The sequence below is a fragment of the Vibrio syngnathi genome, assembly GCF_002119525.1.
Classification (GTDB): domain Bacteria; phylum Pseudomonadota; class Gammaproteobacteria; order Enterobacterales; family Vibrionaceae; genus Vibrio; species Vibrio syngnathi.
Map to the genome: position 1 here is coordinate 2710563 of NZ_CP017916.1, position 57671 is coordinate 2768233.

Consider the following 57671-nt stretch of genomic DNA (forward strand, 5'->3'; position numbering starts at 1 on the left):
GACATAACAGTCACCATGTCAGTACACGGATCAAACGACGCGCAAATATGCTGTATAAAATCGAAATGTTTCATTTGCGCCTCCAAACTAACTAAAAAATCCAAAAAGAAATGAGATAATAAAAGCAAATAAGTCTTTGTTAAACCATTGCTTTCACGGTTAAAGTCTAACCAAGTGAGTATATTATTCAACCGATAATTGATTAACAATTTCAAAACAAATGATTCACCCAAAATATTAGTTGCATATTACTTTATATATAACATATTCACTATGATTATATAAAATCACAGAACATCTATCTTAGGGCTCTCTCTATAGAACAGCGGACTATCCTTCAGAAACAAAAAAGCCACGTATGATACGTGGCCCTTAAATTTTCACTCACCGGATAGAATCAATGAATAGAACGTTCTAAACAACGCCCTCAGATATAAGACCATGTTTATTGAGTAAGCGGTACATAGTTGCGCGTGAAACTCCAAGCTCCTTAGCGGCCAAAGACACTTGACCACCATAAGATTCCAACACTATAAGTAAAGCATCTCGCTCTGAACGCTCTCGAATACTCTTCAAGCTTCGGCGTTCATCATTCTGTTTTGGTAAATCCAGTTGATGATCCTCAATGATCACAGCATCAGACATCAACACAACACGCTTAATCTGATTCATCAATTCACGAACGTTGCCAGGCCAATGGTAGCGACTCATCGAGCGGATAGCATCGTCTGAAAAGCTCTTCGCTTGCGCATTAAACTCTTTTGAGTACTCACGCAGAAAATGATTCGCTAGCACTGAAATATCACTCACACGTTCTTTTAAGCTAGGAACATGAATACGCAGAACATTGATGTAATGATAAAGCTCTTCATTGAAGTCGCCCTCGATCAATGCCTTTTCAATATCAGAAGAGTTAGCAGCCAAAATGCGAACATCAACCGACTTAGCTCCCTTCGTGGTTTCAATTTTCCCTTCTTGTAAAAAGCGTAAAAGGTTCAATTGTTGATTACGAGGCATCGCTAGGACATCGTTGAGCAAGAGGGTTCCACCATCGGCTTCTTCCAACATACAAGGCGCTGCCGTTGGTGGGGCTGAGATACCAAACATCTCAGTCTCTATCCTCATTTCAGATAGAGCACGGCAATTCACAGTTAAAAATGGTTTCTGAGCTCGCGATGAATTTTGATGAATGGAACGTGCAATTGTCTCTTTTCCTGTCCCACTCTCACCGTAAATCAAAATACTGACATCTGTGGGGCCAATTCGCTTTACTTGGTCTCTCAAGCGTTTCACCGCCACAGAATCACCGAGTAGGCCCATATTGTTGTTAATACCGTAGTTTGGCCATACTTTCTGCTCAAGTTTGAGCATACCCAGTTGATGACCAATGGTACTCAATAGCTGAGCATCAGGGATTGGTGCCGTGAAAAAGTCGATACAGAAGTTAACGATAAATTGGCAGATTGTATCTGAGCTCAATTGCGATTCACGGATAAAAGCAAGCCATCGAACTTGCTTGTTGTTGCTCACGAGGTTAGCGATACCATTAAGGCTAAACTCATCATGACTAAGATCCACAATGCCAATGCAGGGGCCAATATCAGTAATTAAGACATCGGCTTTTCGTAAATCTGCACACTGGGTACATTGCCACCCAACTTGCTCTAACACTGATAACCAGGGTTCGTACGCACCACCAACGACGATAAGAGAACCTGGTAAGGAATCCATCTTAAATTGAGTTCCCATCCTTCTTCCTTATTCTTTTTTTATTTTTTTCAATCAGGCTAACACGAGTTAAACGAATCATACGGGAACAAAGTTGCCGCAAGATCGTATTCAGATCCGATACGTATAGTAATGAGACTATCTTAGATTTTTTGTCTCAATGGTAAGACTATGTCATAAATAATCATTTTTCGAATCAAGAGTGCGGTACGAGCTAGGTTTTGACGCTAAAAACCGAAAAAGCCACCCGAAGGTGGCTTTTAAATTACACGGGCAGTAACACCCCATAAGCGAAAATTACGCTTGCGGGCGCATTGCCGGGAACAAGATCACGTCACGGATTGTGTGCGTGTTTGTAAATAGCATAGCTAGACGGTCGATACCGATACCTTGACCCGCAGTTGGCGGTAAGCCGTGCTCTAGTGCAGTAATGTAGTCTGCATCGTAGTACATCGCTTCGTCATCACCCGCGTCTTTTGCGTTAACTTGTGCTTTGAAACGCTCATCTTGATCTTGTGCATCGTTAAGCTCAGAGAAACCGTTCGCTACCTCACGGCCACCGATGAAGAACTCAAAGCGGTCTGTGAAGAATGGGTTGCTGTCGCTACGACGAGCCAGTGGAGAAATATCCGCTGGGTAACCCGTGATGAACGTTGGTTGAATTAGCTGAGGTTCAGCCGTTTCACCAAAGATCTCTTCAAGAAGCTGACCACAAGTCCAGAATGTCTCAACGTACAGACCCACTTCTTCTGCAATTTTAACCATCAATTCTCTGTTTTGAAGATCATCTTCACTCAGAGCTTGAATGTTTGCATTTTCAGGCGTGTAGTGTTTGATTGCATCGAACATGCTCATGCGAGCGTAAGTGCCACCGAACTCAACGGTTTCGTCACCGTAAGGCATAGAAGTCGAACCAAGAACGTCCATCGCCGCTGTGCTAAGCATCTCTTCCGTTAGATCCATTAGATCTTTGTAGTCAGAGTACGCTTGGTAGAATTCCATCATTGTGAATTCTGGGTTGTGACGTGGAGAAAGACCTTCGTTACGGAAGTTACGGTTGATCTCGAATACACGGTCAAAACCACCAACGACTAGACGCTTAAGGTAAAGCTCAGGTGCAACACGTAGGTACATGTCGATGTCTAGTGCATTGTGATGAGTGATGAATGGACGTGCTGTTGCACCGCCTGGGATCACGTGCATCATCGGCGTTTCAACTTCTAGGTAGCCTTTTGAGCTCATGAAGTTACGGATTGAAGACACAAGCTTAGAACGCACGATGAATGTGTTACGAGAGTCTTCGTTCACGATTAGGTCAACGTAACGCTGACGGTAACGCATCTCTTGGTCAGTTAGACCGTGGAACTTCTCTGGCAGAGGACGAAGTGCTTTGGTTAGCAATTCAAACTCTTCCATGTTCACGTAAAGGTCACCTTTACCTGATTTATGAAGCGCACCTTTAACACCGATAATGTCACCGATATCTAGGCCTTGGTACTTCTCTTTTAGTACTTTTTGAACGTCTTTCGCTGCGTACGCTTGGATACGACCAGAAGTTTCTTGAATCGCAAGGAATGGACCACGCTTCGCCATAATACGACCAGCGATCGCAACGATGTGGTTAAGCTCTTCTAGCTCTTCCTTAGTCTTCTCACCGAATTCCGCTTGAAGGTCGCCAGCCAGGTGCTCACGACGGAAATCATTTGGGTGACCGTTAGCTTTGCAGTTTTGGCGGATATGATCCAGCTTGCTACGGCGCTCAGCGATTAGTTTGTTCTCTTCAGGTGAAGAAGCTTTTTGTGCATTTTCGTTTTGAACAGCATCAGTCATTTGAGATGTACCCTGCTTTTATAATTTTGACAGCTATATTTTTGAAAATATAGGCATTTTTACCAATATTATTGGTAAAGTTTAATAGTAGATAAAGCTTACAGACCTGATTTCAGGCTAGCTTCAATAAACTTGTCTAAGTCACCGTCAAGAACCGCTTGAGTATTACGGTTTTCGATGCCGGTGCGTAAATCTTTGATACGTGAATCATCCAGCACGTAAGAGCGGATTTGACTGCCCCAACCTATGTCTGATTTCGTTTCTTCGCTCGCTTGTTTTTCAGCATTTTGCTTTTGAATCTCAAGTTCAAAAAGCTTAGCACGTAGCTGCTTCATCGCTTGATCTTTGTTCTTATGCTGCGAACGGTCATTCTGACATTGAACCACGGTGTTAGTCGGAACGTGAGTAATACGTACCGCCGACTCCGTGGTGTTTACGTGCTGACCACCAGCGCCAGAGGCACGGTATACGTCAATACGTAGGTCAGAAGGATTAATGTCGATCGTAATGTTGTCATCAATCTCAGGATAGATAAACGCAGAAGCAAATGAAGTATGACGACGACCACTTGAATCAAATGGTGACTTACGAACTAGACGGTGAACACCAGTCTCTGTGCGTAACCAACCGTAAGCGTACTCACCAGAGATACGTACCGTTGCGCCTTTAAGGCCAGCAACATCGCCATCAGACACTTCGATAACTTCAGTCTTGAAGCCTTTCGAATCTGCCCAACGTAAGTACATGCGCAACATCATTGAAGTCCAGTCTTGAGCTTCTGTACCGCCCGAGCCTGACTGTAAATCGATGTAGCAATCTGATGCGTCGTGATCGCCAGCAAACATACGACGGAATTCCAGTTTTTCTAGCTTAGCTTCTAGCTCTGCAAGTTCTGGTTCGATTTCGTCAAACGTTTCTTGGTCTTCTTCCTCAACCGCAAGCTCTAATAGACCCTCAACATCCTCAACACCTTGGTCAAGTTGGTCGATCGTTTCTACTACTGCTTCCAATGCAGAACGTTCTTTACCTAGCGCTTGAGCACGCTCAGGTTCGTTCCATACATCCGGTTGTTCTAATTCTGCGTTTACTTCTTCTAGACGCTCTTTTCTAGCGTCATAGTCAAAGATACCCCCTCAGGATATTTGTGCGTTCAGACACATCCTGCAGACGGTTTTTAATAGGATTGATTTCAAACATTTTAGCTCATCATTTATGAGTAGAATTTAACCGAAGAATTGTACTCAAAAGTGTGACGGAGATACAGAATTTTTTAGAGCGGAAAGCCAAGATTCAACAACTTAATGGAATATAAAATTGACAGACAGAAAAAACACGTGAAATTTGTAAGGGAAAGAAAGAAAACAAGCCCTGTTTTTGAACAGAGCTTGTTGAATTTGGGGCTAAATGATGAACATCATTCAGTGAACGATAACGCTATTTGGCTTCAATATGGTCAACCATCAACTGCAACGATTGGTTGCCACGAAACTCGTTGATATCCAGCTTAAATGCAAGATGAACCGTTTTCACGGACGCATCTGGCCAGCGACGTAAATCAACATTGAAAGCAATACCATCAATCATCACGTTGGTTGGGTGGCCTTTGTATAGAGGTTCTAGCATCAATTTAAGGTGTTTTTCACCTACCAGTTTTTGATGCAGCACTTTAAATTCACCATCAAAGATGGGTTCTGGGAAAGCTTGGCCCCACGGACCACCTGAACGCAACGTCTCAGCGGTATGCATTGAGAACTCTTCAGGTAACAGCTCACCATCAGACAAGATAATGCCCTTAAGTGCCGTCTCACCGAGTTCTTTACGCACAACGTCATCAAACATCTTGCTGAATCGCTCGAAATCTTTTTCCATAATGGTCAAACCGGCCGCCATCGCATGGCCACCAAACTTCAAGATCAAACCAGGGTTTTGAGTGTCGATTCGGTCAAGCGCATCGCGCATATGCAAACCCGGAATCGAGCGGCATGAACCTTTGATACTGCCTTCACCACCATCAGCAAACGCGATCACTGGGCGGTGGTATTTGTCTTTGATACGCGAAGCCAAAATGCCAATCACACCTTGGTGCCAATCACGTTGGAACAGTGCTAAACCGGAAGGCAGATCGTCTTTACCAAACTCAAGGCGCTCACAAAAAGCCATCGCCTCTTGTTTCATGCCCTCTTCAATCTCTTTACGTGTCTGGTTCAAGCCATCTAACTCGCTGGCCATTCGACGCGCGGCGTGAATGTTATTGCTCATCAACAACTCAACACCAAACGACATATCATCCAATCGGCCTGCCGCATTGATACGTGGGCCAAGAGCAAAACCAAAATCAGAAGCGACCAAACGCTTAGCGTCTCGCTTAGCAATTTCAATCAAGGCCTGAATACCCGGGCGAGCTTTACCCGCACGAATGCGTTGTAGCCCTTGGTGGACCAAGATTCGGTTATTTTCATCGAGTGGTACCACATCGGCAACAGTACCCAGTGCCACTAGATCAATCAGTTCCATCAACTTGGGTTCTGTCATGCCGTGTTGAGCAAACCAGCCCAACTTGCGCATATGAACACACAACGCCATCATCAGGTAAAAGGCGACACCCACACCGGCTAGCGCTTTTGAAGGAAATGCGCAGCTTTCTAGGTTGGGATTGACCATTGCATCTGCAATCGGTAATTCAGAACCAGGCAAGTGATGATCAGTAACCAGTACATCAAGGCCTTTCTCTTTAGCAAAGCGAACACCGTCAATTGAAGATACACCGTTGTCGACTGTCATGATCACTTCAGCACCAAGTTCGATCGCCTGCTCGACAACCTCAGGGCTCAAGCCATAACCATCTTCAAAACGGTTGGGTACCAGATAATCAACATTAGAGCTGCCCAACATTCGCAGAGCAAGCACAGACAACGCGGAGCTTGTCGCGCCATCGGCATCAAAGTCACCAACAATGATGATGCGTTTTTGCTGCTGAATGGCTTTGAACAACAGTTCAACCGCAGCATCAATGCCGCCCAGTTTTTGATAAGAGTGCAAACCTTTCGCAGCTGTCTCTAGCTGGTCAGCACTGTCGATTCCGCGACTCACATAAATGCGCTTTAACAAGTCAGGTAAGTGAGCAGGTAAGACTGAAGTGTCGACCTCAAGACGGCGTTGGATCTCTATCATATAAAAATGGGCCTGATATCAATCAGGCCACTCCTTAAATCAAAAACAGGGGGATGAATGGGTAATAAAAAATGCAAATTACTGCTCTAAACGCTGAATAAGTTGCGCTGGAGGTAAGTAACCACTTACCAACTCACCACTTGCTAGTACGATAGCAGGTGTACCATTGATGCCAAGCTCACGACCGAGTTGGTATTGTTTAGCGATGATCTGCTTCTGCTCTGCTAGGTCTTTACCAGACGCTGGCATTTGACGATTGACTTTAGCATCATGCATGGCTGTTTTTGGATCATCAGACGCCCAGATTGCTGCCATTTGATCGGCAACTTGTCCAGTTGCGCCTTGGCGTGGGTAAGCCATGTAACGAACAGTAATACCCAAGTCGTTATAGCCCTGCATTTGACTGTGTAAACGAACACAGTAACCACACGTAATGTCAGTAAATACCGTCACAACGTACTTTTCGTTCTCGGCTTTATATTCGATAACCGTATCCGACAATGCCGCGACCTTTTCGGCATTCAGCGGAGCTTGACGCTCGGCCAACACATCGCTGAACTTACCATTGTCATCCAACGAGTAAAGAGTGCCCGCTAGAAAGTGATCGCCCTCTGGAGAAGAGAAGATAATGCCGCTGTTGGTTTGAACTTCTAAAAGACCATCGATATCTGAAGGAACAATCTTCTCTACCTTAATACCGATTTTTTCAAAGCGCTTCGTTAACGCGGCTTTATCAACAGCTTGCGCTGAAGCAGCTTCTACGGCTGTTGATGTTTGTTCTACTTTCGCTTCTGATGCATTACATGCAGTAATCATGAGAGGAAGCGCTAATAGAGGAAGACGGCGTAATACGCTCATTAAGTTCACCTTAAAAATAAATGGATTTAAGCACGTGGGTGATGCTGAGCGTGAATTTGCTTCAGCCTTTCAGTCGCCACGTGAGTATAAATTTGGGTTGTCGATAAGTCACTATGCCCAAGCAACATCTGTACGACCCTGAGATCTGCGCCATAGTTCAGTAAATGCGTTGCAAAAGCATGCCTTAATACGTGTGGCGACAATAATTCCGTGTCGATACCCGCTATCACCGAATAATGCTTAATACGATACCAGAACGTCTGACGGGTCATTTGCTTAGCTCGTTTACTCGGAAAAACCACATCCGAACTATTATCACCCAACAATTGTGGACGTCCTTGCTCGATAAATGTCTCTATCCAATCCACCGCATTTTCGCCCATTGGCACCAAGCGTTCTTTGCCACCCTTACCGATCACACGCACCACACCTTGTCTTAGGCTGATGTTTTCCATGGTCAAGCTAACGAGTTCCGTAACACGCAAACCGGTTGCATAGAGTAACTCAAGCATCGCTTTATCGCGAAGCTCAATGGGGTCGTTTGGATCTGGCGCTTCAAGCAACGAATCCACTTGTTCTTCACTTAAATCTTTCGGTAAGCGCTTCGGTAGTTTCGGGCTAATCAATAGCGCACTAGGATCGTCGGCTCTTACTTTCTCGCGATGTAAATATTGGAACAAACGACGAATGGCAGACAACATACGAGCACGAGAAGTCTGTTTGAAATCGGCGTCAGCTAACCAACCTTGATAGTCTTGCAACCCTGACAGGCTAATAAAATCGAGGCGATAATTGTGCTTTTCCATCCACGTCAGTAGTTTGGATAAATCCGTACGATAAGAGACGAGTGTATTCTCTGATAACCCTCGCTCCATCCACATAGCATCTAAAAACTGTTCTACTAGACCGTGGTCTGCGCTCTGCCCTTGAGGCGACTGCATAGTGTTACTCACAATATTGGAAACTGTTTTGAGAGTATGTCAGAGCAAATATGAATGCCATAAAAATTACGACTTGAGCGGATAATCGCTGCAATCGAAGGCGATTTATGGTTAGAATTCGCCATCTGAAATTAAAATCGAACGTTTGCTATGAAAATTGGATTATTTTACGGCTCAACCACCTGCTACACAGAAATGGCAGCAGAAAAAATTCGCGGCATTATTGGTGAAGACTTAGTTGATATCCATAACGTGAAAGAAACCCCTCTTTCTTTTATGGCGGACTACGACCTTTTACTACTTGGCATCTCTACGTGGGATTTCGGTGAGATTCAAGAAGACTGGAATGAACTGTGGGAAGACATTGCAACCACACCAATGAAAGGCAAGGTTGTGGCACTGTTTGGTCTAGGCGATCAAGAAGGTTACGGTGAGTGGTTCTTAGATGCGATGGGTCTATTGCATGATGAACTGAAAACCGCAGGCGCTGAGTTTGTCGGCTTCTGGCCAAACGATGACAGCTACGAATTCGAAGCATCTAAAGCACTAACAGAAGACAAGTCTCAGTTTGTTGGTTTGGCTCTGGATGAAGACTCACAATACGAACTCAGCGACGAACGTATCGCAACTTGGGTTGAACAAGTACTCGTCGAGTACAGCGAAAAGCTATAAGTTCTGCTTCCTTAGAGTTCAGAATTAAGAGCTAAGAGCTTCAGGCAGAAAGAACATCATCGATTAGATACAAAAAGGCCTCATTACTGCGAAGTAATGAGGCCTTTTCTATTCAACTTTATATTGAATACGGACTAACGATTTAATCTCAACAGAAGATTAAACGGTCTCTTCAGCCATCTCTTGTTCTGTTGCTTTACCAACGAAGAACATACAGATGATTGCGGCAGTCGTTGGAAGTAACCAACCCATACCGATTTCGAACAATGGCAGCATGTTCATTGCAGATACATCCATACCTGCAACTTTAGCACCATCAATAAGAGCAAACAGCAGTGACACTAATACCACTACGCGGTAAGCCGCTTTTGGATTAGGGAAACGGCTACGCAAGAATGTTAGTGCTACCAACGCGATTGCTACTGGGTAAAGTGCAAACAGTACTGGAACAGACAGAGAAATCAGCTGAGAAAGGCCTACGTTCGCTACGGTTGCACAAGCTACACCGTTGATGATTACCCAGGTCTTGTAAGACAGAGGAGTTAACGAACTGAAGTAATCAGAACATGCTGATACAAGGCCAATCGCCGTCGTTAGACATGCTAGCAATACGATAACTGAAAGTACTAGCTGACCTGATGGGCCAAATAGTGATTGAACGTATAGGCTTAAGATAGCACCGCCATTATCTGCACCCGCTGCAACTGTCGCGCTTGTTGCGCCCAGGAAGAACAGAGAGATATAAACAAACGCTAGACCCGCTGCGGCAATACAACCCGCACTGATTAGGTACTTAGTTGTTGCTGCGCGGTCAGTCACGCCTTTACTGCGAATCGCGTCAACAATCAGCATGCCAAACATCAAAGCAGCAAAAGTATCCATGGTGTTGTAGCCTTCAAGGAAACCTTTAGTCAATGGCTGAGTGATGTACTCACCGTGAGCCGCAAGGACATCACCTTGTGGGTTAATGAACACAGCAACTGCCAGTACAACCAAACCAACGAATAGTGCAGGCGTAAGTACCTTACCAATCACGTCAATAAGCTTACCTTGCGACCATGAGAAGAACATCGCTACAACAAAAAATGCAATCGAAAAGAGAGTTAGATGAACTTGAGTCGCATCAATGAAGAACGGCTTCACCGCCATCTCATAAGCAACAAGACCGGTACGCGGTGCAGCAAATGCAGGACCAATGATGATGAAGATCAACACAGCCATGATGGTAGCAGCTTGCTTTGGAAGATCTTTCGTTAGGTGACCCCAAGAGCCACCAGCCACTGCAACCGCTACGATAGTGATTAACGGCAGACCAACGGCGGTCAGCAGGAAACCAGACATCGCTGGAAGAAAGTGATCACCAGCCAATTGGCCAGCAAGAGGTGGGAAGATGATGTTACCCGCACCTAAGAAAAACGCAAAAAGCATAAAGCCCAATGCCATTATATCTGTTAGTTTTAGACTCTGTTTCACAGATAATCCTTAATTATATTTATGAATTTATGTTGTGTTTACATGAATGTTACAGCTCAAGGCTGCCAATCAATCTTTAAAATAGTCGCGCATAATGACGAAACACTCGGCTAGCTGCAAGTCACCATAAAAAAACACCATATAAATTTGCATATATAAACAAAAAGCAGTGAATTAAACTAGATATAAGCAGATGAGCATAATTATCAACTAACAATTATTAACAACAATAGATGAACAATTAGCATATTAATTTACACAAACAGTTAACATTAGAGCTAATCACTTAAAAATCTTGATAATCAGAACATTCATGAAAGACAAAACAATAAAGACTAAAAGCTTCAATTTTAAGAAGTTCTCTATTTACGGAGGACAGAGCGGCATGCCGGTTAGCACCGATGGCGTGTTACTTGGCGCTTGGGCGAACCTTACTCATAAAGAAGCCATACTCGATATTGGCACTGGCACTGGGCTAATAGCCTTAATGGCTGCACAACGTTTTGAAGACACCTTTATCTCAGCTATCGATATTGATCAGCACGCGATCCATGCGGCGACCATCAATATTGAACAGTCGCCTTGGCGAGATCGTATCTCTCTTCATCATGGCAGCGTGTTAACCACCGATTTCTCGCAACGATTTGATGCAATAATTTGTAATCCGCCCTACTTCAACTCTGGAGAGCAGGCACAGCAAAGCCAAAGAGCGACCGCGAGACACACCAACAGCTTGGATCACCTTGAGCTTGCTCAGCGTTGTTTCGAGATAACGACTGATGCCGCCACAGCCAGTTTTATCCTGCCGACAACCGAGGGAGAGGGCTTCATCAAACTTGCCGAGCAATGTGGTTGGTACCTAGCAAAACGCCTTGATGTGAAAACAACCGACAAAAAACCGACAAGCCGACTTTTGTTTGAACTATCTAAAGATCCTGCTTGTGAGCGAGATCTTCAGTGTGAATCGCTTACAATCCATGGTGATGGCGGTTATAGCGAGGCATTTATTGCCCTTACTAAAGATTTTTATCTCAAGATGTAGCAAATACCATGTGATCCTAATCACTAATGCTTCTATAATGTCCGACTACTCTTTTTTATCGTCTGCTTTTTGAGGCAGAAACATTTATTGCTTGTGGAGAAACAACAGTGATCAGAACCTTTGCAGAACTCGATCTAAACCAAGAGCTGCTTAAAGCAATTGACGAAATGGGCTACGAACGCCCAACACAGATACAAGCTGAAGCAATCCCGCAAGCGTTAGATGGAAGAGACGTTTTGGCTTCTGCGCCAACAGGTACTGGTAAAACAGCATCATTTGTATTGCCAGCACTGCAATACCTACTGGATTTCCCACGTAAGAAATCTGGCCCTGCACGTATGCTTATCCTAACGCCAACGCGTGAACTAGCAATGCAGATCACCGAACAAGCACGTGAGCTTGCTAAATACACCAGCCTGAACATCTTTACGATCACGGGCGGTGTGATGTACCAAGAGCACGCTGACATCTTAAGTACAACCCAAGATATCGTGGTGGCAACTCCGGGTCGTCTGATGGAATACATTGAAGGCGAGCGTTTCGATTGTCGTGCGATTGAGTGGTTGGTTCTCGATGAAGCAGACCGCATGCTAGACATGGGCTTTGGTCCTGTTGTTGACCGTCTGTCTGCAGAGTGTCGCTGGCGTAAACAAACTTTACTTTTCTCAGCAACGCTAGAAGGTAAAGGTATTGAAGGTTTCACTGAAGACCTTCTGAAAAACCCAGCAGAGATCGATGCTAAATCATCACTGCGTGAACGTAAGAAGATCACTCAATGGTATCACCGCGCCGATTCAGCTAAGCACAAGCTTGATATCCTAAAACATATCATCACAGAGCAAGCAGAACGCAGCATCATCTTCTTGAAGACTCGTGACCGCCTAGGTGAGCTACGAGCTCAACTAGAAAGTGCACAGATTCCGTGTGTTTGGATCCAAGGTGAAATGCCTCAAGATCGTCGTAACAACGCAATTTCTCGTTTCCGCGATGGTTCTATCAACGTACTGCTGGCAACTGACGTCGCAGCTCGTGGTATCGACCTTCCAGATGTAAGCCACGTTATTAACTACGACATGCCACGTACAGCGGATGTCTACCTACACCGTATCGGCCGTACGGCTCGTGCAGGTAAGAAAGGTAACGCGGTTTCTATCATTGAAGCACACGATCAGCTAATGATTGAACGTGTGGCTCGTTACACTGAAGATGCGATCAAAGAACGCTTCATCGAAGGTATGCGCCCAACGCATAAGAAAGCCGCGGTAACGAAGAAGAAAAAACCGAAGAAAGAAGATAAGAAAGCGGTCGCGAAGCAAAAAATTGCTAAGAAAAAGAAAATCGCTAAGAAAAAGAAAGCCGTTAAGAACAAGTAATCTAACCGCCTTTCAATGATTCAACAAAAAGCCCCATACAGTTATATCTGCATGGGGCTTTTCTTTGTCTGGTTTATTATTGCCTGGCTTGTTATCAGGCTAAATAACTAGGCCTCTAATTTCAAACTCAAACCGAGAGTAACTCATTAACCAAGAGTGACTAATTAACCAAGAGCTACTAGTTTTGCTCTTCACGCTTGAAGACTAACTCTTTCGCGTTCGACTCTTCTTCAACGAAGTAGTAACCCGCGGTATCAAACTTGGTCAGCGCTTCAACTGAATCGATTTTGTTCTCAATGATGTAGCGAGCCATCATGCCACGTGCTTTCTTGGCGTAAAAGCTGATCACCTTGTACTGGCCATTCTTGCAGTCTTTAAAAACTGGCGTGATGATTTGACCGTCAAGGCTCTTCGGCTTCACCGCTTTAAAGTATTCGTTCGATGCTAGGTTGATCAACACATTATCGCCTTGAGCATTCAACGCTTCATTCAGCTTATCTGTGATGATATTACCCCAGAACTGGTACAAGTTAGTACCACGATCATTGGCTAAGCGTGTGCCCATCTCTAGGCGGTAAGGCTGCATCAAATCTAATGGCTTCAATAACCCATATAGACCAGAAAGCATACGCAGGTGATTCTGTGCGTAGTCGAAATCATCGTCCGACAGTGTTTCCGCATCTAGACCTGTGTATACATCGCCTTTAAACGCCAAAATAGCTTGGCGAGCATTCTCTTGGGTAAAGGTCTCGCTCCACTGCTCAAAGCGCGCTACGTTCAACCCAGCAATCTTATCGCTTACCTTCATCAGTGCTGATACATCAGCAGGTGTCAGCTTACGACACACTTCAATAAGCTCTGCAGAGTGCTCAACAAACTCTGGCTGGCTGAAGCGCTCAGTCGCTAATGGTGATTCGTAATCTAATGTCTTGGCTGGAGAAACGACAACTAACATAACTTTACCCTAATCGGTTATCTAACTGGATGCAGCTAGAGTATAGAAAAAACATCAACTTGTCTTTATGACTCTTCCTATTACTTTGATAGACAGATCTAGCTGTAAGTCGCTTACAAAGAAGAATCTCTTACAAAGAAAAATCGATAATAAAGAAAATATCGCAGGCAAAGAAAAAGGCTAAGGTCGAAACCTTAGCCTTTCTAATGATTTTAGGATGAGTGATGAATCACTCCAACAAGATTACTTCTTGTTGTTAACCCAAATACCATCTTCCAATTGAGCCTTAAGCTCAGGGAAATCATCCGCATCGAACGTGGGTACTTTACCCGCGTCTAATTGACGGTTGTAGTCTTTCGCTAGCTTAATCACGATGCCCGATAGCAAGATGATCGCTACCAAGTTCACAATCGCCATTAGACCCATCGATACGTCAGCCAGTGCCCATACCGTTGGTAATGTCGCAAGAGAACCAAACATAACCATACCCAGTACAACGATACGGAACAGGACTAGGCCCTTCTTGTTGTTGTGCTCTAGGAAGATAAGGTTCGTTTCCGCGTACGAGTAGTTTGCAATGATTGAAGTGAAAGCGAAGAAGAAAATCGCTACCGCTACAAAGATACCACCCCATTCGCCAACTTGTGCGGTTAGTGCACGTTGCGTTAGTTCGATACCCGTTACTTCACCGTGTGGTACATACTCACCAGACATCAGGATGATTGCTACTGTTGCTGAACAGATAACAATTGTGTCCATGAATACGCCTAGCATTTGCACGTAACCTTGTGATGCTGGGTGCGGTGGGTAAGGCGTAGCAGAAGCTGCTGCGTTTGGCGCAGAACCCATACCCGCTTCGTTCGAGAACAAACCACGTTTGATACCGTTAATCATCGCTTGTGCGATTGCGTAACCTAAGCCACCCGCTGCTGCTTCTTGCAGACCGAATGCACTCTTGAAGATAAGAGCCAGAACTTCAGGCACTTTTTCGATGTTCGCGAACATAACGTACATAGCGATAGCTAGGTAAGCCAATGCCATGATTGGAACAATGATTTCTGCAGTACGCGCAATCTTACGGATACCACCGAAGATAACGAATGCAGAGATGATTACAATACCCACACCAACGTAGCTACGCTCGAAGTCGAATGCCGTATTCATTGCAGTTGCAATCGCGTTCGCTTGAACGGCGTTAAATACAAGACCGAATGCGATGATCAGGAAGATAGAGAATAGAACCCCCATCCAACGCATACCTAGGCCTTTCTCCATGTAGTATGCAGGACCGCCGCGGTAGTTACCGTCGTTATCACGCGTTTTGTATAGCTGTGCCAGTGTGCTTTCTGCAAACGATGTTGCCATACCTAGCATGGCAATTAACCACATCCAGAAGATAGCGCCAGGGCCACCAGCGGTTAGTGCCACTGCAACACCAGCCATGTTACCCGTACCGACACGTGCTGCTAGACTAGTACAAAGTGCTTGGAAAGAGGAGATACCTGCACTGTCTGCTTTACGGCTGTTTCTAAGAACAGAGAACATGTGGCCGAAATGGCGGAATTGAATGAAACCTAGTCGTACAGTGAAGTAGATACCCACACCAACAAGTAAGTAAACTAATATAGATCCCCAAAGGAGATCGTTCATCAAATTGATTAAGTCTGTCACGTGAACCTCGTAATTGAGTTTAAGCACCGATCATGCTTCCTAGCCTTCCTCTAGATCACCTATGCCAGTGTCAATAGTTGTGTCGGCATTAGATTTATATTTATTTGCTGCGATCTAGATTGTAAATGTCGCTTCATGCATCCATTTTACGTATCAGTGTATTTTTTGACGGGCGGATAATGCAGCGAGACGGCCTAAAAATCAATATGCATATCAATTTATATTAAAATGACATTTCACCAATAATACACTTTTAGTTAACACAACTTTCAACAATAGCGCCTAATAAAAGTCACATTGTCGGGACATAATATCAACAAAAACCAAGGCATCACAAAAACAAAAACACCATCCCATAAAAGTGACGTCAGCCTAGGTTTTACAAGGTATAGTGAAGATTTGTGTTTTTTTCTAGGGTAATGAGATCCTTATACTACATGGCACAATGCGCACTCAAATGCACTGTAGTCAAAATGCTATCCCATTTGCACAATGAATTAACATTCAATCCCCCCTAATTTAATCGTTTACTTAAGTTTGTTTGCTTGTTTTTTGTACACAAGAATCCACGCAATGTGTGAGCATGCATAATAAAACAGAACAAAACCTTCATACATTTGAAACAAATGAGAAACAAATCAAGGTTATTGTGAACCTAAATATGATATTTAATGGTTCGTAAGAACGAGTCCCACGGAAGGAGATATGCTTATGGATAGCTTTCAATTCGATGAATTATCAGAACTAGAAATGCCTCGTACCACTCAAAAAACACGCTCTAAACCACTCAAACGTAAATGGCGTGAGATTGAGGCAATCAATGATCGTAGACAGCTTGAGAAAGAGCTTAGAGAGATGAACCTAGGTCTCGATTTTAGCCTTGACGATATAAAGCTTTAATCAGCACGACAAGAAATCAGATAGCAAAAAGCACCTATATAGGTGCTTTTTTATTTTATGAGGTATTTAATCCGCTCAAAGCGTCATTTGGGAACTAGCCATCTAATATAGAGAGCATCTAAAATAGTCACGCTTCAACATGACAACTGGCTAAGCGCACTCTTGTTCATTCTGTCGAACACGATCTGCGAGTTGACGGTACTCATCAGCAATTGTCTCTCCGAACACAGGATCGCCTTCCGGTTGAAGCCATTGAGACTCCACCTCTTGCCAATCTTTAACAGTGAACGACTCAACAATCATTGGTAACACATGCTTCTCTTCATATTCCATGTGCTTTCGTTGAGCTTTAACAAAAGCTTCAAGCTGATCAATAAACACTTGTTGAGGAACCACTGCATCTTGAAGGATCATATCGACCACACCTAAAAAGTCCGCCGTTTTCTCAGAAAGCAATTGATGTTCCAGTTCCAAGTCTTCAATCACTTGATCACTGCCATATTGCTTTAGGTAGTAACGATAAATAACATCTTCTTTCGGGTGATGCACCTTGTCTGAATGGTTCATCAGATAATGAACCACCTCTGCGATCAGGCTATAGTTTATTTCTCGCTCTTGTTTTAGAAACTCTAACTTATTGTTGAGTATCGCGAGCAAACGAGCCATATAGCCATGCTCTCGTCTTATCCTTTCAATCATCATAGTATTGCACTCCATTACACCCACTATTTATAAGTGTATATGAAGATGGCTATTTGTGGTTTGACCCTGCTCAGAAAACCATCAATCTACAGTGCCAGTGGTAATGTCCAATCGATAGGCTGTTGATTAATAGAAGAGAGTAGCTCGTTGGTCATCGAAAAATGCTGACAACCGAAGAAACCACGGCGTGCTGATAATGGTGATGGATGAGGTGCAACCAACACATGGTGCTTGTCTGCATCAATCGCTTGGCCTTTCTTCTGGGCGTGTGCGCCCCACAACAAGAAGATGATCGGTTCAGAGCGCTGATTGAGCTCTGCAATAATGGCATCGGTAAAGGTTTCCCAACCACACTTAGCATGTGAGTGTGCTTTTGCCTCTTCTACTGTCAGTACCGTATTCAACATTAACACCCCTTGAGATGCCCAAGTGTCGAGGTAGCCATGACTCGGGATCTCAAAGCCCTCTATATCTTGCGCAAGCTCTTTGTACATATTACGTAGAGAAGGAGGGATTTTTACACCTGGCAGTACAGAAAAAGCTAAGCCATGAGCTTGGTTAGCGCCGTGATAAGGATCTTGCCCTAGGATAACCACGCGTACGGACTCGAAAGGCGTCATATCGAAGGCACTGAACACCAGCTCTTGAGGAGGGTAGACGGTTTTCCCACTATTGCGTTGCTGTTCAACAAACGCGAGGACACTCTGAAAGTACTCTTTGTCACGTTCATCATTAATAATGGATTCCCAAGTCTTTGGTGCGCTCATCGTTTTACTTCCCAATCATCAAGGTTTCTAGCGGCTTTCGCCAGACAAAAAAATAGCTGTATCGGCTAACTGTCCTAAATAAGGCTCTAGTTATACCTCATACAGCTATCAATAAACATGATGTGTAGGGTTCACTTGTTGATGAATCATAATAATCAGTTCAAGTTGTGTTTATCTCGATTAACCACTTTTTTGCGGTGTACGATAATGGCCGTGACTATGCACGTGACGGTTTGGTGTCGGTAAACGACTGGCGACAGCTACAGTTGAAATTGAAGTTGAAGTTGAAGTTTGGGCTTGTGAATACATAAAGGCACCTCCTCTAAGACATCGTGAACTACATATTCACTTTAATACTATGAAAGAAAGGTGCCAATTTTTAGGAGTAGAAGGAAATTAATTATTCCCTCTATTATTACGCTTCTTCGCTCGCTAGCGTTGCTGAGCGATGAAACATCCTAAGTTGTTGAATTTCCTCTTTCCAGATAGTCGAATCAATGGTTTCTAAAATAAGAGGAATACCATTAAAGCGAGAATCCGAGGCTATATACTCAAAACAATCCCAGCCAATCTCGCCTTTACCTAAAGAATGGTGTCGATCGACTCGGCTCGCAAACTCAGCTTTTGAATCATTGATGTGCATTGCTCTTAGATAGTGCATGCCGACAATACGGTCAAACTCAGCAAAAGTATGCTCACACGCCGCTTTTGTTCGTAAGTCATAACCGGCTGTAAACGTATGGCAAGTGTCTAAACACACACCGACGCGTGACTTATCTTCTACTTGGTCGATGATCTCTGCTAGGTGCTCAAACTTCCAACCCAGGTTAGTCCCCTGCCCTGAGGTATTTTCAATCACAGCAATCACATCAGGCACCGCTTGATGTGCCAAGTTGATAGACTCAGCGATCTTGGTCAAACAGTCGCTTTCTGAGATTTTCTTCAAATGACTCCCAGGATGAAAATTCAAAAGCGTGAGTCCTAGTTGATTACAACGCTCCATTTCATCAATAAAAGCCGCACGTGATTTCTCTAACTTCTCTTCTTCTGGTGCTCCTAGGTTAATAAGGTAGGAATCATGAGGAAGAATGTGTTCAGCACTAAAGCCCAACATTTTACAATTGGCTTTAAAGGCACTGATGGTTTTGGCTTCTAACGGCTTTGCTGCCCACTGCCTTTGGTTTTTGGTAAACAGTGCGAACGCATTGGCGCCTATCTCACGAGCGCGCATTGGCGCCTGATCAACACCGCCCGCAGCAGACACATGCGCCCCAATAAACTTAATATTGGTTTCAGGTTTTGAAGATGAATTATTGTTTGTCATTAAATCACTTTACACTTTCAGGATGCTTAATAAATAAAGGGTCGTATCGCTTTCTGGTCAATAAAAACACAACAAATGTAGTAAATTTACAACAAATACGACTGTTAAATATTTTTTATACTTTAAAATATTTTGTAATTACTTTGTTTTCAAAGGTTTTATTGATTTAACTCAAAGTAATCACCTTGAAAAAATTGAGGTTTTTGGTTGTTTTTTGACTTAAATCAATATTAAACTACCACAAACTAGGTATATATTACTCAGCTCAATAAAATTCGAAAGTTAACACCATAATCAAACCACATAAAGTGGACTAGGAGATAGTTATGATCCAAGGTATTCAAATTACTAAAGCAGCAAACGACGACCTACTAAACTCAATCTGGCTACTAGACAGCGAGAAGAACGAAGCTCGTTGTGTTGTTGCTACATCTGGTTTTGAAGCAGACCAAGTTATCTCAGCAGCAGACCTAGGCGAGTACGAAAGCCGTGAAGTTGCTATCGAAGCAGCACCACGCATCGAAGGTGGTCAACACCTAAACGTTAACGTTCTTAAGCGTGAAACGCTAGAAGATGCCGTTGCTCACCCAGAGAACTACCCACAGCTAACTATCCGTGTATCGGGTTACGCTGTACGTTTCAACTCTCTAACGACTGAACAGCAACGTGACGTTATCGCACGTACGTTCACTGAGTCTCTATAATTTTTAGAGCTTGAATTAGAATACAAAAACGGCGCTCATTGAGCGCCGTTTTTATTTGCTCAACAATACCGATGTAGGTTACGGTTGAACTCGACGAAGCACTGCTTTTAGCGCTTCAAAATCGTTATCTAGATCTTCAGACAACAACTCCATCACCGCGTGTTTTGCTAGCGGACCAGGAAGTTCAATGTCAGTACCTAAGATGTCATCAACCACTTCTTTGAATTTCGCAGGGTGTGCCGTACATAAGAACAGGCCTGTCTCGTTCTCTTGCAGTTGCTCTTCCAATAGACGGTAAGCAATCGCACCATGAGGTTCACATAGGTAACCTTGAGCTTTTAGATCACGTACTGATTCAGCACTCTGCTCATCAGATACTTTACCTTTACCCAAAGTATCCAGTCCCCAACCTTTCAGTTGGCAAAGCTCTTCGATACGTGGCCAGTTGTTTGGTTGGCTCACATCCATCGCGTTCGATGTTGTCGCAACCGTTGGTTTTGGATCCCATTGACCTGTTTCTAGGTAACGAGGAACCGTGTCATTTTCGTTGGTAGCTGCAATGAAGCGTTTAACTGGTAAGCCTAGCGCTTTCGCTAATAGACCCGCAGTTAGGTTACCAAAGTTACCACTTGGTACAGAGATAACCAGATTTTCACGTTGCTCTTTGGTTAGCTGAGAAGCCGCCTCAAAGTAGTAACAGATCTGAGCCATCAAACGGCTGATGTTGATTGAGTTTGCTGAGTTCAAGCCAATCTCTTTGCGCAGTTCAGCGTCGTCAAACGCGTCTTTTACTAGTGCCTGACACGCATCAAAATCGCCATCAATCGCGACAGTGTGAATGTTCTTACCTAGCGTACAGAATAGCTTTTCTTGCAGTGGGCTGATCTTGCCTTTCGGGTATAGGATAACAACGTTGATGTTTTCCATACCGTAGAATGCGTGTGCAACCGCCGCGCCAGTATCACCCGATGTTGCCGTTAAGATAGTGATTTGACCGCCATCAGAAACCGCAGCCAAAGATTGAGCCATAAAACGGCCACCGAAATCTTTAAATGCTAACGTTGGACCGTGAAACAGTTCAAGTGCGTAAACACCGTCTTTCACTTGGTTGATCGGTGCTGGGAATTGGAATGCCGCATCCACTAGTTGATCAATCTGTTCTTTTGGTAACTCATCACCAATTAGAGCAGAAAGAATCTTTGAACTACGAGGGACAAAGTCCTCTGCAAGTAGTGCATCGATGTCATCGAACTTAGGCAGCTCTGATGGGAAAAATAGACCTTGATTACGACCTAGACCTTGACGAACGGCTTGGCCAAAAGAGACTTGCTCATCGTTTTCTTTGATGTTGTACAGCTTCATAACTCACTTCCTGTAACGATCGAACCTTGTTTATCTAAGCGACAAACGTGGACGAATCCTTCTTCATTTTGTACGTAGTTTTGTTCTAACCAGCGTGCAACACGCTCGGCGACATCTTGTTCTTTGCAAATGCTAAATAGCGTAGGGCCACTACCAGAAATTCCAGTAGCTAATGCTCCTGCTGACGTTGCATATTTGCGTGCATCAGCAAACCCTGGAAGCAGTTTCTCACGATATGGTTCAGCAATCACGTCTTTGATCATCTTAGCGGCTAGCTCTGGCTTACCAGAGTGACAAGCATGAATAAAGCCCGCTAAATGACGACCATGGGCAATCACGTCTTGACGGCGATACTGAGAAGGCAAGATCTCTCGCGCTTCGGCCGTCGAAACTTTGATGCCCGGGTAAGCCATTACCCAGTACCAGTCATCAAAACATGGCACTTCTTGACTAATGATACCTAGCTCTTCCAGCATTAATTGCACACCACCAAGGTAACAGGGGGCAACGTTATCGTAATGTATGCCACCTGAAATCTTACCTTCCATTTCCCCCATAAGAGCAAGCAGTTCAGTTTCATTCAACGGTTGGCCATGAAAACGGTTCAAGGCATCAAGTGCTGCGACAATTGAACATGCACTTGATCCTAAACCGGAACCGATAGGCATGTTCTTCTCTAGCGTCATCTCAAGAGACTTAACTGAGATACCTTTCTTGTCTAACTCGCGAGAGAACACAACCCAGCAGTCATAGACAATATTTTCTTTGGTTTCAGTTGGCAGCTTAGAAACAAAGCTGCCTGCTGTTTTTAGCGAGAATGGTTCATCACCGGCTTTAACCATTACTCGGTCACCAAGCAATGTGCCATCCACTGGAGACACAGCGGCCCCCAGCACATCAAACCCTACACTGACATTGCCGATTGATGCAGGAGCATAAACGACAACATCCATATCACTTGAACTCATTCCTAAACTCCTAATTTCCAACCAAGAGTACGCATCACATCAGAGAATACGCCTGCTGCTGTAACTTCAGTACCTGCACCGTAGCCACGTAGAACGAGTGGGATTGGCTGGTAGTAACGGCTATAGAATGCCAGAGCGTTCTCGCCATCTTTAATCTTAAACATTGGGTCATCGCCATCAACAGCTGCGATACGAACCTTACATTTACCTTCAGCGATCTCACCCACATAACGAAGTACTTTGCCTTCTTCTGCTGCGATGGCTGACTGCTCTTTGAAGTATGCATCCGCTTCTGGCAAGCGAGCCATGAACTCGTCAACCGTACCTGAATCATCAAAACCCGGTGGCAATGCTTGGTCAACTTCAACATCTTCAAGCTCAAGTGCCATACCCGCTTCACGAGCAAGAATAAGCAGTTTACGCGCCACATCCATACCAGACAGATCATCACGAGGATCCGGTTCAGTGAAGCCGTTATCTTTAGCAATGTTGGTTGCTTGGCTGAGTGTCATACCCTCATCAAGCTTACCGAAGATGTAAGACAGTGAACCAGAAAGAATGCCGTTGAACTTCTCAAGCTCATCACCTGCAGAGATTAGGTTCTGTAAGTTTTCGATTACCGGTAGACCTGCGCCTACTGTTGTCTCGTACATCAACTTACGACGAGAGTTACGCGCCACTTCACGAAGCTGATGGTAGTAAGCCATGCTTGCTGTGTTGGCTTTTTTGTTTGGTGTTACCACGTGGAAACCAGCCGCTAGGAAATCAGCGTATTGCCCGGCAATACCTTCGCTAGACGTACAATCAACCAACACAGGGTTGATGATGTGGTTACGTTGAACAAGTGCCGCTAAACGCGCTAGGCTGAATTCTTCAGTCGCACTCGACATACGGTCACGCCACTGCTCTAGCGGTAGACCCTCGCTGTCTAGCAGCAAGCCTTTGCTGTTTGCTAAACCACATACGCGAATAACGATGCCTTTTTCAGCCAGTTTGCCTTGTTGACGTTGGATCTGGTCAACAAGCTCGCCACCAACACCGCCAACACCGACAACGAAGACGTCAAGGAAGTGCTTAGAATTGAATAGGTTTTCGTGACACGCTTTGATTGCTTCTGAGATTTTATCTTCCGGGATAACCGCAGAGATAGCGCGCTCTGAAGAGCCTTGAGCAATAGCAACGATGTTAACGTTCACTTCAGCTAAAGAAGAGAAGAACTGAGAAGCAACGCCACGTGATGTACGCATACCGTCACCCACCAGCGTCACAATCGCAACATCATCCATGAACTCAACGGGCTCTAATAGGCCATCTTTAAGTTCGAGTTCAAACGCATCTGATAACACTTGCTTCGCTTTCACTTTGTCAGCCGATTCAATACAGAAGCTGATGCTGTACTCAGAAGAAGATTGAGTAATAAGGACAATAGAAACGCCTGCAGAAGACATCGCGCCGAATACACGACTCGCCATGCCTACCATGCCCTTCATACCTGGGCCTGATACGTTAACCATCGTTAGGTCACTTAGCGTAGTGATACCTTTGATCGCTAGGTTATCTTCGCCAGTGTCTTGGCCAATCAAAGTGCCTGCACCCTGTGGGTTGAAGCTGTTTTTGATCAGACATGGAATATGGAATTGTGCGATAGGTGCGATTGTTTTCGGGTGTAGAACTGAAGCACCGAAGTAAGATAGCTCCATCGCTTCTTGGTAGCTAAGTGATTTAAGAAGACGGGCATCATCCACTAAGCGTGGGTCACAGTTGTAAACACCATCGACGTCAGTCCAAATCTCACAGCAATCAGCACGTAGACATGCCGCTAGAACTGCAGCTGAGTAGTCAGAGCCGTTACGGCCAAGCGTTACTAGCTCGCCTTTTTCATTACCAGCAGTAAAGCCCGGCATGATATTTACGTGACCTTTAGGAAGCGGTGATTGGCGGAAGTTCTGAGTTGAAACATCCACATCCACCATAGCTTCAAGATGATCACCTTGAGCATAAAGGTATTCCACAGGGTCAATCAGGCTTGCTGGTTGGCCTTTCGCTTCCAGCACCGCTTTCATTAGCTGGATTGAAACTCGCTCACCTTTACTAATGATACGAGCATTTACGTGATTCGGGCACATGCCCAGTAGGTTAATACCATTCACGAACTGCTTAAGTTGAGCAAGAGAGGTATCGACTTGCTCTTGAAACGCAGAGCCATCTACTGACGGCAATACCGCTTGAATCTCTGCAAACAATGCTGCGAATGATGATTCGATCTCGGTGATCTGTACGTCTGCTTCACCATTTTTTAGTGCTGCTTCAATAACAGCAACCAGCTTATTGGTTGTTTTTCCTGGAGCCGATAGTACAACGGCTAGCTCTTCTTGCTGGGCATTATTAGCGATGATATCTGCTGCTCGTAAAAAACGATCTGCATCAGCTAATGATGAACCTCCAAACTTTAAAACGCGCATCCCTTTCTCCATAAGTCATAAAAATGGTACAAAAAAAGGCCTGTATCTTGTTGGATACAGGCCTTTTTTTTAAAATCCGTTACTTAGCAGCCTGCCCCAACAATGTGAATGTCGGTAATAATAATGGTGGTGGTCATTACTAGGTGGCTTACGTGCTGCATATCAAATTCTCTGCTTGTGCTTTACTCTACGTGTATCAATTTTTACTACTACACGTCAATGAAAAGTTGCGTTTTTTTTACATTCACACCATTTTTCAGAGCAAACCTTCATTTAAGAGATAAAACACCCTGCATCAACCTGCCATTCAGAGACTGGATTAACTCATCAAACAAACAGAAGTAATCAGTTGCATATATAGTCATAACAAAATGCTCTATCGATAGTACAGCGAACATACAAGTCCTGTGCTTTAATTGAACAATAACGTTCGAAAAACAATAATAATGACATCAGGAGTGGGAAATGAAGAGATTACTTATTCTTTTAGTCTTTGCTATGCCTGTCGTTTGTTCAGCGAACAGTTTACCGCTACTGAGCAGTTTGCCTTTGCTCCCCAGTCAAATCGATAGCTCTGCCCATAAGTTTTTTATCTCCACGCAAAGTACATCGAGTGAAAGCTTTGATACGTGGACAGTAGACAGTGGTTATTCTTATAGCTTGTTTTCTGATGTGGATCTTTATGTCGGTACACGAATCAACACTGCTGCACTGAGATATGAGAGTGGATTCTTGAGTGGTGTTAGTTATCAGTTTTCCGAAAAAGTCTCTTTCAACAGCTCTCTACACACCTATAACAATGAAACAGAAGACAGCGATAAATCGGTAGCCGCAGAGCTTTCCAGCCGCGTGCAGCTAACCGACAATCTAGATATGCATGCCACCCTTGATTATGAAGAGTGGCAACAAGGTGTTGAGGTAGGATTAGGGTTTCGCTTCTAATCTATCCCACTTCTTTATTGATGAGCCCGTTAAGATTCAATCAACAATTCCGTTGAAATTAACACACCATTCCAATCGGCATAAATGTAATCACCGGGCTGAATCAGTTGATTGTGTATAGAGAGCGTCACATTCACTTGCCCAACACCGTGCTTCTCGGTTTTAAATGGAGAGGTTCCGAGAGCTTGAATACCAAGATCCATCTGCGCCATCATCGCAACATCACGCACCGCACCATTCACAATGACGCCTTCCCAACCATTTTCGATGGCTAGAATAGCCAATTGGTCGCCAAGTAACGCTTTTTGACACGAGCCATTACCGTCTACAACGAGTACTTTGCCGCAGCCATCGGTCTCTAAAACCTCACGAACCTTGGAATTATCGTGATAACAACGAACTGTTACAATTTTTCCCCAGAACGCACCACGCTGGCCGAAGTTCTGTAATGGCATATTCAGTAGCGTGACTTTGCTTTCAAACTCATCACATAAGTCAGGTGTTATATCGTGCATATATCCTCCGTGAGTAAGGCAAACCTATTAAGTCAGGTGAGCCTCTATGCTTTTATATATTATTAAAATTAATCCTTTGTTTTCATTGTTCTATGCCCAATTTAATACGAAATAAAAGTTGATTGAGCATATTTATCTACTAGACTCTAAGGATAGCTTTCAGCTTCCTTGGTTCATAGTCCGGTCTTTAGTAAGCAAGATGTGCGAAACATCTCGAATAATCATTCTTATTTTGGTGCTAAATAGTCACCATAACATTGGTTAAGTTGTAGCCATACTATTAAAGTTTGTTGCGATACGGCAATTGATGTAAATCAACAAAGTGAATGGAATTAACATTCTCGCGTTGTTAGCATGCTGTTAACATTATAGAATCCTCTTAAATCACTAAAAGAATGATTGAAAGGCGTACTGGATCTACGTTATTGGGCAATACTTCAAGGAAGGCAGATAGCTGGAAGTAAGTGTTTTTTTGAAAACTTTAAGTTATCATCAAAAATACATTACCTGTATGTTATGTTTTGCCTAGAATTTATTCTATTAGCACAGTTTCGTCACAAATTTAGGTACCGCCAAATGCAAACCCCGCAGATTCTTATCGTTGAAGATGAGCAAGTAACTCGTAACACTCTAAAGAGTATTTTTGAAGCAGAGGGATATGCTGTTTTTGAGGCTAGCGACGGTGAAGAGATGCACCAAGTGCTATCTGACAATCAAGTTAACCTTGTAATTATGGACATCAACCTTCCAGGTAAGAATGGCCTACTACTTGCGCGTGAACTGCGTGAGCAAGCAAATGTAGCGCTTATGTTCTTAACTGGTCGTGATAATGAAGTTGATAAGATCCTTGGCCTAGAGATCGGCGCAGATGACTACATCACTAAGCCTTTCAACCCTCGTGAACTGACTATTCGTGCACGTAACCTTCTTAACCGTTCAATGAGCACAAGCTCTGTTCAAGAAGAAAAGCGTAGCGTTGAGAAGTACGAGTTCAATGGTTGGGTACTAGATATCAACAGTCGTTCTCTGGTTAGCCCAGATGGCGAAGGCTACAAGCTACCTCGTTCAGAGTTCCGTGCTCTACTTCACTTCTGTGAGAACCCAGGTAAGATCCAAACACGTGCAGACCTTCTTAAGAAGATGACTGGCCGTGAGCTTAAGCCACACGATCGTACTGTAGACGTAACAATCCGTCGTATTCGTAAGCACTTTGAATCTGTTTCTGGTACGCCAGAAATCATCGCGACGATTCACGGTGAAGGCTACCGCTTTTGTGGTGACCTAGAAGACTAATTCGATTCGCGCTTCTGGCCGTTTAGTTCTTGCCGTCGATTAGCACTTCTAAACCGATAGCACTTCTAACCAGTTAGCACTTCTAACCAGTTAGTACTTATAAACAGTTAGTACTTCTAGCAATCGAAGCGTGATCAATCGTTATTAAAAAGGGAGAATGCCAACGCATTCTCCCTTTTTTATTGTTCATTGTTCGCTAAGGTTTTAGTAAACCGTATCTACCTTAACGTCTTTCTCGACTAACCACTTCACGGTTTCGCCATCTTTGAGTTCAATCGCAACATCAACAGGCTTATCACTGTCGATCTCTAACTGCCATACAAAAGCAACTTCCCACTGCGTTTCACTGTGTGTTCTTAAATCTAGATCGTCAGCTGTTACCAACAAGGTATCTGCACCCTGTTTAACCGTCACACTCTCAACCGCAAGTGTTGCTGGTAATTGTGAGTCAGATTCTAGGTAGATAGCACCATGTAGAGTCTTATCTTGAGCCTCCCCAATCGTAGGCATTTTGTTGTGCCACAGGTTGCTTTTCATTGTGACTGTCGCTGCAGATACTTCTACTTGATTGTCTTGCTGCCATTCAACTTGTGGTGCAGAACAACCCGCTAATGCCACAACGCATGCGGCGAATGCTAATTTTTTCATTATTCTTCTACCTTTGATTTAACCAACTCTTTAAGACTTCAATATCATTTTGGTATTCGTTATTTATTTCATCAACCCAATCTGAAATGTTCTCCCACCACGCAGGCATATCTGGAGATTGAGCTTTCTGAGCAACTTGCTGTATGCGTTTCAGGCCAATGGAACCTGCTGCACCTTTAATCTTGTGTGCCTCAGAAACGATACTGTCTTGATCTTTCGCAACCATATTGGAATTCAATATTTCCATATATTCCGGCATCATATTTTCAAACATCACGATGCTATCCAAAACAGGTTTCGACCCGACAATGTCAACATAAGACTCTAGCATATCAATATCAAGCAAAGTGGTATCAATCGTTGAAAGAGCCGGCTTACTCGCTGTTACTTTCTCAACACCTGCTACTTTTTCAACATCCTTCACTGTATCAATACCCTCGGCTTTCTCAATAATCTCTGGGGCATCCTCAATCAACTCGCTGATGACATCCTGAATTGCACGAACCGACAGTGGTTTACTGATCGCTTCATCCATGCCTTTCTGGAAATACTCTTGCTTATTGTTTAGTACATTCGCGGTTAATGCCACCAAAGGTGGCAATTGGCTATATTTCTCGCGGTAGTATTGGGCTATGTCGAAACCGGTCATATCTGGTAACTGGATATCCAGTAATACCAAGTCATAATCTTTCGGATTGAAAACGATTTGTGCCTCTTTACCCGTCATTACGACTGTCACTTCATGCCCTAGGCTTTCAAGTAAAGAACGAGCTACTGTGATATTAAGCTCAATGTCTTCGACCATGAAAATCTTAAGGTTGGACTGCTTTCTTGGCGTTTTGATCAAAGCCTGAGTATCGTGATTAACTGGAACTCGAATCGAAACCGTAAAGGTGCTACCAAAACCCTCTTCACTGGTGACTTCAATGTGACCATCCATCATATTGATAAGCTGTTGAGATACAGCAAGACCAATTCCGGTACCGACAGCGTGTAAATTGTCTGTTCCCGATTTCACCTGATAGTACATCGCGAAGATCTTCTCGATTTCACTTTCAGGGATACCAATCCCGGTATCTTCTACTTCCATCGTGATGTTGGCAAAATCGCCATCAATTTCAGCGCTGACCGTCATCACGACACCACCATCTTTGGTGAACTTCATCGCGTTGCTTACAAGATTCCACAATACCTGTCTAAGACGAGTACCATCCACCTCAACTGCAGATGGGAGATCGGACAATCTTTCTAGATCAAACCTCAACCCTTTCTGCTCTGCCATTAACGCAGAAATGCTTTCGATCTCAACAACGAAATCTTCAAAATTGATAGGGGTTGGGAATAGCTCAAGCTTACGGCGGTCGAACTTATCCATGTCGATAATATCGTTAAAGATATTACCCAATGTTACCGCGCTCACCTTGATGGTTTGCATCTGCTTACGCTGCTCGGTCGTCAGCTGGCTATCCAATAACATGCGGCTCAAGCCGATGATGCCATTGAGCGGTGTTCTTAGCTCGTGGCTAATGGTTGAGATAAAGGTGGTCTTATCGCGACTGGCTTTCTCTAGTGATTCTTGGTGCTCTTTACGCTCGGTAATATCACGACCAAAACCAACCAAGCCAAGGTGGCGACCATCTTTACTGTAGAAAGGGACTTTACGCAGTTCGAAGTAACTCTTACGTCCGTCAGGGTATTCTAGCCATTGATCATAGGTCAGCGCTTGGTTGTCAGCAAAGACTTTCTTATCTGTTTCAACAACTTGCTGGGCTACCTCTTTGCTGTAGACATCCCAAGGAGTCAAACCAACTAGCTCTTTTTCTGTTTTGCCCGTGAGTTCTTCAACCGCTCGGTTACAACCAGAAAACACCCCATCTTCATTACGATAATAAATGAGGTCAGGCGAGGCATCGATAAACGAACGCAACAGCGCCGTACGTTCTGCTAATTCAAGCTGAGTTCGCTCACGCTGAAACACTTCGTTCTCAAGATCATGCATTGCTTCTGCACGCGCTTCTTCTGCTTTTTCACGATCTTCAATTTCTTGATTGAGCTTTTCGATATTGAGTTGCAGTTTATTGTTGAGTTCTTGATCTCGCTCTCGCATGTCACCCAGCTTAGAGACCAATTTAGCCAACCTTTGGCGAGACTCTTCCAGTTGATCGACCACGACTGAGAGAAAATAGACCGCCCAAGGTGTGATCACTAAACCGAAGAAAACCGAACGGACAATGTCGATATCATCAACATTACCTTTGAGTGCGAGGGTGATACCGACTTGTACAACAACAGCAAGGGCAACAAGCGCTAGGGCGAGTAAGATAGAAAAGCGGACAATCCCCAATTTTACGAGCAGATCCACGTAATACTGGGCAAGATTTTTCATGGGTTTCATTTAGCGCTCCACGCGATAAGACTAGCAACATTCTACCCTGTTTGAAGATAGTAGGTAAGCTAGCTACATCACACGCAGCAAGAGATTCGCGGTAATATCGAAGGTTAATCAACCAATATTAATACTAACCAAGCAATATCAATACTAGCCAAGCCACATAAATATTAACCAAGTAATATAAATGCTAAATAAGACAAAGACGGAGTCACTAAGTTACCCATTCTATAAAGTTAGTGAATAGAGTATGGATGCACTATCGAACGATTTCGACCATCAGATTTCGCTTGATACAACGCACTGTCAGCCAAGGCAACAGCAGACTCCATTTCGTCATCAGGTGTTGGTATATAAGAGACAATACCAATACTCACCGTGATGGAGTCAGACACTGTAGACTTCTCATGAGCGAGTCCTAGTTTTTGTACTTCATCATGAATTCGACGAGCGACCATAAGCGCACCTTCTGTGGTTGTGTTTGGGAGAATAAAGCCAAACTCTTCACCACCGTATCGAGCCACGCAATCCGAAGAGCGATTCAACACCTGCTTAAAGGCTTGTGAAACCTGAATCAAAGCATCGTCACCTTGTTGGTGTCCATAGAAATCGTTATAGCCTTTAAAGAAGTCGATGTCACACAGCATAATCGTCAACGGCAATTTCTCACGCACATGATGATGCCACAATGTAGACAGCTGCTCATCGAAGCGACGTCGATTGGATACCTGAGTTAAACTATCCATAAAACTGAGGCGCTCAAGCTCTAAATTGGCTTCTTCAAGTTTCTGCTCGGCGAGGTAACGTTCTGTGATATCACGTGCCATGATCAATACACCATTAGTGCTCGATGCAGGGTCTCTAAAAGGCGACTTCACTACATCATACCAAGTAAACTCTCCATCACTTGAAACCAGTTTGTCGATGTAACGCAACGAGTTACCTTGATGAAGCACTTGGTGATCACTCTCTGAGACGCGCATATAAATGCTATTTGGTACTACGTCTTGTAGACGTTTACCCACTAAGTCACTGACTTCAGAAATCCCCAATGCCGCCACAAATGGCTTATTACACGCCTGGTAAACCATATTTTCGTTGAAGATACCAATCGAGTCAGGGCTCGCTTCCAAGATGTTTTGTAAAATGGTGTCACGTTGTGCAAGTGCAACTTCAGTATCTTTACGCTTTTCCATTTCCCCACGCAGTTGTTGCTGCATGTCATGCCAATCCGTCACATCGTGACTTATCGAGAGCGTACCTATGGTTTCCCCACTTTGCGAGAGCAAAACACTTTGATAGGTTTCAAGGAGACACCCCTTACCATCTTGGTCTGTGGTCCATGAGCGCTCACTGACACGACCTTTTAAGGCACCACTAGACACACTTAAAGTGCCCTCTTCAGGGCGACCATGCCAAAACTTTTTAAACGCACGATTACTCGCGACCAATTCACCCTTTTGATCGATGACATAGACCAACTCAGATAAAGAATCCAAAGCGGTACGAGCAACATTGAGATCACGAACCTCTTGGGAAATCTCTTCGTTGGTACTTTTATAAGGGGAAGCATGTATCATCCAAGCCTTTCTACTTCTAAAGCGGATCTTACGACCCACCAAGTTGATCTTAAAAGATTCAAATTCAGAAAGAACCCAGGACGAGAGATACTCAAACGTTCGAGAGTTGATGTGATCAGTGAGGTAATGACAAAAACTATTCTCAGCTTCCACTGTTGGAAAACGAAAGTGAGTACCGATTTGGCGGATACCAAGCAACTGCATGGCTTGGCGATTGGCGTACAAGATCTCGCCACTTCGGATGTCAACAAAATAAAGAGGTGAAGGCGTAGCGAGAAGAAGCTGTTCAATATATGACTGGTAACGTAAATAAATATGCCAACAGATGAGACCTATCAGCAATAGAACAACGATATATATACCGTAGCCATACGCCCTATCCCATAACCAAGTCATTACCAGTTCCATCTGCTCTCAATCTATACTTATAAATTCTGTGAGGGAAATGTTACCACTATTTGTTGGTTTTATCTGCTGTTACCTACAGTCACCCATCCCTATCAATTGGTCGCCTTTAAAACAGGTTGCGTGTACTCGAATGCAAAGCCTGTTTTAATGCCTTGTGCGCCGGTTTTATCAAGCGAACGACCAATCTCAGTCATCGCCAACCAACGGTTCTCACACCATAAAGGGGAGAGTAGTGTCGGGCGTCTCGCCGCAGAAGAGACACGATGATAAACCACGTCCGCTGGTGTGCGTTGAATGATCTCACTCGCGATATCAATGTACTCCTCAAGGCTTGGTGCTTCTAGCTTTCCTGCCTTCCAGGCTTTAGCCATGGTACTGCCTTCAACAATATGAAGCCCGTGAAGCTTGATACCATCAGTGCCAGCTGCTAATACCTTCTCTAGAGTTTCAAGGTTATCCGCTTTGGTTTCTTTGGGCAGGCCGACAATAAGGTGAGTACATACCTTGATTCCTAAAGCACGTGCGCGCTGGGTGATCGTTTCATACACAGTGAAATCGTGTCCGCGGTTAATTCGCTTGAGGGTTTTATCATTGGCCGTTTGCAGGCCGAGCTCTAGCCAAATTTCGTAGCCTTGCTTAACGTACTCCGCGAGCAGATCGAGTACCGCATCAGGTACGCAGTCTGGCCTAGTGCCAACACAAAGGCCGACAATCTCTGCACCGGGTGCTTTTAGAGCCTCTTCATACATATTCTTGAGTACCTGCACCTCAGCATAAGTACTGGTGTACGCCTGAAAATAAGCAAGATACTTCTTGGCACGAGCGATTTCACCCGCACGAGCAGTTAATTGATCAGCAATACTTTGAACTTGAGTTTGTTCATCGGCAAAAGAAGCGACGTTGCAGAAGGTACAACCGCCACGGCCAATTGTCCCGTCTCGGTTTGGGCAACTAAACCCACCGTGAAGTGTCAGCTTGTGAACCTTCTCGCCATAACGACGTTGGAGATCTTGGCCGATAGTATTAACTAACTCGTGTAATTGCATATTTTCAAAGCACTCAAGTAAATAAGAATGAATATCAGTCTTTTTTGAAAAAAAATTACATCCCTGCAAAATTCGACCAATTAGTTTACGCAAGGATTTTTGCGAGCAACCTATCAAATATCAATAAACATGCAAAAAATAAGCTCTATTTGCCTAATGTTGCACATTTGTTAGGCATTAAATTCAAAACAAAACGAAAAAAATGGTCTACATCGGTTAACTTTCATTGCAATTCGCCTAGACAAAATTGTAGGATACTTACACATATTGGCTATTTCTGAGTGTTTACTTACATCGAAAACTTGCCAATAAGTCGGTGATGTCCATACCCCACCTATATAAACCACTAGTTTGTGGTCAAAAATAAACGGATATCACTAAGGATTGTTTTTCTCGCAATACTTTTCCTGCGAGATACGGAAAGGATTCAAACCGCCAGCATAGGCAGGTTTAGACCCATAAATATAAAAGGACAAGGCTAACTTTATACAAAGAAGTTGCGCCTAGATTTAACTGGAAGGATGTATCTATGGTAGATCAAGAGCAGAACTCACAGGGTCTGTATACTCCTGAATTGGAGCATGACGCTTGTGGTATCGGTTTTGTTGCTCATCTTAAGAATCGCAAATCTCATGATGTAGTAACTCAAGCACTCGATATGCTTGCACGTATGGAACACCGTGGCGGCCAAGGCTGTGATCCGTGTTCTGGTGATGGTGCAGGTATCCTGCTACAGAAGCCACACGAATTCTTACTAGAAGAAGCCGTAAAGCTTGGAATTAAACTGCCATCTTTTGAAAAATATGGTGTTGGTGTTGTACTTTTCCCTAAGGATGAATACAAACGTGCACAGTGTCGTGACATTCTAGAACGCAATGCACAGCGCCTTGAGTTAGAAGTTATCGGTTACCGTGAACTTCCAACTGACAATTCAATGATTGGTGCTGACCCACTAAGCACTGAACCTCAATTTGAACACGTATTTATTTCTGGCGGCCCTGGTATCACACCAGAAGAGCTTGAGCGTAAACTGTATGTTCTACGTAACTACACTGTTCGTGTATGCCTAGAAAGCGTGTCAAACATCGGTGACGACTTCTACATCAACTCTATGTCTTACAAGACATTGGTGTACAAAGGCCAGCTAACAACAGAACAAGTTCCTCAGTACTTCCTAGACCTGCAAAACCCAACTATGGTGACAGCTCTAGCACTTGTACACTCTCGCTTCTCTACCAATACATTCCCTCGTTGGCGTCTGGCTCAGCCTTTCCGTTACATCGCGCATAATGGCGAAATCAATACGGTTCGCGGCAATCTAAACTGGATGAAAGCACGTGAAGCAATCCTAGAGTCGGATCTGTTTACACAAGCTGAAATCGACATGCTGCTTCCTATCTGTCAGGAAGGTAGCTCGGATTCATCAAACTTCGATATGGCGCTTGAGCTACTTGTTCTTTCAGGTCGCACTCTGCCACATGCGTTGATGATGATGATCCCGGAAGCATGGCAAGAAAACAAAAACATGGATCCAACTCGTCGTGCGTTCTACCAGTACCACGCGAACGTAATGGAACCATGGGATGGCCCAGCGTCAGTATGTTTCACCGATGGTGTTCAAGTTGGTGCAACTCTTGACCGTAACGGCCTGCGTCCTTCTCGCTACACAGTAACTAAAGACGACTTCCTAGTGATGGCGTCTGAGTCTGGTGTTGTTGAGATCGCACCTGAAAATGTTGAATACCGTGGTCGTCTACAGCCTGGTCGTATCTTCGTTGCTGACCTTGAGCAAGGCCGCATCATTTCTGATGAAGAAGTGAAAGACGGTATCGCTAAGTCGCAACCCTACGAAAAATGGGTTGAAGAGAACCTTCTGAGCTTGAAAAAGCTACCCGATGCGAGCAACGAATTTAACCAACCTTCTCCAGAGAAACTGCTACACAAACAACAATCGTTTGGTGTGAGCTCTGAAGAAGTAAACGAAATCATTCTCCCTCTTGCAAAAACAGGCTACGAGCCACTTTCTGCAATGGGTGCTGACTGGCCGCTAGCGATTCTTTCTCATCAATCGCAGCACCTTTCAAACTACTTTAAGCAGTTGTTTGCACAAGTAACTAACCCGCCAATCGACCCGATTCGTGAGCGTATGGTTATGTCTCTGAACACTTACCTAGGTAAAGATCAGAACCTACTTGCTGAAACGCCTGAACACTGTCAAAAAGTGGAACTTGAGTCTCCAGTTCTTTCTAACTCAGAGTTAGAGAAACTGCGTGCAATCGATAATGAGCACCTTCAATCGAAGACGCTGGATATCGTATTCCAAGCAAACGGAGACCAAGGTAAGTTAGAGCGCGCACTTAAACGTATCTGCCAATATGCGGAAGATGCGGTTATTGATGGCTACTCTATCATCCTACTAACTGACCGTGCGGTTAACTCAAACCACGCAGCTATCCCAGCAATGCTGGCGGTTGGCGCGGTTCACCACCACCTAATCCGTAAAGGCTTACGTGCTAAGTGTGACATCGTTGTTGAAACGGGCGATGCTCGTGAGACACACCACTTTGCAACCTTAATTGGTTACGGTGCAAACGCAGTTAACCCATACCTAGTTATCGAAACGATTGTTGAACTGCAACGTACTAAGAAGCTAGATCCGAACGTTCATCCACGTGAGTTATTCGATAACTACCGTAACGGTGTCAACGGCGGTCTACTGAAGATCTTCTCTAAGATGGGGATCTCTACGCTACAGTCTTACCACGGTGCACAAATCTTTGAAGCACTTGGTGTAAGCAAGTCAGTGGTTGAAAAATACTTCACGGGTACTGTTTCTCGTATCCAAGGTCTAACGATCGATGATATCGCACGAGAAGTGCTAGTTCGTCACCGTGTTGGTTACCCAGCTCGTGAAATCCCAGCTCAGATCCTTGATGTTGGCGGTGTTTACCAGTGGAAACAACGTGGTGAGAAGCACCTATTCAACCCTGAAACGATTTCTCTACTTCAAGAATCGACGCGTAATAAAGATTACGGTCAGTTCAAGAAGTACGCAAAAGCAGTCGATGACCAAGGCGACAACGCAGCAACGCTACGTAGCCAACTGGACTTCATCAAGAACCCTGCTGGTTCCATTCCTCTTGCAGAAGTAGAACCTATCGAGAACATCCTTAAGCGTTTCGCAACAGGCGCAATGAGCTTTGGTTCAATCTCACATGAGGCTCACTCGACACTGGCTGTTGCAATGAACCGCATTGGCGCGAAATCAAACTCAGGTGAAGGTGGTGAAGATCCAGCACGTTTCGAACGTAAAGAAAACGGTGACTGGGAACGTTCAGCAATCAAACAGGTGGCTTCTGGTCGCTTTGGTGTAACGTCTTACTACCTATCTAACGCTGATGAGCTGCAAATCAAGATGGCTCAAGGTGCTAAACCTGGCGAAGGTGGTCAACTACCTGGTGATAAGGTTGATGATTGGATCGGTGCAACACGTCACTCGACTCCGGGCGTAGGTCTTATCTCTCCACCGCCACACCACGATATCTACTCAATCGAAGATTTGGCTCAGCTGATCTACGATCTGAAAAACGCGAACCGTAACGGCCGTGTAAACGTGAAGCTAGTATCGGAAGCAGGCGTAGGTACGATTGCATCTGGTGTAGCAAAAGCGAAAGCTGACGTGGTGCTTATCGCAGGTTTTGATGGTGGTACGGGTGCATCTCCGATGTCTTCTATCCGTCACACCGGTCTGCCTTGGGAGCTGGGTCTAGCGGAAACGCACCAAACACTACTGAAAAACGGCCTACGTAACCGTATCGTTGTTCAGTCTGATGGTCAGATGAAAACACCACGTGACCTTGCAGTCGCAACCTTACTTGGCGCTGAAGAATGGGGCGTAGCTACAGCTGCTCTAGTTGTTGAAGGCTGTATCATGATGCGTAAGTGTCACAAGAATACATGTCCTGTTGGTATCGCAACACAGAACAAAACTCTTCGTGAGCGTTTCGACGGCCGCGTAGAAGACGTAGTAACTTTCTTCCAATACATGGCTGAAGGTCTACGTGAAGTAATGGCTGAACTTGGCTTCCGTTCTATCGATGAGATGGTTGGTCAATCACACAAACTTAAAGTTCGTGATGACATCGGTCACTGGAAGTACAAGAACCTCGATCTAACACCGGTACTGCACATTGAGCAGGCTCGTGCAGAAGATGGTATCTACAACCAGACAACACAGAATCATAATCTTGAAGACGTTCTAGACCGTAAGTTGATTCAGGCTGCAATCCCAGCACTTGAGAAAGGTGAAGCGGTTACCGCTCAGTTCCCTATCATCAACACGGACCGTTCAGCAGGCACGATGCTGTCGAACGAAATCTCGAAGGTTTACAAAGACCAAGGTTTACCACAGCCAATGAACGTTAAGTTCAACGGTAGTGCTGGTCAATCTTTCGGTGCGTTCCTTGCGAAAGGCGTTAAGTTCGAAGTAGAAGGCGACGCGAACGATTACTGGGGTAAAGGTCTGTCTGGCGGTACCTTGGTACTGTACCCAGATGCAAGATCTACTCTCGTTGCTGAAGATAACATCGTGGTGGGTAACGTATGTTTCTACGGTGCAACCTCTGGTGAATCTTTCATTCGCGGTATGGCTGGCGAACGTTTCTGTGTTCGTAACTCTGGTGCGAAGGTTGTTGTTGAGGGTGTTGGTGACCACGGTTGTGAATACATGACTGGCGGCGCGGCAATTATCCTTGGTTCAACGGGTCGTAACTTTGCTGCAGGTATGAGTGGCGGTGTCGCTTATGTTTGGGATAAAGCAGGTGACTTCGAGACTAAGCTCAACGCAGAACTTGTAGACCTAGATCCAATTGAACAAGAAGATAAAGATCTTCTACTAGATATGCTAACTAAGCATGTTGAATTCACAGGAAGTGAAGTTGCTCAGTCTTTCCTAGACAACTTTGAAGCAAGTGTTGCATCGCTAGTTAAAGTAATGCCACGCGACTACAAAGCGGTTCTTCAAAAGCGTAAAGCTGAAGCACAACAGGCACAAACGGAAGAAGTGGAGGCAGTATAATGGGTAAGCCTACTGGATTTTTAGAACACGGTCGTGAGCTTCCAAAGAAGCTCGACCCGTCAGTTCGAATTGAAGACAACAAAGAGTTCGTACTTAACGAAGAGTTTGGTGAAAAGATCAATACTCAAGCATCTCGTTGTATGGACTGTGGCGTACCTTTCTGTCACAACGGCTGTCCGATTGGTAACATCATCCCAGAATTCAATGACGCTGTTTATCGCGACAGCTGGGAAGAGGCTTGGAACATTCTTAGCTCTACCAATAACTTCCCTGAGTTTACAGGTCGTGTTTGTCCTGCTCCTTGTGAAAGTGCCTGTGTTCTTGGCATCAACCAAGACCCAATCACTATCTGTAATATCGAGAAAACGATTGTAGAAACTGCGTACCGTGAAGGGTACGCAAAGCCTAAGACACCACGCTCTCGCACAGGTAAAACTGTTGCGGTTATCGGTTCAGGTCCTGCTGGCTTAGCCGCCGCTGAGCAGCTAAACAGCGCTGGTCACTCGGTAACGGTATTTGAACGTGACGAGAAAGTCGGTGGTCTACTTCGCTTCGGTATCCCAGATTTCAAGCTGGGTATGGACGTGATTGATCGTAAGATCAACCTAATGGCTGAAGCTGGCGTTGAGTTTAAAGTGAACCAACACATAGGTGTTGATGTTAATGCTCAACAGCTACGCCAAGAATTTGATGTGGTATTGCTAACGGGTGGTTCTACGGTTCCACGCGACTTACCAATCCCAGGTCGTGAGCTGAAAGGCGTTCACTTTGCCATGGAATTCCTTGGTCAAAACAACCGCCGTGCCAACGACCTAGATCTTAAGACAGAAGAACTTCACGCTAAAGATAAGCACATTGTGGTTATCGGTGGTGGTGATACGGGGTCTGACTGTGTGGGCACATCAAACCGTCATAAAGCAGCAAGCATTACTCAGGTTGAGATCATGCCGATCCCACCAGAGAAACGCCCTGCAAATATGCCTTGGCCTCAATACCCAATGATCATGAAAACGACCACTTCTCACGAAGAGGGTTGTGAACGTCATTGGAACATCCTGACTAAAGAGTTCATCTCTGACGATAACGGTAATGTAACCGGGCTTCGTATCGCTGACATCGTTTGGCAAGACGCAAAACCAGGCGAACGTCCAGGTTTTGATGAAGTAGCGAACTCTGAACGTGTTATCCCTTGTGACATGGCATTCCTTGCAATGGGCTTCTTACACCCAGAGCCTACAGGCGTGCTTGCTCAACTAGATATTAAACTGGACGAGCGCGGTAACGTCGCTTCTGAAGGTTTTGCGACGAACCAGAAAGGCGTTTTCGCTGCTGGTGATATGCGTACTGGTCAATCTCTGGTTGTACGTTGTATTAATGAAGGTCGTGAATGTGCAATTGCCATTGATGACTTCTTAATGGGTAACTCAAACTTAGAAGCGAAAGCAGATTCACTCATGCTTTCCGCATAATATTTCTCGGGCTAGCGTCGATGACGTTAGCCTAGAGGAAAAGCAACACCCTTCCTAACTTTTATGTTTGGCTAGCACTCGATGCTAGCCTTTTTTCTATCTGGCCTTTAACTCTTTCTCAATCACTCCGGCTGTGCATGTTAAATCTCGTTAACATCTAGCTCTTATATCTCATTGATCTTCATCGACTATTTTAGATTATTACGTGGTTAATCGCGTTTACACATGATAATTGACCATGAACTTGACCTTAAACACAATTAGCTATACGTTGTAAAGCTGATGAAAATAAAACCAATAGGTTTTGTTAACACAACCAATAACGTTTTAGCTAGCTAAAAACAAACTATCAGTTTATATAAGAACAAGTTCATAAAAAATAACAAGTACATGAATAGTTAGTCATTTACTGTCTGGATGACAGCGAAGCAAAAGGGAGAATTGCAATGGCTCTATATGATCCTAGTCTTGAAAAAGACAACTGTGGATTTGGTTTAATAGCGCAAATGGAAGGCCAACCGAGTCATAAGTTGGTGCGAACTGCTATTTCAGCCCTCGATCGCATGACACACCGTGGTGGTATCGCCGCGGATGGTAAAACCGGAGATGGCTGTGGCTTATTGCTACAGAAGCCAGACTCTTACCTCAGGATTATTGCAGAAGAGAATAACTTCAAGCTCGGCAAGCAATATGCCGTCGGCATGATTTTCTTCAGCCAAGATCCAATCAAAGCGCAATCCGCACAAGACATCGTCAATAAAGAGCTCGCTCAAGAAACGTTAACCGTTGCAGGTTGGCGTGTCGTGCCGACTAACACCGACGTATTAGGTCCAATCGCCAAAGATTCTGTTCCCAATATTCAACAAGTGTTTATCTCGGCCCCAGCAGGTTGGCGTGAGCGCGATATTGAACGACGCCTTTATATCGCTCGTCGTCGAATTGAAAAGCAGATCACCGAAGACAAAGATTTTTATATTTGTAGCCTGTCGACTCAAGTCATGGTCTACAAAGGCTTGTGTATGCCCGCCGATCTTCCGCGATTTTACCTCGATCTTGCAGACTTACGTATGGAATCTGCAATATGTCTGTTCCACCAGCGTTTCTCAACTAATACTCAGCCGCGTTGGCCACTGGCTCAACCATTCCGCTATTTGGCACACAATGGTGAGATCAATACCATTGAAGGCAACCGTCAATGGGCTAAAGCTCGCGCCTATAAATTCTCTTCACCGCTGCTGCCCGATTTACAAACGGCCGCACCTTTTGTGAATGAGACAGGATCAGACTCCTCAAGCCTAGACAACATGCTCGATCTATTCCTTGCCGGTGGTATGGATGTATTCCGAGCGATGCGTATGCTTGTGCCGCCCGCTTGGCAAAACCACCCAGACATGGATCCAGAGCTTCGTGCCTTTTACGATTTCAACTCCAAGCACATGGAACCGTGGGACGGCCCTGCGGGTATCGTACTGTCTGACGGCCGTTATGCTGCATGTAACCTCGACAGAAACGGCTTACGCCCTGCTCGCTATGTGATCACCAAAGACAACCTAATCACCTTGGCATCTGAAGTCGGTATCTGGAATTATGCGCCTGACGAAGTAGCAGAGAAAGGACGTGTTGGCCCGGGTGAACTGCTCGTTATTGATACGCGTCGCGGTAAGCTATGGCAGTCGAACGAGATCGACAATGATCTTAAAGGCCGTCACCCATATAAAGAGTGGATGGATAAAAACGTTCACAAATTAACACCGTTTTCCGCACTAGCAGATGACCAAGTCGGTAAGCGTAATTTTGATGATGACACCCTAAAGACCTATCAAAAACAGTTTGCAATGAGCAACGAAGAGTCAGACCAAGTACTGCGCGTACTCGGTGACATGGGACAAGAAGCGGTCGGCTCGATGGGCGACGATACACCAATGGCAGTACTGTCTTCGAAAGAGCGCCTCATTACCGACTATTTCCGTCAGAAGTTTGCTCAAGTAACCAATCCACCGATTGACCCTTTGCGTGAAAAACACGTGATGTCTCTAGCAACCAGCATCGGCCAAGAGATGAATGTGTTCTGTGAAACCGATGGGCATGCTTACCGTGTGACGTTTGATTCACCCGTTCTGCTTTATTCTGATATGCAGCAACTTCTTCAGTTAAATCAAAAGCATTATGGCCATGCGATTCTTAGCATGCACTATGACCCAGCAGAAAAAGATCTCGAACAAGCCATCAACGACTTGTGTGATCGTGCGGTTCAAGATGTACGTGACGGCGCCGTTTTGGTTGTGCTTTCAGACAAAGGTTTAGAGAAAGGTAAACTACCCGTTCCGGCAGCGATGGCGGTCGGTGCGGTGCAAACTAGACTTGCAGACACCAACCTACGTTGTGATGCTAACATCGTGGTTGAAACAGCAACCGCACGTGACCCACACCAATTTGCCGTACTGCTTGGCTTCGGCGCCACCGCGGTTTACCCGTATCTCGCTTATGAAGCTCTGGGCAAAATGTTGGACGATGGTTCATTAGATAAAGACTATCGCACTGCATTGCAAAATTACCAAAACGGCATCAACAAAGGTCTGTATAAGATCATGTCGAAGATGGGTATCTCGACAATTGCTTCGTATCGCTGCTCGCAGTTATTTGAGGCGGTCGGTTTACATACCGATGTCGTTGATTTGTGTTTCCGTGGCGTAACGACTCGTATCCAAGGCGCTAGCTTTAGCGACTTCCAACAAGATATCTATAATCTATCTCGTAAAGCATGGACTAAGCGTAAACCACTGGAACATGGTGGCTTGCTCAAATACGTACATGGCGGCGAATACCACGCCTACAACCCAGACGTAGTCAGTACCTTGCAAACCGCCGTAAAGACAGGCGAAACATCCGACTACCAATCTTTTGCGAAGCAAGTTAATGCTCGCCCTGCTGCTATGCTACGCGACTTAATGAGCCTCAAAAAAGCCGATCAACCTCTACCTCTAGCACAAGTAGAGCCGAGTAGCGATCTCTTTAAACGCTTCGATTCTGCCGCGATGTCGATTGGTGCCTTGAGCCCCGAAGCTCATGAAGCGCTGGCCATGGCGATGAACCGATTAGGTGGTTATTCTAACTCTGGTGAAGGCGGTGAAGATCCACGACGCTTTGGGACTGATCGCAATTCACGAATCAAGCAGATAGCTTCCGGCCGTTTTGGTGTCACGCCACATTACTTAACCAATGCGGATGTTCTGCAAATCAAGGTCGCACAAGGTGCGAAGCCAGGCGAAGGCGGTCAACTACCGGGTCATAAGGTCACGGCAGAAATCGCTAAGCTGAGATACTCAGTTCAAGGCGTAACTCTGATCTCCCCTCCTCCGCATCACGATATTTATTCTATCGAGGATCTTGCGCAGCTGATTTTCGACCTTAAGCAAGTTAACCCTAAAGCCTTGGTTTCAGTAAAATTAGTATCTGAACCGGGTGTAGGCACCATTGCCACGGGTGTAGCGAAAGCTTATGCCGACTTGATTACGATCTCCGGTTACGACGGTGGTACCGCGGCAAGCCCGCTGACTTCAGTGAAATACGCGGGTTGTCCTTGGGAGCTTGGCTTAGCCGAAACTCAACAAGCACTCGTCGCCAACGGACTTCGTCATAAGATCCGCCTGCAAGTCGATGGTGGTTTAAAAACCGGCCTCGATGTTATCAAAGGCGCGATTTTAGGCGCTGAAAGCTTTGGTTTTGGTACTGCACCAATGGTCGCAATGGGTTGTAAGTTCTTAAGAATTTGTCACCTAAATAACTGTGCGACAGGTGTGGCGACTCAAGATGAAACCCTACGCCGCGAATACTTCAAAGGCCTACCAGACATGGTGGTGAACTACTTTACCGGCCTAGCCGATGAAGTTCGCCAGTACCTTGCAGAACTTGGCGTAGAGAAACTTACTGATCTGATTGGTCGTACTGATTTGCTTGAAGCCGTTCAAGGCCTCACAGCGAAACAGAGCAAACTCGATCTCTCTTCAATACTCGAAGCTCCAGTATCTCCAGAAGGTCACCCACTGTTTTGGACCGAGCCAAACGCTCCATTTGATAAAGCTCAGCTCAACCAACAGATCCTTGATGATGCAATTGATGCGATTGAGAAACGTCAATCCACCAGCCTCTACTACAACGTAATCAACACCGATCGCTCGATTGGCGCTCGTATCTCTGGCGAAATAGCCAAACGCTACGGTAACCAAGGTATGGCGGGTTCACCCATTAAGTTATATCTCGATGGCACCGCAGGCCAATCCTTTGCGGTTTGGAACGCCGGCGGCGTAGAGCTGTATCTAACTGGTGATGCCAATGACTATGTCGGCAAAGGCATGGCGGGCGGCAAAGTAGTAATCAAACCTCACCAAGGCACAGCCTTTACTTGTAACGAAGCGACCATCATCGGCAATACCTGCTTGTATGGCGCAACCGGAGGCAAGCTGTTCGCTGCGGGTACTGCAGGCGAGCGATTTGGCGTACGTAACTCAGGTACTGTTGCGGTGATTGAAGGTGCAGGTGACAACGCTTGTGAATACATGACAGGCGGTATTGTTGCCATTCTTGGTGCAACCGGAGTGAACTTCGGCGCCGGTATGACAGGTGGGTTTGCTTATGTGATGGATAAGAATGAAGACTTCCAAGGCCGTGTAAACAACGAGTCGGTCGAAGCACTTTCTCTGTCGGACCTATTTATCCACCAAGAACATCTGCGCGGCTTGATTGCGGAGCACTTAGAAGAGACTGGCTCAGTGCACGCTGAAGCTATTCTGGCGAACTTTGATGAATGGATTCCAAAGTTCTACCTAGTGAAGCCAAAAACGGCAGATCTTAACACCTTGCTCGGTCACCAAAGCCGTAGCTCTGCTGAACTTCGTGTTCAAGCGCAATAATTGGAAGGAGCCAATAATGAGCCAGAATGTATACCAATTTATTGATGTGAATCGCGTAGACCCAGCGAAGAAGCCAATCAAGATACGTAAGATTGAGTTTGTAGAGATCTACGAACCTTTCACTAAGCAACAAGCCAAAGCGCAAGCTGACCGCTGTCTAGACTGTGGTAACCCTTACTGTGAATGGAAATGTCCAGTTCACAACTACATCCCTCAGTGGCTCAAACTTGCCAATGAAGGACGCATTATCGAAGCGGCTGAATTGTCCCACCAAACCAACAGCTTGCCTGAGGTTTGCGGACGAGTTTGTCCTCAAGATCGTCTATGTGAAGGCTCTTGTACCCTCAACGACGATTTCGGCGCAGTAACCATCGGCAACATTGAAAAATACATCAATGACAAAGCGTTTGAGATGGGCTGGAAACCAGACATGTCTCACGTTGAATGGACCGACAAAAAGGTCGCGATCATTGGCGCTGGCCCCGCAGGTCTTGCTGCTGCTGACATCTTAGTTCGAAACGGAGTGAAGGCCGTAGTATTTGACCGCTATCCGGAGATCGGTGGCCTGCTCACGTTTGGTATCCCGTCGTTCAAACTAGAGAAAGGCATCATGGAAAACCGTCGCCGTATCTTTAGTGGGATGGGCGTTGAATTTAAGATGAATACCGAAGTCGGTAAAGACGTTCAACTACAACAACTTGTCGATGACTATGATGCTGTTTTCTTAGGGGTCGGTACTTATAAAAACATGCGCGCTGGGTTAGACAACGAAGAAGCACCGGGCGTTTATGATGCCCTACCATTTCTTGTTTCCAACACCTACAAGGTCATGGATCTGGATAACCCAACGCCGTTTATCGACATGAAGGGCAAAAAAGTGGTTGTGCTTGGTGGCGGTGATACCGCGATGGACTGTGTGCGAACGTCTATTCGTCAGCATGCAGCTAACGTTGTTTGTGCTTATCGCCGGGATGAAGCAAACATGCCGGGCTCTCGCCGTGAGGTGAAGAATGCGCGTGAAGAGGGTGTGAAGTTCAAGTTCAACCTCCAACCTATTGGCTTAGAGCTTAACAGCGCTGGTCATGTGGTTGGCGTTAAATTCGTGAAAACCGCTTTGGGTGAACCCGATGACGCAGGTCGTCGTCGTCCGGAACCCGTAGAAGGTAGTGAACACGTTCTAGAAGCCGATGCTGTGATCATGGCATTTGGTTTCCAACCTCATGCAATGGAATGGCTAGAACCATTTGGTGTAGAGCTCGACCAATGGGGACGTATCAAGGCCCCCGGCAAACAAGAGTTTCAATACCAAACTACTAACAGCAAGATCTTTGCCGGTGGCGATGCGGTTCGAGGATCTGATTTAGTGGTAACCGCTATCGATGAAGGCCGTAAAGCCGCGGAAGGGATATTGGATTATCTAGAAGTGTGAGTGGGTTTCCTTTATTACTCAGTTCGTTACTATAAAAAAAGGATCCAATGATGGATCCTTTTTTGAATTGGATACGTTTATCACAAGCATAACGAAAATACGTAAAACATTCGCAAACAAGCCAATCCCGATAACTAGAATTAAAACCAAAACAACGCCATAGGAAACACTATGAAAAAAGCCGCTCTCCTTTCTCTATCTCTTTTAACTTTAACCGCTTGCAGCCAAGGAATCACGGACATGAAAGACAGAACTTCATCACCTTGTGGAGACAAACCAAACTGCGTTTCAACTCAAGATGACCGTGAACAACATGCTCTAGCAGAGTTTGACCTCTCAGAGTCTGTAACTCTCGATCAGATTGAACAAGTTGCCCTAACCTTACCAGGCGCAAAAACAGCCAGTAAAACCGAAGATTACCTGCGTGTTGAATGTACTTCTCGCATCATGCGCTTTGTCGATGACTTAGAGCTTAAGATCACTGATGGTAAACTGATCGTGCGTTCAGAGTCTCGCACTGGCCATTCTGACTTTGGCGTCAACCGAAAACGAGCGGATCAACTTCGTGCTAGCTTGAAAAGCGAAGGCTTAATCAAATAGATAAAAGAATACACAGATAAATCGTCTGTATTCGGATGAGAAGTGCTTCTGGGCAGTCGCTCGACACTTCTCTTCCATGCTACAATTTCGCTCTACTGTTTAAATAATTTTTATTAAGAGACTACACATGAAAATCGGCATCATTGGCGCAATGGAGCAAGAAGTTGCGATCCTAAAAGCAGCAATTTCAGACATTACTGAAGTTAATAAAGGCGGTTGTACCTTTTTCTCTGGTCAGCTAGATGGTGTTGACGTTGTTTTGCTTCAATCAGGCATTGGTAAAGTAGCAGCGGCTGTTGGTACTTCAATCCTGCTAAGCGAATACCAACCAGATGTAGTTCTAAACACTGGCTCTGCTGGCGGTTTTGATTCAACACTGAACCTTGGCGATGTGGTTATCTCTACTGAAGTTCGTCACCACGATGCTGACGTTACAGCTTTCGGTTACGAAATCGGCCAAATGGCTGGTCAACCTGCAGCATTCAAGGCAGATGACAAGCTGATGGCTGTTGCAGAACAAGCTCTAGCACAAATGGAAGATAAGCACGCCGTTCGTGGCCTTATCTGTACTGGCGACGCGTTTGTTTGCACAGCAGAACGCCAAGCGTTCATCCGCAAGCACTTCCCATCAGTGGTTGCTGTAGAGATGGAAGCATCGGCTATCGCTCAAGCTTGTCACCAATTTCAAGTACCATTCGTGGTTGTTCGTGCAATCTCTGACGTTGCAGACAAAGAATCACCAATGAGCTTCGAAGAGTTCCTGCCACTTGCAGCGCAAAGCTCTTCTGAGATGGTTATCAAGATGGTTGCCCTACTAAAGTAAGCGACTAGACATGCAAACACTGTTTGATCAGGTATTTGCAAATGGCGTGCTCCTTGTAATGTGGGGAGCACTGCTTTTTCATTTAATTTTACCTATCCCCCATGCCGCACACCCCACGACCTTATGGCATAAGTTTGCTGAACTTTTAGCAACCAAGGTTAATAACAATCAAAATTATTCCCAAAGCTTAATCTCAGGCACTTTAGCTTGGGGGTTAATGGTCTTGCCTACTCTGGTTATTCTATTGGCACTGCAGCCACTGGTTTGGCAATCACAACTGTTTGAATTAGCGCTGTTGTTACTCGCCATTGATTGGCGTAACAATGAAAAGTTGGCAAATCAACTGATCAAAGCTCTTGGCCGAGAAGATAAAGCCACGGCTCGCCAGTTATTGGCGCCGATTGTTAATCGTCAAACTGAATCACTGTCATCACTTGGGCTTGGCAAAGCCGCTGCTGAAACTATCATCATGGGTTACGCTCGTAATGTGGTTTGTGTTTTATTCTGGTACGCCATTGGTGGTGGAATCGCCGCTTTAATGTATCGCCTGATTGTCGAATTAGCGCGGGCGTGGTCACCAAGCCGTAAGCAGTTCTCTCCATTTGGATCAACGGCAATCAAGATCGTCGCTATCCTAGAATTTATACCGATACGATTGTTTGCCTTAATGATTGTATGTGGTGATAAAGCGTCTCACACATTCAAGATGATGCTCGTTCAGAGTCGCGCTTGGCCATTGCCCGGCCCAGCATGGTTGATTACTGCTGTCGGCAACAAGCTTGAGCTGTCACTGGGCGGCCCTGCGATTTACGACAACACCAAAGCTATTCGAGCAAAATTAGGCGGCAGAATCGCCCCTTCAGCCCTGCACTTGTCTCAAGTTCAAAAACTGCTGTTTGGTCGCATCGCTATCTGGATATTTTTACAAAGCCTAATCTTACTATTTGTTCACCAAGGGATTTAGAGTGAAACCATCAGCACTTGTTACAAGCCTTACTATTTTGTCTTCCAGCTTATGGCTGCCTTTATCATTTGCAGAAGAAGCACTACTGATTTCAGAAAAAGTTCAACCTGCTCAACGTGTGGTTAGCCTTGCTCCTCATGCCACTGAACTCGCATACAGCGCTGGTTTAGGTGATAAGCTTGTTGCGGTGAGTGAGCGAAGTGATTATCCACTACAAGCTGACAAGCTAGAGAAAGTGGCGAATTACCAAGGCATCAAGGTTGAGAAGATCATCGCCCTGCAACCTGATCTCATTCTCGCATGGCCAGCTGGAAACCCGCCCAGAGAACTCGCGAAACTGGAGCAATTTGGTTTTAATATTTATTACTCAAAAACCAAGAGCCTAGATAACATCGCGACCAATATCGAGCAACTTAGCCAATTCGCAAGCGATCCAAGTATTGGCGAAAATAACGCTCAACAATACAGAGAGCAGCTCAACGCGTTGAGACTAAAATACAAAGATGCCGAGCCAGTAAACTACTTCTACCAACTCAGTGAGAAGCCGATCATCACTGTTGCTCAAGGGCACTGGCCAAGTGAGGTGTTTGAGTTTTGTGGTGGCCAAAATATTTTCGAAGACAGTGCTTCCCCTTACCCGCAAGTTGGCATTGAACAAGTTGTGTTAAGGAAGCCGCAAGTGATCTTCACTTCTCAGCACGCAATTGAGAATGGAACCATGTGGCAAACTTGGGAAGACGAGATCCCGGCAGTCGCTCAACATCAGATTTGGTCACTTAACTCTGACTGGATTAATCGCCCGACAACAAGAACTTTGAAAGCGATTCAACAAGTATGCGATTTCTTCGATAGAGCTAGGCAAAATCACTAACTATTTGCAGCGTTTTTTCGTACAATTCGCCACCGACCTGTCCCTACAATTTTAACTATAAGAGCACCAGTATCATGGACTCCATGCTGCTTTATATTATCGATTTATTTGGCACCGCCATCTTTGCCGTCTCAGGCGTATTTGTCGCTGGCCGTCTTAAGATGGATCCCTTTGGCGTAGCCGTTTTAGGCAGTGTAACCGCGATTGGCGGCGGTACTATTCGTGACATGGCACTAGGAGCAACTCCCGTGTTTTGGATCACCGATACCACCTACCTTTGGGTCATTATCACTACCTGTTTGCTGACCATGATTATTGTAAGACGTCCGAAACGTCTGGTTTGGTGGATATTGCCGGTATGTGATGCGATCGGCTTAGCGGTATTTGTTGGTATTGGTGTTGAAAAAGCACTGATTTATCAAGACTCGGCATTAGTGGCCATTATCATGGGTGTGATCACAGGCTGTGGTGGCGGTATTATCCGTGACGTGCTTGCCCGTGAAGTGCCGATGATCTTAAGAAGTGAAGTCTACGCGACCGCTTGTATCATTGGTGGAACTTTCCATACCATGGCGCTCAGCATGGGGCACGACTCAGAAACCGCCTTTTTAGCTGGCGTGTTCACAACATTGCTGATTAGGCTTGGGGCCATTCGCTGGCACTTATCATTGCCGACTTTCGCTATCAAATAGATAGAACGATGACTAAGAGGCTCCGCAAAGGAGTCTTTTTAATCCAGCTCGCTCTGCAATCCATTCTAATGCTCTCGTGGCACTTTGCGCTCACAATTAAAAATACCTAACTGAGTTCAAACCTTTAGTTTCAAATCTAGAGAATGAATGTTGTTTGAGGTAAGTTGAAACAATCATTCCCAACTTTCATGAATATCACTCAATGTTACTCGAAGGAATCGAAACTCTATTGGTGCTGAGTAAAGCAAAGACCATGAGCCGTACTGGCAGTTTGCTTTATATCAGCCAATCAGCCGTCAGCAAACGGATTGCGAATTTAGAGAAGAAGTTAGGTAAGAAACTCATAGAACCGAGTGGTCGACAGATCAAACTGACGCCAGATGCGATTGCATTAATCGAGAGTATCGGTCCTGCATTCAATGAGCTTCGTGGTCTTATTTATGAACAGCAAGAGTTGGAAGATACCACTCTCATTACTTTAGATAGCTCTAAGTCGCTGATCGCAGGTTATCTAGGTGAAATGATGGGGAAATTTATCCAGCAAGATAAATACATCACCATCACCACTAACCATACACCAAGAATTATCGAGCGAGTGCAGTCTGGTAAGGCGACCTTAGGGCTGTGCGCTGGCTTACTGCCACCGCATCATGGGTTAATGACATTCCATCTGTTTGATGAGCCGTTCTATATTGTGAGTAAGTCGCCGTTAACGGAGCTTCCTCCAATGGTCATCACTAACGATATGACCAATCCTGCAAACTCGTATCAGTTATCTGTGCTTGAAAAATTCGGCATTAAGCCCTTGATGGAGATGGATGCTTACACTGCAGCAGCCCAGCTAGCATTGGGTGGGACAGGGCCGGCTTTGATCCCGCTCTCTATCGTAAAGACACTCAATATTGAGCCTCAATACCTATTTAGCTTTCCGGAGTTAGAGGGGTTAATTCGACCGATTCATATCTGTGTGAGAGCGAACAGCTATCAGTCTCCACGGGTTAAAATACTGATAGAATCCATTGTTGATGCTGTTCCCAAAGCAGTTTAGAGGCCATTAACATCGACATCACGATAACAAGGGGGCGAATCCATTTCTGCCCTTTTGTCACCACGACTTTAGCGCCAAGTTGAGCGCCCATAAAGCCACCAACCGCCATCACTAAGCCCAACTCCCAAATGGGTAAGCCAGCAATAATAAAGAAGATCAATGCGGCTATATTCGAGGTGAAGTTAAGAACCTTAGTACGTGCTGTGGCATCCACTAAAGAGAAATGGCCGATAGCAACAAAACAGACGGTGAAAATAGAGCCCGTTCCTGGTCCAAAAAATCCGTCGTAGAAGCCAACACCGCCACCAATGCACAAAGCAAACATCGCCTCAGAGATCTTTTGTTTACCCTCAGACGCTCTGGTTTGTGGTGCTAATAGGAAGTAGAGAGAGATGGCAATAAGCAGTAATGGGATCATGCTGGTCAGCAAGCTCGCATCAATATACTGCACTAACTCAGCGCCAATCGCAGAACCAATAAAGGTACAGAGAATGGCAAGACGCATCTCTTTTATGTTCACGATACCGTTGCGTACGAAATACCAACTGGCGGAGAAGCTACCAAAAGAACTTTGAAGTTTGTTGGTGGCCAGTGCCTGCGTTGGTGGTACGCCGGCCGCTAGCAATGCAGGTAGAGTCAACAACCCACCGCCGCCAGCCATTGCATCAATAAAGCCTGCCGCCGTCGCAACAACAAACAAGATAGCCAATATTTCTAGAGTGATTTCCATATACCCAACGCCTTAAATTCTCGTGTAGCGACAACTTACCACCGTGAGCAAACAATCAACAACGAAACACAAGATTGTAACCTATTCCAAATTTTCATCATTTAGCCATTACCAGATTTTCACCAGATGACAGACATAAAAAAGCCCACTCCGAAGAGTGGGCTTTGAGCATTTATATCCGCTTAACAGCGATACACGTGACTCAATTAAGCTTGAGAAGCTTTAACTTGTGCGTGTAGCTCTTGAACTGAAGTTACTGACGTTTTCGCGTCTGCAGTGTGCGCCATACAAGTCGCGAATGCAGCGTTTAGCGTAGTCGTGTAGTTCACTTTCTCAGCCAATGCACCACGACGAAGAACTTTAGAATCTTCAATCGCTTGACGGCCAGCCGCAGTGTTCACGATATACGTGTACTCGTTGTTCTTGATACGGTCAAGAATGTGAGGACGACCTTCGTGTACCTTGTTTACTAGGCGTGGATTGATACCCGCTTCGCCAAGGATAACCGCAGTACCATGTGTAGCGTCTAGCTGGTAACCAAGCTTAGATAGCTTAGATGCTAGGTCAACAACGCGCTCTTTGTCGCCTTCACGAACAGAAAGAAGTGCACGGCCGCCTTCTGGGTAGATGTTGCCACAACCCAATTCAGCTTTAGAGTATGCTTCAGCAAACGTTGCACCAACACCCATAACTTCACCAGTAGAGCGCATTTCTGGGCCTAATAGTGGGTCAACACCAGGGAATTTGTTGAACGGAAGAACAACTTCTTTCACTGAGTAGTATGGTGGGATGATTTCTTTCGTAAAGCCTTGAGACTCTAGCGATTGACCTGCCATAACACGAGCTGCAATCTTAGCGACTGCTGCGCCTGTTGCTTTCGATACGAACGGTACTGTACGTGCTGCACGAGGGTTAACCTCGATTAGGTACACTTCGTTGTTCTTAACAGCAAACTGCGTATTCATTAGACCACGAACACCCAACTCGAACGCTAGCTTTTCAACTTGCTCACGCATTACGTCTTGGATTTCTTGGCTTAGCGTGTAAGCCGGAAGAGAACATGCTGAGTCACCAGAGTGAACACCCGCTTGTTCGATATGCTCCATGATACCCGCAATAACAACACGCTCACCGTCACAAATCGCATCAACGTCTACTTCAATTGCATCATCTAGGAAGCTATCAAGTAGTACTGGAGATTCGTTTGAAACACTTACTGCTTCGTTGAAGTAGCGACGTAAGTCTTGCTCGTCGTATACGATTTCCATCGCACGACCACCAAGAACATAAGAAGGACGAACAACCAGTGGGAAGCCGATTTCGCGAGATTTCTCTACCGCTTGCTCCATTGTTGTTACTGTCGCGTTTTCTGGCTGTAGAAGACCAAGACGGTCAACAGCAACTTGGAAACGCTCACGGTCTTCTGCACGGTCGATTGCGTCTGGGCTAGTACCAATGATTGGTACGCCAGCAGCTTCAAGCTCACGAGCCAGTTTCAGTGGTGTTTGACCACCGTACTGAACGATAACGCCTTTTGGCTTCTCAACACGAACGATTGCTAGTACGTCTTCCAGAGTTACTGGTTCAAAGTACAGACGGTCAGACGTATCGTAGTCCGTCGAAACTGTCTCAGGGTTACAGTTAACCATGATTGTTTCGTAGCCATCTTCACGTAGTGCTAGAGATGCATGTACACAACAGTAGTCAAATTCAATACCTTGGCCGATACGGTTTGGACCGCCGCCTAAGATCATGATTTTATCTTTGTCTGTTGGGTTCGATTCACATTCATCATCGTAAGATGAGTACATGTAAGCCGTATCAGAAGAGAACTCAGCCGCACACGTATCTACACGCTTGTAGACTGGGTGAATATCGTATTGGTCACGTAGACGACGAATTTCACTTTCAGCCACACCTAGAATCTTAGACAGGCGAGCATCAGCAAAACCTTTACGCTTAAGCTTCATTAGCTCGTCTTTATTCAGACCAGCAAAGCCTTTCGCTTTAAGTTCTTGCTCTAGTTTTACGATGTCTTCGATTTGAACTAGGAACCAGCGGTCAATTTGCGTTAGGTTGAATACACCATCAACTGACATACCAGCACGGAAAGCGTCTGCGATGTACCAAATACGGTCAGAACCAGCTTCTTTAAGCTCATGGCGAATCGTCGTTAGAGCGTCAGGTGCATCTAGGTCAACCATTTCGTCAAAACCAGTTGCGCCAACTTCTAGACCGCGAAGTGCTTTCTGTAGAGATTCTTGTTGGTTACGGCCGATAGCCATAACTTCACCAACCGACTTCATTTGCGTCGTTAGACGGTCGTTAGCACCTGCAAATTTCTCGAAGTTAAAACGAGGAATCTTAGTTACTACGTAGTCGATTGTTGGTTCGAATGATGCTGGCGTTGCACCGCCAGTGATGTCATTCATTAGCTCGTCTAGCGTAAAGCCAACAGCAAGTTTCGCTGCAATCTTAGCGATTGGGAAACCTGTTGCTTTAGAAGCAAGTGCAGAAGAACGAGATACACGTGGGTTCATCTCGATGATAACCATACGGCCATCTTTCGGGTTGATACCAAACTGTACGTTTGAACCACCTGTTTCAACACCAATCTCACGCAGTACTGCTAGAGATGCATTACGCATTAGTTGGTATTCTTTGTCTGTCAGCGTTTGTGCTGGAGCTACGGTGATTGAGTCACCCGTGTGAATACCCATTGGGTCGAAGTTTTCAATCGCACATACGATGATGCAGTTGTCGTTTTTGTCGCGAACCACTTCCATCTCGTACTCTTTCCAACCGATAAGTGACTCATCGATTAGAAGTTCGTTGGTTGGAGATAAGTCCAAACCACGACGACAGATTTCTTCAAATTCTTCTTTGTTATAAGCGATACCACCGCCTGTACCACCCATCGTAAACGATGGACGAATGATACAAGGGAAGCCAACCATTTCTTGAACTTTGTAAGCTTCTTCCATCGTTTTCGCTGTATCAGCCGTTGGACACTCAAGACCAATCGATTTCATTGCTTTATCAAAACGAGAGCGGTCTTCAGCTTTATCGATAGCGTCAGCCGTTGCACCAATCATCTCTACGCCGAACTCTTCAAGTACGCCGTATTTTTCTAAATCTAACGCACAGTTAAGTGCAGTTTGGCCGCCCATTGTCGGTAGAACTGCATCTGGCTTCTCTTTAGCGATGATGTTACGAACCACTTCCCATTGGATAGGTTCGATGTAAGTCGCATCAGCCATGTCTGGGTCAGTCATGATTGTCGCTGGGTTCGAGTTTACAAGAATAACTCGGTAACCTTCTTCGCGAAGTGCTTTACAAGCTTGAGCACCAGAGTAATCAAACTCACATGCTTGACCGATAACAATCGGACCAGCACCAAGAATTAGAACACTTTTAATGTCAGTACGTTTTGGCATTATCTACTACTCCGGATTACGCTTTGTCTTGTTTGTTTGCAACAGACTGGTTAATTAATTCAATGAAGTGGTCGAATAGCGGTGCCGCATCTTCTGGACCTGGGCTTGCTTCTGGGTGACCTTGGAAGCTAAATGCTGGTTTATCTGTACGGTGGATACCTTGTAGAGAACCATCAAATAGAGACTTATGAGTCGCTCGTAATGTCTCTGGAAGCGTATCTTCGTCAGCAGCGAAGCCGTGGTTTTGTGAAGTAATCATCACAACATCACGATCTAAATCTTTAACCGGGTGGTTTGCACCGTGGTGGCCAAACTTCATCTTCACTGTCTTAGCGCCTGACGCAAGAGCAAGAATCTGGTGACCTAGACAGATACCAAAGATTGGTAAACCTTTTTCTAGGAACACTTTTGTTGCTTCAATTGCGTAAGTACATGGTTCTGGGTCACCAGGGCCATTTGAAAGGAAAACACCGTCTGGGTTCAGAGCGAGTACTTCTTCAGCTGAAGTCTCAGCAGGAACAACCGTTAGGCGGCAGCCGCGGTCAACAAGCATTCGTAGGATGTTTCGTTTTGCACCGAAGTCATAAGCAACAACGTGGTATGGCAATTCAGAGTCTGCTTTCGCTTCAGGAAGTCCACCCGTAAGCGTCCACGAACCTTGTTTCCATTGATACGCTTCTTTTGTTGTAACTTCTTTCGCAAGATCCATACCTTTCAGGCCAGGGAATTCTTTTGCTTTAGCTAGAGCCAAAGCTTCGTCTAAATTTCCATCGTTTACTGAAGAACCCGCTACGATACAACCGTTCTGTGCGCCTTTTTCACGAAGAATACGCGTCAGCTTACGAGTATCGATATCAGCGATACCAACAACGTTTTGCGACTTAAGGTAATCAGAAAGGGATTGTTCATTACGGAAGTTAGAAGCGATTAGAGGGAGATCGCGAATCACAAGGCCTTGAGCGTGGATTGAAGAAGATTCTTCATCTTCGGAATTGGTTCCGGTATTGCCAATGTGAGGGTAAGTAAGGGTAACGATTTGCTGAGAATAGGAAGGATCAGTGAGGATTTCTTGGTACCCCGTCATCGAGGTATTAAAAACGACTTCACCAACTGCAGAACCTACAGCGCCAATGGCTTCACCGTGAAATACTGTCCCATCTTCTAGGACGAGTAGTGCTGACTTCTTCAAGACAACCTCCAGAAATAAAAATGCATTAAAATTGATTTAATTTGCAAATCTACCTTCCTGCAACACCAAAAACTGCGTGTTTATGGAAATTAGACAAATTGGCGGTATTTTAGTGATCTGCGTGATACGTGTCAACATTTAACGCAAAAGAAATTAAACATTTGTAAGAACTAATTCAATTTCCTTTACCAAAGCTTCAAAAGTTCAACTTTCATACTCAATTAATAGGAATATTACGATTTTCTAATTTTCACCCGTCATTTTAGCTAACCATAGAGTGCCAAAAATATCAGCGACAAAACGCAATCGATAAATACCAAGAGAAAACATGATAATTTAAAGATCTAAAACAAAAAACACACTAAAGCCTGCATAAATAGCATAAAAATAGAGGGAAAATGGCGATAAGAAGAAAGTAGAAGGAAGATCGTAGAAGAGGGATTATTAAGGAAAAGCCACCAAATAAAGAAAGCGCCGGCAATTGCCAGCGCATAAATATCTATTTACAGGTCATTCAAACCAAGCACATCCGTCATGGTATAAAAGCCTGCTGGCTTATCATTTAGCCAAACAGCTGCCTTTATCGCACCATTAGCAAAGGTCATTCTATCCGTTGCTTTATGGGTAATTTCAACGCGCTCACCAATATCAGCAAACATTGCGGTATGCTCGCCAATGATGTCACCGGCACGAATCGTCGCAAAGCCG

At 44.9% G+C, this 57671-nt stretch carries 41 protein-coding genes and 1 other annotated feature (1 of these 42 only partly in view); of the genes, 17 read left to right on the forward strand and 24 right to left on the reverse strand.

Going from position 1 to position 57671, the window contains the following annotated elements; all coding sequences use genetic code 11:
• Window positions 1-414: 414 nt before the first annotated feature.
• The 6 genes from vpsR to xerD all read right to left on the reverse strand — a co-directional run bounded on the left by vpsR (window position 415) and on the right by xerD (window position 8528).
• A complete protein-coding gene (gene vpsR, locus K08M4_RS12320) occupies window positions 415-1749 on the reverse strand; it encodes a cyclic-di-GMP-binding transcriptional regulator VpsR (RefSeq protein WP_086050046.1) in 1335 nt (444 codons plus the stop codon).
• Between the two features lie 276 nt (window positions 1750-2025).
• A complete protein-coding gene (gene lysS, locus K08M4_RS12325) occupies window positions 2026-3558 on the reverse strand; it encodes a lysine--tRNA ligase (RefSeq protein WP_086050047.1) in 1533 nt (510 codons plus the stop codon).
• Between the two features lie 98 nt (window positions 3559-3656).
• Window positions 3657-4755 (reverse strand): peptide chain release factor 2 gene (gene prfB / locus K08M4_RS12330; protein WP_099426155.1). Its coding sequence is split into 2 segments (ribosomal slippage): window positions 3657-4679 and window positions 4681-4755, totalling 1098 coding nucleotides; the frame shifts between segments, so codons are not numbered across the junction.
• 237 nt (window positions 4756-4992) lie between these two features.
• Entirely contained in the window at window positions 4993-6729 is a 1737-nt protein-coding gene (recJ, locus tag K08M4_RS12335) for a single-stranded-DNA-specific exonuclease RecJ (RefSeq protein ID WP_086050048.1), read from the reverse strand.
• 78 nt (window positions 6730-6807) lie between these two features.
• Window positions 6808-7587, reverse strand: a complete 780-nt coding sequence (locus K08M4_RS12340; RefSeq protein ID WP_086050049.1) for a thioredoxin fold domain-containing protein — start codon at window positions 7585-7587, stop codon at window positions 6808-6810.
• Between the two features lie 26 nt (window positions 7588-7613).
• The gene (xerD, locus tag K08M4_RS12345; protein ID WP_065105633.1) at window positions 7614-8528 is read right to left on the reverse strand and encodes a site-specific tyrosine recombinase XerD; all 915 of its coding nucleotides are present in this window, start codon (window positions 8526-8528) and stop codon (window positions 7614-7616) included.
• Window positions 8529-8678: 150 nt separating this feature from the next.
• Between xerD and fldB the strand changes: the two genes are divergently transcribed.
• Complete coding sequence (gene fldB / locus K08M4_RS12350; RefSeq protein ID WP_004735008.1) at window positions 8679-9200, forward strand: flavodoxin FldB; 522 nt, start codon at window positions 8679-8681, stop codon at window positions 9198-9200.
• Window positions 9201-9359: 159 nt separating this feature from the next.
• Here the strand turns inward: fldB and brnQ are convergent, their stop codons facing one another.
• Complete coding sequence (brnQ, locus tag K08M4_RS12355; protein ID WP_086050050.1) at window positions 9360-10673, reverse strand: branched-chain amino acid transport system II carrier protein; 1314 nt, start codon at window positions 10671-10673, stop codon at window positions 9360-9362.
• Between the two features lie 313 nt (window positions 10674-10986).
• Between brnQ and K08M4_RS12360 the strand changes: the two genes are divergently transcribed.
• A complete protein-coding gene (locus K08M4_RS12360; protein WP_086050051.1) occupies window positions 10987-11715 on the forward strand; it encodes a tRNA1(Val) (adenine(37)-N6)-methyltransferase in 729 nt (242 codons plus the stop codon).
• Between the two features lie 107 nt (window positions 11716-11822).
• Window positions 11823-13088, forward strand: coding sequence for an ATP-dependent RNA helicase SrmB (gene srmB / locus K08M4_RS12365; protein WP_054542689.1), 1266 nt, complete (start codon window positions 11823-11825; stop codon window positions 13086-13088).
• 178 nt (window positions 13089-13266) lie between these two features.
• On the opposite strand, the gene yaaA is transcribed toward srmB, so the two are convergent.
• Both yaaA and K08M4_RS12375 read right to left on the reverse strand, forming a co-directional pair.
• Window positions 13267-14043, reverse strand: coding sequence for a peroxide stress protein YaaA (gene yaaA / locus K08M4_RS12370; protein WP_086050052.1), 777 nt, complete (start codon window positions 14041-14043; stop codon window positions 13267-13269).
• Between the two features lie 243 nt (window positions 14044-14286).
• Window positions 14287-15714, reverse strand: coding sequence for an alanine/glycine:cation symporter family protein (locus tag K08M4_RS12375; RefSeq protein ID WP_086050435.1), 1428 nt, complete (start codon window positions 15712-15714; stop codon window positions 14287-14289).
• 711 nt (window positions 15715-16425) lie between these two features.
• Between K08M4_RS12375 and K08M4_RS12380 the strand changes: the two genes are divergently transcribed.
• On the forward strand, window positions 16426-16614 hold the full coding sequence (locus K08M4_RS12380) for a DUF3545 family protein (RefSeq protein ID WP_009848419.1): 189 nt from the start codon (window positions 16426-16428) through the stop codon (window positions 16612-16614).
• Window positions 16615-16764: 150 nt separating this feature from the next.
• On the opposite strand, the gene K08M4_RS12385 is transcribed toward K08M4_RS12380, so the two are convergent.
• The 3 genes from K08M4_RS12385 to nfo all read right to left on the reverse strand — a co-directional run bounded on the left by K08M4_RS12385 (window position 16765) and on the right by nfo (window position 19407).
• On the reverse strand, window positions 16765-17316 hold the full coding sequence (locus K08M4_RS12385; RefSeq protein ID WP_086050053.1) for a hemerythrin domain-containing protein: 552 nt from the start codon (window positions 17314-17316) through the stop codon (window positions 16765-16767).
• Window positions 17317-17402: 86 nt separating this feature from the next.
• Window positions 17403-18083: a uracil-DNA glycosylase gene (ung, locus tag K08M4_RS12390; RefSeq protein WP_009848417.1), complete on the reverse strand. Its 681-nt coding sequence runs from the start codon at window positions 18081-18083 to the stop codon at window positions 17403-17405.
• A gap of 415 nt (window positions 18084-18498) precedes the next feature.
• Window positions 18499-19407: a deoxyribonuclease IV gene (gene nfo, locus K08M4_RS12395; protein WP_086050054.1), complete on the reverse strand. Its 909-nt coding sequence runs from the start codon at window positions 19405-19407 to the stop codon at window positions 18499-18501.
• A gap of 326 nt (window positions 19408-19733) precedes the next feature.
• Between nfo and grcA the strand changes: the two genes are divergently transcribed.
• On the forward strand, window positions 19734-20111 hold the full coding sequence (gene grcA, locus K08M4_RS12400) for an autonomous glycyl radical cofactor GrcA (protein ID WP_009848415.1): 378 nt from the start codon (window positions 19734-19736) through the stop codon (window positions 20109-20111).
• 78 nt (window positions 20112-20189) lie between these two features.
• On the opposite strand, the gene thrC is transcribed toward grcA, so the two are convergent.
• Genes thrC through thrA form a run of 3 tightly spaced genes read right to left on the reverse strand, consistent with a single transcriptional unit; the run spans window position 20190 to window position 24903 of the window.
• On the reverse strand, window positions 20190-21473 hold the full coding sequence (thrC, locus tag K08M4_RS12405) for a threonine synthase (RefSeq protein ID WP_017098329.1): 1284 nt from the start codon (window positions 21471-21473) through the stop codon (window positions 20190-20192).
• The gene (gene thrB, locus K08M4_RS12410; RefSeq protein ID WP_086050436.1) at window positions 21470-22426 is read right to left on the reverse strand and encodes a homoserine kinase; all 957 of its coding nucleotides are present in this window, start codon (window positions 22424-22426) and stop codon (window positions 21470-21472) included. The genes thrC and thrB overlap by 4 nt, the downstream gene beginning before the upstream one ends.
• Window positions 22427-22443: 17 nt before the next feature.
• Complete coding sequence (thrA, locus tag K08M4_RS12415) at window positions 22444-24903, reverse strand: bifunctional aspartate kinase/homoserine dehydrogenase I (protein WP_086050055.1); 2460 nt, start codon at window positions 24901-24903, stop codon at window positions 22444-22446.
• A gap of 29 nt (window positions 24904-24932) precedes the next feature.
• Window positions 24933-25051, reverse strand: a sequence feature (Thr leader region).
• A 317-nt stretch (window positions 25052-25368) separates the two neighbouring features.
• Between thrA and K08M4_RS12420 the strand changes: the two genes are divergently transcribed.
• Window positions 25369-25845 carry a ribonuclease regulator gene (locus K08M4_RS12420; RefSeq protein ID WP_086050056.1) on the forward strand — a complete coding sequence of 159 codons (477 nt, stop codon included), beginning with the start codon at window positions 25369-25371 and terminating at the stop codon, window positions 25843-25845.
• Window positions 25846-25874: 29 nt separating this feature from the next.
• Here the strand turns inward: K08M4_RS12420 and K08M4_RS12425 are convergent, their stop codons facing one another.
• Window positions 25875-26360: a putative 4-hydroxy-4-methyl-2-oxoglutarate aldolase gene (locus K08M4_RS12425; protein ID WP_086050057.1), complete on the reverse strand. Its 486-nt coding sequence runs from the start codon at window positions 26358-26360 to the stop codon at window positions 25875-25877.
• 576 nt (window positions 26361-26936) lie between these two features.
• Between K08M4_RS12425 and arcA the strand changes: the two genes are divergently transcribed.
• Window positions 26937-27653 (forward strand): two-component system response regulator ArcA, encoded by a 717-nt coding sequence (arcA, locus tag K08M4_RS12435; RefSeq protein WP_004741534.1) that lies wholly within the window; start codon window positions 26937-26939, stop codon window positions 27651-27653.
• 204 nt (window positions 27654-27857) lie between these two features.
• Here the strand turns inward: arcA and K08M4_RS12440 are convergent, their stop codons facing one another.
• The 4 genes from K08M4_RS12440 to mnmL form a co-directional block, all read right to left on the reverse strand.
• Window positions 27858-28301, reverse strand: coding sequence for a hypothetical protein (locus K08M4_RS12440; RefSeq protein ID WP_012603236.1), 444 nt, complete (start codon window positions 28299-28301; stop codon window positions 27858-27860).
• 7 nt (window positions 28302-28308) lie between these two features.
• Entirely contained in the window at window positions 28309-30696 is a 2388-nt protein-coding gene (gene arcB, locus K08M4_RS12445) for an aerobic respiration two-component sensor histidine kinase ArcB (RefSeq protein ID WP_086050058.1), read from the reverse strand.
• Between the two features lie 230 nt (window positions 30697-30926).
• Entirely contained in the window at window positions 30927-32678 is a 1752-nt protein-coding gene (locus tag K08M4_RS12450) for a GGDEF domain-containing protein (RefSeq protein WP_086050059.1), read from the reverse strand.
• Window positions 32679-32770: 92 nt separating this feature from the next.
• Window positions 32771-33724 (reverse strand): tRNA modification radical SAM protein MnmL/YtqA, encoded by a 954-nt coding sequence (gene mnmL / locus K08M4_RS12455; RefSeq protein WP_086050060.1) that lies wholly within the window; start codon window positions 33722-33724, stop codon window positions 32771-32773.
• A gap of 529 nt (window positions 33725-34253) precedes the next feature.
• On the opposite strand from mnmL, the gene gltB (K08M4_RS12460) reads away from it, so the two are divergent.
• The 10 genes from gltB (K08M4_RS12460) to K08M4_RS12505 all read left to right on the forward strand — a co-directional run bounded on the left by gltB (K08M4_RS12460) (window position 34254) and on the right by K08M4_RS12505 (window position 51607).
• A complete protein-coding gene (gene gltB, locus K08M4_RS12460) occupies window positions 34254-38801 on the forward strand; it encodes a glutamate synthase large subunit (protein WP_086050061.1) in 4548 nt (1515 codons plus the stop codon).
• Window positions 38801-40270, forward strand: a complete 1470-nt coding sequence (locus tag K08M4_RS12465; RefSeq protein WP_076673880.1) for a glutamate synthase subunit beta — start codon at window positions 38801-38803, stop codon at window positions 40268-40270. Before gltB (K08M4_RS12460) ends, K08M4_RS12465 begins: the two co-directional genes overlap by 1 nt.
• Before the next feature lie 446 nt (window positions 40271-40716).
• Window positions 40717-45180 carry a glutamate synthase large subunit gene (gltB, locus tag K08M4_RS12470; RefSeq protein WP_086050062.1) on the forward strand — a complete coding sequence of 1488 codons (4464 nt, stop codon included), beginning with the start codon at window positions 40717-40719 and terminating at the stop codon, window positions 45178-45180.
• A gap of 16 nt (window positions 45181-45196) precedes the next feature.
• A complete protein-coding gene (locus K08M4_RS12475) occupies window positions 45197-46609 on the forward strand; it encodes an FAD-dependent oxidoreductase (protein WP_086050063.1) in 1413 nt (470 codons plus the stop codon).
• Between the two features lie 171 nt (window positions 46610-46780).
• A complete protein-coding gene (locus K08M4_RS12480; RefSeq protein ID WP_017106805.1) occupies window positions 46781-47209 on the forward strand; it encodes a DUF1499 domain-containing protein in 429 nt (142 codons plus the stop codon).
• A 127-nt stretch (window positions 47210-47336) separates the two neighbouring features.
• A complete protein-coding gene (gene mtnN / locus K08M4_RS12485; RefSeq protein WP_086050064.1) occupies window positions 47337-48032 on the forward strand; it encodes a 5'-methylthioadenosine/S-adenosylhomocysteine nucleosidase in 696 nt (231 codons plus the stop codon).
• A gap of 10 nt (window positions 48033-48042) precedes the next feature.
• Complete coding sequence (locus K08M4_RS12490) at window positions 48043-48996, forward strand: cobalamin biosynthesis family protein (protein WP_086050065.1); 954 nt, start codon at window positions 48043-48045, stop codon at window positions 48994-48996.
• A gap of 1 nt (window position 48997) precedes the next feature.
• Window positions 48998-49867, forward strand: a complete 870-nt coding sequence (gene btuF / locus K08M4_RS12495; protein WP_086050066.1) for a vitamin B12 ABC transporter substrate-binding protein BtuF — start codon at window positions 48998-49000, stop codon at window positions 49865-49867.
• Between the two features lie 74 nt (window positions 49868-49941).
• Window positions 49942-50559, forward strand: a complete 618-nt coding sequence (locus K08M4_RS12500) for a TRIC cation channel family protein (protein WP_086050067.1) — start codon at window positions 49942-49944, stop codon at window positions 50557-50559.
• Window positions 50560-50761: 202 nt separating this feature from the next.
• Complete coding sequence (locus tag K08M4_RS12505) at window positions 50762-51607, forward strand: LysR family transcriptional regulator (protein ID WP_086050068.1); 846 nt, start codon at window positions 50762-50764, stop codon at window positions 51605-51607.
• On the opposite strand, the gene K08M4_RS12510 is transcribed toward K08M4_RS12505, so the two are convergent.
• From K08M4_RS12510 to dapB, 4 genes are all read right to left on the reverse strand, one after another.
• Complete coding sequence (locus K08M4_RS12510; RefSeq protein ID WP_086050069.1) at window positions 51558-52337, reverse strand: TSUP family transporter; 780 nt, start codon at window positions 52335-52337, stop codon at window positions 51558-51560. The genes K08M4_RS12505 and K08M4_RS12510 overlap by 50 nt on opposite strands.
• Before the next feature lie 206 nt (window positions 52338-52543).
• Window positions 52544-55774, reverse strand: coding sequence for a carbamoyl-phosphate synthase large subunit (gene carB, locus K08M4_RS12515; RefSeq protein WP_086050070.1), 3231 nt, complete (start codon window positions 55772-55774; stop codon window positions 52544-52546).
• Between the two features lie 16 nt (window positions 55775-55790).
• Complete coding sequence (gene carA / locus K08M4_RS12520; protein ID WP_017077691.1) at window positions 55791-56963, reverse strand: glutamine-hydrolyzing carbamoyl-phosphate synthase small subunit; 1173 nt, start codon at window positions 56961-56963, stop codon at window positions 55791-55793.
• Between the two features lie 503 nt (window positions 56964-57466).
• Window positions 57467-57671, reverse strand: partial view of a 4-hydroxy-tetrahydrodipicolinate reductase gene (gene dapB / locus K08M4_RS12525; RefSeq protein ID WP_004734972.1) — the end only. Its footprint extends 620 nt past the window's final position; the window shows 205 of its 825 coding nt (coding positions 621-825); the start codon falls outside the window, past its right edge — the gene reads right to left on this strand; it ends in the stop codon at window positions 57467-57469.

What these genes read in the sequence shown, in the direction of transcription:
- fldB (WP_004735008.1), top strand. Translation starts at nt 8,679, where the DNA reads ATGAAAATTGGATTATTTTACGGCTCAACCACCTGCTACACAGAAATG.
- K08M4_RS12420 (WP_086050056.1), top strand. Translation starts at nt 25,369, where the DNA reads ATGAAGAGATTACTTATTCTTTTAGTCTTTGCTATGCCTGTCGTTTGT.
- K08M4_RS12510 (WP_086050069.1), bottom strand. Translation starts at nt 52,337, where the DNA reads ATGGAAATCACTCTAGAAATATTGGCTATCTTGTTTGTTGTTGCGACG.
- K08M4_RS12450 (WP_086050059.1), bottom strand. Translation starts at nt 32,678, where the DNA reads ATGGAACTGGTAATGACTTGGTTATGGGATAGGGCGTATGGCTACGGT.
- K08M4_RS12340 (WP_086050049.1), bottom strand. Translation starts at nt 7,587, where the DNA reads ATGAGCGTATTACGCCGTCTTCCTCTATTAGCGCTTCCTCTCATGATT.
- arcB (WP_086050058.1), bottom strand. Translation starts at nt 30,696, where the DNA reads ATGAAACCCATGAAAAATCTTGCCCAGTATTACGTGGATCTGCTCGTA.
- ung (WP_009848417.1), bottom strand. Translation starts at nt 18,083, where the DNA reads ATGAGCGCACCAAAGACTTGGGAATCCATTATTAATGATGAACGTGAC.
- K08M4_RS12380 (WP_009848419.1), top strand. Translation starts at nt 16,426, where the DNA reads ATGGATAGCTTTCAATTCGATGAATTATCAGAACTAGAAATGCCTCGT.
- K08M4_RS12440 (WP_012603236.1), bottom strand. Translation starts at nt 28,301, where the DNA reads ATGAAAAAATTAGCATTCGCCGCATGCGTTGTGGCATTAGCGGGTTGT.
- mtnN (WP_086050064.1), top strand. Translation starts at nt 47,337, where the DNA reads ATGAAAATCGGCATCATTGGCGCAATGGAGCAAGAAGTTGCGATCCTA.
- thrA (WP_086050055.1), bottom strand. Translation starts at nt 24,903, where the DNA reads ATGCGCGTTTTAAAGTTTGGAGGTTCATCATTAGCTGATGCAGATCGT.
- gltB (WP_086050062.1), top strand. Translation starts at nt 40,717, where the DNA reads ATGGCTCTATATGATCCTAGTCTTGAAAAAGACAACTGTGGATTTGGT.
- xerD (WP_065105633.1), bottom strand. Translation starts at nt 8,528, where the DNA reads ATGCAGTCGCCTCAAGGGCAGAGCGCAGACCACGGTCTAGTAGAACAG.
- recJ (WP_086050048.1), bottom strand. Translation starts at nt 6,729, where the DNA reads ATGATAGAGATCCAACGCCGTCTTGAGGTCGACACTTCAGTCTTACCT.
- thrC (WP_017098329.1), bottom strand. Translation starts at nt 21,473, where the DNA reads ATGAAGCTGTACAACATCAAAGAAAACGATGAGCAAGTCTCTTTTGGC.
- K08M4_RS12465 (WP_076673880.1), top strand. Translation starts at nt 38,801, where the DNA reads ATGGGTAAGCCTACTGGATTTTTAGAACACGGTCGTGAGCTTCCAAAG.
- K08M4_RS12490 (WP_086050065.1), top strand. Translation starts at nt 48,043, where the DNA reads ATGCAAACACTGTTTGATCAGGTATTTGCAAATGGCGTGCTCCTTGTA.
- K08M4_RS12425 (WP_086050057.1), bottom strand. Translation starts at nt 26,360, where the DNA reads ATGCACGATATAACACCTGACTTATGTGATGAGTTTGAAAGCAAAGTC.
- K08M4_RS12475 (WP_086050063.1), top strand. Translation starts at nt 45,197, where the DNA reads ATGAGCCAGAATGTATACCAATTTATTGATGTGAATCGCGTAGACCCA.
- mnmL (WP_086050060.1), bottom strand. Translation starts at nt 33,724, where the DNA reads ATGCAATTACACGAGTTAGTTAATACTATCGGCCAAGATCTCCAACGT.
- K08M4_RS12505 (WP_086050068.1), top strand. Translation starts at nt 50,762, where the DNA reads ATGTTACTCGAAGGAATCGAAACTCTATTGGTGCTGAGTAAAGCAAAG.
- lysS (WP_086050047.1), bottom strand. Translation starts at nt 3,558, where the DNA reads ATGACTGATGCTGTTCAAAACGAAAATGCACAAAAAGCTTCTTCACCT.
- nfo (WP_086050054.1), bottom strand. Translation starts at nt 19,407, where the DNA reads ATGACAAACAATAATTCATCTTCAAAACCTGAAACCAATATTAAGTTT.
- yaaA (WP_086050052.1), bottom strand. Translation starts at nt 14,043, where the DNA reads ATGTTAGTTGTCGTTTCTCCAGCCAAGACATTAGATTACGAATCACCA.
- grcA (WP_009848415.1), top strand. Translation starts at nt 19,734, where the DNA reads ATGATCCAAGGTATTCAAATTACTAAAGCAGCAAACGACGACCTACTA.
- K08M4_RS12480 (WP_017106805.1), top strand. Translation starts at nt 46,781, where the DNA reads ATGAAAAAAGCCGCTCTCCTTTCTCTATCTCTTTTAACTTTAACCGCT.
- gltB (WP_086050061.1), top strand. Translation starts at nt 34,254, where the DNA reads ATGGTAGATCAAGAGCAGAACTCACAGGGTCTGTATACTCCTGAATTG.
- K08M4_RS12385 (WP_086050053.1), bottom strand. Translation starts at nt 17,316, where the DNA reads ATGATGATTGAAAGGATAAGACGAGAGCATGGCTATATGGCTCGTTTG.
- vpsR (WP_086050046.1), bottom strand. Translation starts at nt 1,749, where the DNA reads ATGGGAACTCAATTTAAGATGGATTCCTTACCAGGTTCTCTTATCGTC.
- arcA (WP_004741534.1), top strand. Translation starts at nt 26,937, where the DNA reads ATGCAAACCCCGCAGATTCTTATCGTTGAAGATGAGCAAGTAACTCGT.
- thrB (WP_086050436.1), bottom strand. Translation starts at nt 22,426, where the DNA reads ATGGATGTTGTCGTTTATGCTCCTGCATCAATCGGCAATGTCAGTGTA.
- carB (WP_086050070.1), bottom strand. Translation starts at nt 55,774, where the DNA reads ATGCCAAAACGTACTGACATTAAAAGTGTTCTAATTCTTGGTGCTGGT.
- K08M4_RS12360 (WP_086050051.1), top strand. Translation starts at nt 10,987, where the DNA reads ATGAAAGACAAAACAATAAAGACTAAAAGCTTCAATTTTAAGAAGTTC.
- K08M4_RS12500 (WP_086050067.1), top strand. Translation starts at nt 49,942, where the DNA reads ATGGACTCCATGCTGCTTTATATTATCGATTTATTTGGCACCGCCATC.